The 57671-nt window shown below is 60.8% G+C and carries 52 protein-coding genes and 2 riboswitches (1 of these 54 running past the window's edge); of the genes, 22 read left to right on the top strand and 30 right to left on the bottom strand.

Translation table 11 applies throughout. The annotated features are described in order from the left end of the window. The 18 genes from J2T55_RS03465 to btuB form a co-directional block, all read right to left on the bottom strand. On the bottom strand, positions 1-363 hold the 5' portion of the coding sequence (locus J2T55_RS03465) for a cob(I)yrinic acid a,c-diamide adenosyltransferase (RefSeq protein WP_259054261.1). Its footprint begins 198 nt before the window's first position; the window shows 363 of its 561 coding nt (coding positions 1-363); its start codon is at positions 361-363; the stop codon falls past the left edge of the window. A 19-nt stretch (positions 364-382) separates the two neighbouring features. Next, positions 383-1138 carry an adenosylcobinamide-GDP ribazoletransferase gene (locus J2T55_RS03460; protein ID WP_259054259.1) on the bottom strand — a complete coding sequence of 252 codons (756 nt, stop codon included), beginning with the start codon at positions 1136-1138 and terminating at the stop codon, positions 383-385. After that, positions 1135-1707: a histidine phosphatase family protein gene (locus tag J2T55_RS03455; protein ID WP_310521967.1), complete on the bottom strand. Its 573-nt coding sequence runs from the start codon at positions 1705-1707 to the stop codon at positions 1135-1137. The genes J2T55_RS03460 and J2T55_RS03455 overlap by 4 nt, the downstream gene beginning before the upstream one ends. Beyond that, complete coding sequence (gene cobT / locus J2T55_RS03450) at positions 1707-2768, bottom strand: nicotinate-nucleotide--dimethylbenzimidazole phosphoribosyltransferase (protein ID WP_259054257.1); 1062 nt, start codon at positions 2766-2768, stop codon at positions 1707-1709. The genes J2T55_RS03455 and cobT overlap by 1 nt, the downstream gene beginning before the upstream one ends. A 13-nt stretch (positions 2769-2781) precedes the next feature. After that, positions 2782-3300 carry a bifunctional adenosylcobinamide kinase/adenosylcobinamide-phosphate guanylyltransferase gene (gene cobU / locus J2T55_RS03445; protein WP_259054255.1) on the bottom strand — a complete coding sequence of 173 codons (519 nt, stop codon included), beginning with the start codon at positions 3298-3300 and terminating at the stop codon, positions 2782-2784. After that, complete coding sequence (locus tag J2T55_RS03440; RefSeq protein ID WP_259054253.1) at positions 3297-4772, bottom strand: cobyric acid synthase; 1476 nt, start codon at positions 4770-4772, stop codon at positions 3297-3299. The genes cobU and J2T55_RS03440 overlap by 4 nt, the downstream gene beginning before the upstream one ends. Beyond that, positions 4769-5758, bottom strand: a complete 990-nt coding sequence (gene cobD, locus J2T55_RS03435) for a threonine-phosphate decarboxylase CobD (protein WP_259054252.1) — start codon at positions 5756-5758, stop codon at positions 4769-4771. The genes J2T55_RS03440 and cobD overlap by 4 nt, the downstream gene beginning before the upstream one ends. Next, positions 5751-6653 carry an adenosylcobinamide-phosphate synthase CbiB gene (gene cbiB, locus J2T55_RS03430; protein WP_259054250.1) on the bottom strand — a complete coding sequence of 301 codons (903 nt, stop codon included), beginning with the start codon at positions 6651-6653 and terminating at the stop codon, positions 5751-5753. Before cbiB ends, cobD begins: the two co-directional genes overlap by 8 nt. A 4-nt stretch (positions 6654-6657) precedes the next feature. Then, positions 6658-7455, bottom strand: a complete 798-nt coding sequence (locus J2T55_RS03425) for a cobalamin-binding protein (RefSeq protein ID WP_259054249.1) — start codon at positions 7453-7455, stop codon at positions 6658-6660. Beyond that, on the bottom strand, positions 7452-8141 hold the full coding sequence (gene bluB, locus J2T55_RS03420) for a 5,6-dimethylbenzimidazole synthase (RefSeq protein WP_259054248.1): 690 nt from the start codon (positions 8139-8141) through the stop codon (positions 7452-7454). The genes J2T55_RS03425 and bluB overlap by 4 nt, the downstream gene beginning before the upstream one ends. 13 nt (positions 8142-8154) lie before the next feature. Continuing rightward, positions 8155-9453, bottom strand: coding sequence for a cobyrinate a,c-diamide synthase (locus J2T55_RS03415; RefSeq protein ID WP_259054247.1), 1299 nt, complete (start codon positions 9451-9453; stop codon positions 8155-8157). Next, a complete protein-coding gene (gene cobO / locus J2T55_RS03410; RefSeq protein WP_259054246.1) occupies positions 9450-10061 on the bottom strand; it encodes a cob(I)yrinic acid a,c-diamide adenosyltransferase in 612 nt (203 codons plus the stop codon). Before cobO ends, J2T55_RS03415 begins: the two co-directional genes overlap by 4 nt. Next, complete coding sequence (locus J2T55_RS03405) at positions 10054-10383, bottom strand: DUF2149 domain-containing protein (RefSeq protein ID WP_259054245.1); 330 nt, start codon at positions 10381-10383, stop codon at positions 10054-10056. Before J2T55_RS03405 ends, cobO begins: the two co-directional genes overlap by 8 nt. Further along, entirely contained in the window at positions 10384-11055 is a 672-nt protein-coding gene (locus J2T55_RS03400) for a cobalt-precorrin-7 (C(5))-methyltransferase (protein ID WP_259054244.1), read from the bottom strand. Then, the gene (locus J2T55_RS03395; protein ID WP_259054242.1) at positions 11052-11507 is read right to left on the bottom strand and encodes a MotA/TolQ/ExbB proton channel family protein; all 456 of its coding nucleotides are present in this window, start codon (positions 11505-11507) and stop codon (positions 11052-11054) included. Before J2T55_RS03395 ends, J2T55_RS03400 begins: the two co-directional genes overlap by 4 nt. Continuing rightward, a complete protein-coding gene (locus J2T55_RS03390; RefSeq protein ID WP_407660027.1) occupies positions 11500-15882 on the bottom strand; it encodes a cobaltochelatase subunit CobN in 4383 nt (1460 codons plus the stop codon). The genes J2T55_RS03395 and J2T55_RS03390 overlap by 8 nt, the downstream gene beginning before the upstream one ends. Before the next feature lie 105 nt (positions 15883-15987). Beyond that, positions 15988-16560, bottom strand: coding sequence for a hypothetical protein (locus tag J2T55_RS03385; RefSeq protein ID WP_259054240.1), 573 nt, complete (start codon positions 16558-16560; stop codon positions 15988-15990). A gap of 27 nt (positions 16561-16587) precedes the next feature. Further along, positions 16588-18456, bottom strand: coding sequence for a TonB-dependent vitamin B12 receptor (gene btuB, locus J2T55_RS03380; protein ID WP_259054239.1), 1869 nt, complete (start codon positions 18454-18456; stop codon positions 16588-16590). A 75-nt stretch (positions 18457-18531) separates the two neighbouring features. Beyond that, positions 18532-18769: riboswitch (cobalamin riboswitch) on the bottom strand. Positions 18770-18912: 143 nt separating this feature from the next. Continuing rightward, positions 18913-19137, bottom strand: a riboswitch (cobalamin riboswitch). Positions 19138-19495: 358 nt separating this feature from the next. Here btuB and metH point away from each other — a divergent pair. Then, complete coding sequence (gene metH / locus J2T55_RS03375) at positions 19496-23257, top strand: methionine synthase (RefSeq protein WP_259054238.1); 3762 nt, start codon at positions 19496-19498, stop codon at positions 23255-23257. Between the two features lie 86 nt (positions 23258-23343). Beyond that, positions 23344-23586 carry a DUF6868 family protein gene (locus tag J2T55_RS03370; RefSeq protein ID WP_259054237.1) on the top strand — a complete coding sequence of 81 codons (243 nt, stop codon included), beginning with the start codon at positions 23344-23346 and terminating at the stop codon, positions 23584-23586. A 15-nt stretch (positions 23587-23601) separates the two neighbouring features. On the opposite strand, the gene J2T55_RS03365 is transcribed toward J2T55_RS03370, so the two are convergent. From J2T55_RS03365 to J2T55_RS03355, 3 genes are all read right to left on the bottom strand, one after another. Beyond that, a complete protein-coding gene (locus tag J2T55_RS03365; protein WP_259054425.1) occupies positions 23602-24474 on the bottom strand; it encodes a DMT family transporter in 873 nt (290 codons plus the stop codon). Between the two features lie 59 nt (positions 24475-24533). Continuing rightward, positions 24534-25997, bottom strand: a complete 1464-nt coding sequence (dacB, locus tag J2T55_RS03360) for a D-alanyl-D-alanine carboxypeptidase/D-alanyl-D-alanine endopeptidase (protein ID WP_259054236.1) — start codon at positions 25995-25997, stop codon at positions 24534-24536. A 61-nt stretch (positions 25998-26058) separates the two neighbouring features. Then, positions 26059-26775 (bottom strand): 3-deoxy-D-manno-octulosonic acid kinase, encoded by a 717-nt coding sequence (locus tag J2T55_RS03355; protein ID WP_259054235.1) that lies wholly within the window; start codon positions 26773-26775, stop codon positions 26059-26061. Between J2T55_RS03355 and J2T55_RS03350 the strand changes: the two genes are divergently transcribed. Together J2T55_RS03350 and J2T55_RS03345 are read left to right on the top strand one after the other, a co-directional pair. Continuing rightward, positions 26774-27853: a glycosyltransferase family 9 protein gene (locus J2T55_RS03350; RefSeq protein ID WP_259054234.1), complete on the top strand. Its 1080-nt coding sequence runs from the start codon at positions 26774-26776 to the stop codon at positions 27851-27853. The genes J2T55_RS03355 and J2T55_RS03350 overlap by 2 nt on opposite strands. Continuing rightward, the gene (locus tag J2T55_RS03345) at positions 27846-28241 is read left to right on the top strand and encodes a DUF6165 family protein (protein ID WP_259054233.1); all 396 of its coding nucleotides are present in this window, start codon (positions 27846-27848) and stop codon (positions 28239-28241) included. Before J2T55_RS03350 ends, J2T55_RS03345 begins: the two co-directional genes overlap by 8 nt. 253 nt (positions 28242-28494) lie before the next feature. On the opposite strand, the gene J2T55_RS03340 is transcribed toward J2T55_RS03345, so the two are convergent. Continuing rightward, a complete protein-coding gene (locus tag J2T55_RS03340; protein ID WP_259054232.1) occupies positions 28495-29454 on the bottom strand; it encodes a glycosyltransferase in 960 nt (319 codons plus the stop codon). Positions 29455-29623: 169 nt separating this feature from the next. Between J2T55_RS03340 and J2T55_RS03335 the strand changes: the two genes are divergently transcribed. The 3 genes from J2T55_RS03335 to J2T55_RS03325 all read left to right on the top strand — a co-directional run bounded on the left by J2T55_RS03335 (position 29624) and on the right by J2T55_RS03325 (position 32312). Then, positions 29624-30265, top strand: coding sequence for a MarC family protein (locus J2T55_RS03335; RefSeq protein WP_259054231.1), 642 nt, complete (start codon positions 29624-29626; stop codon positions 30263-30265). An 18-nt stretch (positions 30266-30283) separates the two neighbouring features. Next, positions 30284-31207 (top strand): glutaminase, encoded by a 924-nt coding sequence (locus J2T55_RS03330; protein WP_259054230.1) that lies wholly within the window; start codon positions 30284-30286, stop codon positions 31205-31207. 232 nt (positions 31208-31439) lie between these two features. Further along, positions 31440-32312, top strand: a complete 873-nt coding sequence (locus J2T55_RS03325; RefSeq protein WP_259054229.1) for a sterol desaturase family protein — start codon at positions 31440-31442, stop codon at positions 32310-32312. Positions 32313-32410: 98 nt separating this feature from the next. Here J2T55_RS03325 and J2T55_RS03320 read toward each other — a convergent pair whose 3' ends face one another. Then, on the bottom strand, positions 32411-32605 hold the full coding sequence (locus tag J2T55_RS03320) for a hypothetical protein (RefSeq protein ID WP_259054228.1): 195 nt from the start codon (positions 32603-32605) through the stop codon (positions 32411-32413). A gap of 121 nt (positions 32606-32726) precedes the next feature. Between J2T55_RS03320 and J2T55_RS03315 the strand changes: the two genes are divergently transcribed. From J2T55_RS03315 to J2T55_RS03280, 8 genes are all read left to right on the top strand, one after another. Continuing rightward, complete coding sequence (locus tag J2T55_RS03315; RefSeq protein WP_259054227.1) at positions 32727-33680, top strand: LysR family transcriptional regulator; 954 nt, start codon at positions 32727-32729, stop codon at positions 33678-33680. Positions 33681-33958: 278 nt separating this feature from the next. Further along, a complete protein-coding gene (locus J2T55_RS03310; RefSeq protein WP_259054226.1) occupies positions 33959-37972 on the top strand; it encodes a ribonucleoside-diphosphate reductase subunit alpha in 4014 nt (1337 codons plus the stop codon). Positions 37973-38205: 233 nt separating this feature from the next. Beyond that, positions 38206-39459, top strand: a complete 1254-nt coding sequence (locus J2T55_RS03305) for a ribonucleotide-diphosphate reductase subunit beta (RefSeq protein WP_259054225.1) — start codon at positions 38206-38208, stop codon at positions 39457-39459. A 304-nt stretch (positions 39460-39763) separates the two neighbouring features. Next, positions 39764-40639 carry a DUF2971 domain-containing protein gene (locus tag J2T55_RS03300; protein ID WP_259054224.1) on the top strand — a complete coding sequence of 292 codons (876 nt, stop codon included), beginning with the start codon at positions 39764-39766 and terminating at the stop codon, positions 40637-40639. 25 nt (positions 40640-40664) lie between these two features. Then, complete coding sequence (locus J2T55_RS03295) at positions 40665-41435, top strand: nuclease-related domain-containing protein (RefSeq protein ID WP_259054223.1); 771 nt, start codon at positions 40665-40667, stop codon at positions 41433-41435. Between the two features lie 108 nt (positions 41436-41543). Next, positions 41544-42242 (top strand): DUF1499 domain-containing protein, encoded by a 699-nt coding sequence (locus J2T55_RS03290; RefSeq protein ID WP_259054222.1) that lies wholly within the window; start codon positions 41544-41546, stop codon positions 42240-42242. 69 nt (positions 42243-42311) lie between these two features. After that, complete coding sequence (locus J2T55_RS03285) at positions 42312-43223, top strand: endonuclease/exonuclease/phosphatase family protein (RefSeq protein ID WP_259054221.1); 912 nt, start codon at positions 42312-42314, stop codon at positions 43221-43223. Positions 43224-43430: 207 nt separating this feature from the next. After that, entirely contained in the window at positions 43431-43901 is a 471-nt protein-coding gene (locus tag J2T55_RS03280) for a DsrE family protein (RefSeq protein ID WP_259054220.1), read from the top strand. 159 nt (positions 43902-44060) lie between these two features. Here J2T55_RS03280 and J2T55_RS03275 read toward each other — a convergent pair whose 3' ends face one another. Further along, on the bottom strand, positions 44061-44495 hold the full coding sequence (locus J2T55_RS03275) for a MarR family winged helix-turn-helix transcriptional regulator (protein WP_259054219.1): 435 nt from the start codon (positions 44493-44495) through the stop codon (positions 44061-44063). 119 nt (positions 44496-44614) lie between these two features. Here J2T55_RS03275 and J2T55_RS03270 point away from each other — a divergent pair, with 119 nt between their 5' ends. Together J2T55_RS03270 and J2T55_RS03265 are read left to right on the top strand one after the other, a co-directional pair. After that, entirely contained in the window at positions 44615-45523 is a 909-nt protein-coding gene (locus J2T55_RS03270) for an SRPBCC family protein (RefSeq protein ID WP_259054218.1), read from the top strand. 379 nt (positions 45524-45902) lie between these two features. Further along, positions 45903-46121, top strand: coding sequence for a glycine zipper 2TM domain-containing protein (locus tag J2T55_RS03265; RefSeq protein WP_259054217.1), 219 nt, complete (start codon positions 45903-45905; stop codon positions 46119-46121). A 250-nt stretch (positions 46122-46371) separates the two neighbouring features. Here the strand turns inward: J2T55_RS03265 and J2T55_RS03260 are convergent, their stop codons facing one another. Beyond that, positions 46372-47514, bottom strand: a complete 1143-nt coding sequence (locus tag J2T55_RS03260) for a diguanylate cyclase domain-containing protein (protein ID WP_259054216.1) — start codon at positions 47512-47514, stop codon at positions 46372-46374. 458 nt (positions 47515-47972) lie between these two features. Further along, positions 47973-48419: a hypothetical protein gene (locus J2T55_RS03255; protein ID WP_259054215.1), complete on the bottom strand. Its 447-nt coding sequence runs from the start codon at positions 48417-48419 to the stop codon at positions 47973-47975. Positions 48420-48558: 139 nt separating this feature from the next. Between J2T55_RS03255 and J2T55_RS03250 the strand changes: the two genes are divergently transcribed. After that, complete coding sequence (locus J2T55_RS03250; RefSeq protein WP_259054213.1) at positions 48559-49362, top strand: IclR family transcriptional regulator; 804 nt, start codon at positions 48559-48561, stop codon at positions 49360-49362. A 3-nt stretch (positions 49363-49365) separates the two neighbouring features. Here J2T55_RS03250 and J2T55_RS03245 read toward each other — a convergent pair whose 3' ends face one another. Then, on the bottom strand, positions 49366-50418 hold the full coding sequence (locus tag J2T55_RS03245) for an alpha/beta hydrolase (RefSeq protein WP_259054212.1): 1053 nt from the start codon (positions 50416-50418) through the stop codon (positions 49366-49368). A gap of 175 nt (positions 50419-50593) precedes the next feature. On the opposite strand from J2T55_RS03245, the gene J2T55_RS03240 reads away from it, so the two are divergent. The 4 genes from J2T55_RS03240 (at position 50594) to J2T55_RS03225 (ending at position 55895) form a co-directional block, all read left to right on the top strand. After that, positions 50594-51451, top strand: coding sequence for a formate/nitrite transporter family protein (locus J2T55_RS03240; protein WP_259054211.1), 858 nt, complete (start codon positions 50594-50596; stop codon positions 51449-51451). 187 nt (positions 51452-51638) lie between these two features. Next, positions 51639-54029 (top strand): phosphoenolpyruvate synthase, encoded by a 2391-nt coding sequence (gene ppsA, locus J2T55_RS03235; protein WP_259054210.1) that lies wholly within the window; start codon positions 51639-51641, stop codon positions 54027-54029. A gap of 170 nt (positions 54030-54199) precedes the next feature. Beyond that, positions 54200-55123 (top strand): ABC transporter ATP-binding protein, encoded by a 924-nt coding sequence (locus tag J2T55_RS03230; protein ID WP_259054209.1) that lies wholly within the window; start codon positions 54200-54202, stop codon positions 55121-55123. Between the two features lie 10 nt (positions 55124-55133). Next, complete coding sequence (locus J2T55_RS03225) at positions 55134-55895, top strand: ABC transporter permease (RefSeq protein ID WP_259054208.1); 762 nt, start codon at positions 55134-55136, stop codon at positions 55893-55895. On the opposite strand, the gene J2T55_RS03220 is transcribed toward J2T55_RS03225, so the two are convergent. The 3 genes from J2T55_RS03220 to J2T55_RS03210 form a co-directional block, all read right to left on the bottom strand. Beyond that, positions 55892-56389 (bottom strand): universal stress protein, encoded by a 498-nt coding sequence (locus tag J2T55_RS03220; protein WP_259054207.1) that lies wholly within the window; start codon positions 56387-56389, stop codon positions 55892-55894. The two genes, J2T55_RS03225 and J2T55_RS03220, sit on opposite strands and share 4 nt — an antisense overlap. Positions 56390-56451: 62 nt before the next feature. Next, positions 56452-57060: an amino acid kinase family protein gene (locus tag J2T55_RS03215; protein ID WP_259054206.1), complete on the bottom strand. Its 609-nt coding sequence runs from the start codon at positions 57058-57060 to the stop codon at positions 56452-56454. A gap of 290 nt (positions 57061-57350) precedes the next feature. After that, on the bottom strand, positions 57351-57671 hold a 321-nt coding region (locus J2T55_RS03210), incomplete at its 5' end, for a transposase (RefSeq protein ID WP_259054205.1).

Genomic DNA, 57671 nt, shown 5'->3' with positions numbered 1-57671 from the left:
ACACTGGGCCGCGGCAACCCCGCCGCCGGGCAGAATGAACTCCTTCAGTGGCGGCAGGCTGGCATTGTACTTCTCCAGCAGTGTCTCCAGTTGTTCGACATGCTCGGCCTGGATCATCGCCTGATCCGGCAATGCCATTTCACCGCCAATGTCGAAAAGCCGCTGCTGCACGTCCGTCAATTCCGCGTCGAGTGCTTCCGGCAATGCGCAACTGCGCAACACGCCGACATGCGAATTGAGTTCGTCGACCGTGCCCATCGCCTCGATGCGATCGCTGTCCTTGGGCAGGCGCGTCCCATCGGCCAGGCCGGTTTCGCCGCCGTCGCCGGTGCGGGTGAATATCTTGGTCAGTCGTTTGGCCATGGTTTCAGTGATCCGGTATTTAAATGAATAAGACGAAGGCCAGTATTACGGCCGCTTCGACGATCTCGATGAGGGCACCATACACGTCGCCGGTCATGCCGCCGAGTCGGCGTTTGGCGAGTACGATGAATAGCAGTGTCAGTGCGGCCGTGACCAGCGAAGCGGCCAGCACCGGCAACGGCGCCAGGGCGAGCAGAACCAGCAGGCTTGCCGCCAGCGTCAGCCACACCTGCCAGACCGGCGTCGCACTGGCCAGCACGCTGCCGAGTCCGGTGGCGCGCACATAGGGCGCGCTGACGATCGCCGCCATCACCGCCAGCCGCGCGAACACCGGCAGCATGACGATCAGCAGCCATTCTGAGCCGGCCAGCAGGACGCCGAGACCGGCGTATTTCCACAGCAGGCAGAGCACCACCGCGCTGACCGCGACCGGGCCGCTGGCGGCGTCCTTCATGATCGCCAGCGTGCGTTCGCGATCGCCGTGACCGCCCACCCAGGCGTCGGCCGTATCGGCCAGACCGTCCAGGTGCAGGGCACCGGTCAGCAGCACCCACACGGTCAGAACCATGGCTGCCAGCAGATTGGCCGCGACGCCGCTGCCCAGCCAGGCGACCGCCGCCAGCAGCGCGCCGAGCAGCACGCCCACCAGCGGGTAATACAGCAGCGACTGCCGCAGCGCCCGCGAATAGTCGGCGTTGTTGACGCGCACGGGCAGGATGGTCAGAAACTGCAGGGCCACGAGCAACGGCTGCAGATAAACGATCACCCGCCTCATGCCGGGCGCTCCACCGCCGGCGCCGCCCCGGCCAGCGCATGTACCGAGCCGTGCGGTACGTCGATGTGCATGATCGAGGCGTAGTGATCCGGGTACAGCGCCGCCAGCAACACGCGAATGACGCCGCCATGGGTAACCACCAGCGTGCGGCCGGCGTCGGCCCGGCCATGCTCGGCCCAGGCCGCCAGCACGCGGCGGCGAAACGCGGCCACCGCCTCGCCCGCCGGCGCGACGAATGCCTCCGGCCGCGCCCACAACTCCTGCAGGGCGGCGGCCTCGGTCTGCATCAACTCGGCCGCTGTGCGCCCTTCCCAGGCACCGAAGTCGAGCTCGCACCAGCGCGGTTCATACAGCACCGGCACGCCGCGCGCCGCCGCCAGCGTTTCGGCGAAGGCGGCGCAGCGCTGCAGCGGCGAACTGATGATGCGATCACAGGTGACATCGCTAACAGCAGAATGCATCTGCTGCCAGCCGCGTGCCGTCAGCGCGACGTCGCTACTGCCGATGAACGCCTGGCCGGCCGCGGTCTCGCCGTGGCGCAGTAACTGAATAGCCGATGCTATCGCCATCAATCGCAACGCCCGGCGATTTCCGCCTCGGCGAATGTCGCCATGTCGTTATGCAGCGCGCAGGCGAGCCGCAACAGCGGCACGGCCGTCGCCGCCCCACTGCCCTCGCCCAGCCGCATGTCCAGGTCCAGCAGCGGCCGGCCGGCCAGCGTCGCCAACACGCGCGCATGGCCCGGCTCGGCGGAATTGTGGCCATATAGGAACCAGTGATCGGCACCGGCGCACAGCCGGGCGGCGGCCAGCGCCGCAATGCTGCTGATGTAACCGTCGATCAGCACCGGCAGGCCCTGCTGCGCGCAGTGAACGTAGGCGCCGGTCAGGGCGACGATCTCAAAGCCGCCCAGATACTGCAGGATCGCATCAGCATCGACCAGCGCATCGCGGTGCTGGGCCAATGCCTGCTCCAGCACATCAACCTTGTGCTGCAGACCGTCGCGGTCGAGGCCCGTACCGGGACCGGCCAGGCGCACCGGCGCCTCATCCAGTAGCGCGCAGGCAACGGCCGCCGCCGCGGTGGTATTGGCGATACCGACCTCGCCGCCGATGAACAGCTGACAGCCGGCCGCCTGCGCGCGCGCCGCCGCGTCGCGACCGGCGGCCAGCGCCTGCCGGTACTGCGCCGCGGTCATCGCCGGTCCGTGCAGGAAACTGGCCGTGCCCGCGGCAATCACCGCATCGCGCACGTTGACCAGCGCCGGCGCCGCAACAGCCGTGCCCAGGTTGATGATCTCCATGTCCGCGGCGAGCTGCTTCGCCAGCACGCTGATCGCCGCGCCGCCATGTGCCAGGTTGCTGATCATCTGCACCGTCACCGCCTGCGGAAACGCCGACACACCCGCGGCGGCGATGCCGTGGTCGGCGACGAACACGGCAATGTTCACCCGCTCGACCGCGGGGCGATCGCATCCCTGCGCGGCGGCCATGAAGATCGCCAGCTCCTCCAGCCGGCCGAGCGAACCGGCCGGCTTGGTCAGCTCGTCCTGGCGCGCCCGGGCGCGTTCGCGCCAGGCCGCGTCCGGGGCCGCGGCGGGCGTGCGCCAGAATTCATGTTCTACATTCATAATATATTTTAAATTATTGATTATTCTTCAAATAATAAGGCAATCCTGCCGTCACCATGGTGACCCGCTCGCAGCGCTCGGCCAGTGCCTGGTGCAGGCTGCCGGCCTCGTCGGCGAAGCGCCGCGCCAGGGCGTTGTCCGGCATCACCCCGCCGCCGACCTCGTTGCTGACCAGCAGCACGCGACCGGCGCTGCGCGTCAGGCTCGCCAGCAGCAGATCTCGCTGCTGCTGGAATGTCGCCTCGTCATCGCGGCACAGCAGCTGGGTCAGCCACAGGGTCAGGCAGTCGACCAGCAGACAGCGATCGGCACCGGCGTGGGCGTCGATAGCAGCGGCCAGTTCGTACGGCGCCTCGACCAGCTGCCAATCGGCCGGCCGCCGCGCCCGGTGCTCGGCAATCCGCGCCTGCATGCCGGCGTCGCGGATCTCGGCGGTGGCGACGTAGCACACTGCCAGGCCGCTGGCGGCGGCCTGCTGTTCGGCGTAGCGGCTCTTGCCGGATTTCACGCCGCCGAGGATGAGTTCTCTCATGATACGGTCTCCGCGCGGCTATCGAGCAGGTGTTTGTGCAGCCAGGCCGGGTCGAGATGCGCCGCGACCGCGTCGGCCATGGCGTCGATACCGGCCTCGCGGCGGCCGGCATGGTCGTCACCCTCAGCGCCTTCCAGTCCGGCCCAGACCAGCAGCGCACGGCAGGTTTCCGCGGCGTCGAACAGGCCGTGCAGGTAGGTGCCGAACACCTGGCCGTCATCGCTGACAGCACCGTCGCTGCGACCGTCGTCCAGCAAGACCGCCGGTGACTCGAGCGCCGGGCCGGTGGTTACGCCGGCGTGGATCTCGTAGCCCTGCAGAGGCGTCGCCGCCATGGCGAGCCGGCCGCGGACATTGCGCAGCTGCTTGTCCGGCGCCAGCACGGTCTCAATATCCAGCAACGCCAGCCCGGCGCTGCTGCCGGCCGCACCCTCGACGCCATCGGGATCGTGCAGCTGCCGGCCGAGCATCTGGAAGCCGCCGCAGATGCCGATCAGTTTGCCGCCGTAACGCAGATGCCGCCGCAGATACACGTCCCAGCCCTGCGCCGCGAGCCAGTCGCGGTCGGCGCGCACCGACTTCGACCCCGGCAGGATGACGACATCGGCCGGCGGCGGCGTCTCGCCCGGGCCGACGTAGTACAGGTCGACCTGCGGGTGCAGGCGCAGCGGGTCGAAATCGGTGTGGTTGCTGATGCGCGGCAGCGCCGGCACCACCACCCGCAGGGCCGCGTCGTCGCTGCGGCCATCGTGACGGTTGAGCGCATCCTCGGCGTCCAGGTGCAGGCCCTGCAGGTACGGCAGCACGCCGACGACCGGCGTGCCGGTCTCGTTTTCCAGCCAGTCGAGCCCGGATTGCAGCAGCGCCGGGTCGCCGCGGAAACGGTTGATGACGAAACCGCGCACCCGCTGGCGTTCACTGTCGCTGAGTAACGCCAGCGTGCCGACCAGGTGTGCGAATACGCCGCCGCGATCAATGTCGGCGATCAGCAATACCGGGCATTCGACCGCCTCGGCGAAACCCATGTTGGCGATGTCGTTGGTGCGCAGGTTGATCTCGGCCGGACTGCCGGCGCCTTCCACCAAGACGACATCGTACTCACGCGCCAGCCGCCGGTAGGAATCCAGCACCGCCACCTGGGCGGTCTGCTTGTAGTCGCTGTATGCCAGCGCTTCCATGTTGCCGACGGCGTGGCCCTGGATGATCACCTGCGCACCGCGATCGCTGTTCGGTTTCAGCAGCACCGGGTTGTGATCGGTGTGCGGCTCGATACCGCAGGCGGCGGCCTGCAGCGCCTGGGCGCGGCCGATCTCGCCGCCGTCGGCGGTGACGGCGCTGTTCAGCGCCATGTTCTGCGGCTTGAACGGCGCCACGCTAATGCCCTGGCGCCACAGCCAGCGGCCGAGACCGGTGACCAGCGCGCTCTTGCCGGCATCCGAGGTCGTGCCCTGCACCATCAGCGTCCGGTTCATGCGTTCACCTCCAGCTGCGCCAGCGCCGCTTCGAGGCGCCGCCAGCCTGCCGCGTCGCCCGGCAGGCCGAAACGCAGGCCCGGCGGCCGCGTGAACAGCCGTACCAGCACGCCCTGGCGGGCCAGTTGTTCGTGAATGTTCGCGGCGTCGTTATACGCCAGCCACTGAAACAGTGGACAGCCACCGCTGGGCACCAACCCTGCCTGGCTTAACAAATCATTCAAGTGCTCGCTCTCCCGCGCCAGATATTCACGCGTGCATTGCTGCCACTCGGTATCCCGCAGTGCTTGTTGTGCCACGACCCGCGCCGGCCCGCTCAATGGCCACGGACCCAGCCACTCGCGCAGTGCGTCGAGCCGATCCGGTGTGGCAGCGGCGAAGCCGACCCGGGCGCCGGCGAGGCCGAAGAACTTGCCCAGCGAACGCAGCACGATCAGGCCCGCTTGATCGGTTTCGCTGATCAAGCTCGCCGCCGGGCTGGCATCGCGAAACGCCTCGTCGACCACCAGCCAGCCGCCGCGCCCGGCGAGTTCCGCCCGCCGCGCGCGCAACAGTGCCGGATCCAGCTCGCCGCCGGTCGGGTTGTTCGGGTTGCTGAGCACCAGTACGTCCAGGTCCGCCTGCGGCCGGCCGATATCGGCGGCCTGCAGGCCGACAACCGTGTGACCGGCGCGGCGCCAGGCGTGGGCGTGCTCGCTGTAGTCCGGGTCCAGCACACCGACCCGGCTGTGGCCGCGCAAGCGCGGCAGCGCCTGGATGGCGGCCTGGCTGCCGGCGGTCGGCAGTATCTGCGGACATTGATAATACGCGCGCGCGGCAGCTTCCAGGCCATCCTCCGCTTCCGGCAGGCGCTGCCAGTGCTGCGGGTCGATTGCCGGCACCGGCCAGCCCTGCGGGTTGATGCCGGTCGACAGATCCAGCCAGTCCCCGGCGGCGATGCCGAAGCGCGTCGTGGCGCTTTGCAACTGGCCGCCGTGCTCAAGCATGGGTCAGCACCCAGGCGCCGGCGCCAATGACCGCCAGCCACAGGATCAGCGTGTTGCGGACCAGCCGCAGACCGCGACCGATATCCGCAGCTTCCGGCCTGGCGCCCGTGCCCAGCGGCGGCCGCTCGTGCGCCACACCCTGGTAGCTGACGCTGCCACCCAGTTGCCTTTGCAGCGCACAGCCGCCGGCGGCCATCACCCAGCCGGCGTTGCTGCTCGGCCAGGCCTGCGCCTGCTGCGCAATACGGTAGAAATGGTGCAGGGCGCGACCGCAGAGCATGTAGCCGAGCGCGGTCAGCCGCGCCGGGATGAAATTCAGCACATCGTCCAGCCGTGCCGCCGCCCAGCCGAAGTCGCGATAGCGATCGTTGCGGTAACCCCAGAGCGCGTCCAGGGTGTTGGCCAGCCGGTAGGCCACGACGCCGCCGGGACCGGCGACGACGAACCAGAAGATCGCCGCAAACAGCGCGTCGTTGCCGTTTTCGAGTACCGACTCCAGCGTCGCGCCGGCCATTTGCGTCTCGTCCATGGCGCCGGTGTCGCGACCGACCAGATAGCCGGTGCAGCGGCGCGCCGTTTCGGGATCGGCGGCATCCAGTGCCCGCCGCACCGCGACGGCATGATCGATCAGGCTGCGCCAGCCGATCGCGATATACAGCACCGTGATACCGATCAACCAGCCGGCCATGCCCTGCGCCCCCAGCCAGGCGAACAGCACGGCCGGCGGCACAATCAATAATACAACTGCGAGCCCACCGCGCAGCCGGCCACCGTAGAGACGCCCCTCCAGCCAGCGCGCCACGGCGGCGAAACCGTTCAGCGGATGCCAGCGCCGCGGTTCGCCCAGCCAGCGATCCAGCAATACGGCAACAAGCAGCGCCAGCGTTATCAGCATGGTTTTAAACGCAGCGCCGGATCAGGTCATGGATCCGGGCCACACCATCGGTCAGTGCCGCCGGTCCCGGCTGCAGGATGTCGCTGGAATTGATCTCATAGACCTGGCCGTTGGCCACCGCGGGAATCGCCTTCCAGCCCGGTCGTGAATACAGATCCTCCGGCTTGAAACGCTTGCCGCACCAGGAAGCGAGAATCAGTTCAGGGGCCCGCTCGATGACCATTGCCGGATCCTCGATACGCCGCTGTTTCGCGTTGCGGCCGGATGCCAGTTCGCGGAAGCAATGATCGCCGCCGGCCAGCTCGATCAATTCCGACACCCAGCCGACACAGGAGATCAGCGGGTCGTTCCATTCCTCGAAATACACCCGCGGCCGCCGCGGCAGTTTTTCGGCGGCCGCACGGATGGCATCCAGTCCCTGATGCAGTTCCCTTTCCAGAATGTCGGCCTTGTCGGCGCAATCCAGCAATGCGCCGAGGAACCGGATCATCTCGAAGATGCCGGCGACCGAACGATAATTGAAGATATGCACGTCGAGACCGGCACGCACCAGTTCCGCGGCGATGTCGGCCTGGATGTGGGAAAAACCCAGCACCATGTCGGGCTTGAGCTCAAGGATCGAGTCGACCTTGGCATTGCGAAAGGTTGATATCTTCGGCTTTTCCTTGCGCGCCTCTTTCGGCCGCTGGGTAAAACCGGATATACCGACGATACGATGCTGTTCGCCGAGCCGATAAATCGTCTCGGTGGTTTCCTCGGTCAGGCAGACAATGCGCTGTGGCCCGCGACGCTCGTCGGTCATTCGCTGAGTGCTCCGGTCACGGCCGCGGCGCCCTCGCCCCAGTAGTCACTGAACACCATCTCGGCCAGCGGCCGCGGCTCGGTCCAGCGCTCCTGCACCAGCATCGGCACCGGGTAGAACGCGTCGACATGGCCGATGCAAAGAACGGCTACCGGCCGTGCGTCGGCCGGCATTTTCAACAATTTCGCCAGTTCCAGCGGCTCGAACAGCGACACCCAGCCCAGCCCCAGACCCTCGGCGCGTGCCGCCAGCCACAGGTTCTGGATGGCACAGGCGGTCGAGGCAAGATCCATCTCCGGCATAGTGCGGCGGCCGAACACGTGTTCCTCGCGGCCGTCGGCCAGCGCCATCACCCACAACTCGCCGCACTGTCTGATGCCCTCGACCTTCAGGCGCATGAATTCCTCCTGGCGCTCGTCCAGTGCCATGGCCGTCTTGCGGCGTTCGCGGTCGACCATGGCATGAATGGCATCGCGCAATGCCACGGTCGTGATCCGGATCAGGCGCCACGGCTGCATCAGGCCGACGCTGGGCGCCTGGTAGGCAGTCTCAAGCACCCGCGACAGGGTCGCCTCGTCGACCGGATCCGGCCGGAAGTGGCGCATGTCACGGCGCTCGGCGATGACCTTGTAAATGGCCTCGCGCTCGGCGCCAGCGTAGCGATGCGGACTGTCGTGTTCGCTCATGATCGTGTGTGCATTACTGAAACATCGCCGCGGCGGCAGCCGGGTTCGACGGCAGATAGAAATGAATATAGCTGGCGGTCAGGCGGCCGTCGCGGTAGACGGCCTCGGCTGCGCGCCGGCGGTTCGGGCATTCGCCGCGGGCAATGGCTTCGAGCGGCGAGTCCATGCGCGAATGGTGGAAGGTATGACCGCGCAGGGTGCCTTCCGGCAGTGTCACCGACTGCAGCGCCAGCGCCGTCAGGCGTTCCTGCATGACCGCGGTCCCCGGCAGCAGACCGGCCATGGCCGCGGCCGTACCGTGTTTGTCGGTCAATGACTCGAGCAGGTACAGCATGCCACCACACTCGGCGACCAGCGGCTTGCCGGCGGCATGGTGATCGGCCAGCGCCTGCTTCAGCGATTCGTTCGCCGCCAGTGCGTCGACATGCAGTTCCGGGTAACCGCCGGGCAGGTAGACGGCATCAGCCGGCGGCAAGTCCTCACCGTTCAGCGGTGAAAAATAAACAAGCTCGGCACCGAGTTCAGTCAACAAGTCGAGATTGGCGCGGTAGACAAAGGCAAAGGCGCGATCGCGGGCAACGGCAATGCACCGGCCGGCCAGCGGCTGGCCACTGGTCGTGTCTTCGGCCGCTGCCAGCGTGAATTCGCTCGCCGCCGGCAGTTCCACCTGCATGTCCTGACCGAGCTGGTCGGCGGCGGCGTCGAGGCGCGCATCGAGATCGTCGACCTCCTCGGCCTGCACCAGGCCGAGGTGGCGATCCGGTAATGTGATCGCCTCGTCACGCGGCAGGCTGCCGTAGAAATCGATGCCATCCGGCAGTGCCCCGGTCAGCATCTCGCGGTGGGTCGGACTGCCGACGCGGTTGGCGATCACGCCGGTGACATGGACGCCGTCACGGTAGCGGTCCAGACCCAGCGCCACCGCACCGAAAGTCTGCGCCATGGCGCGGGCGTCGATCACTGCCAGCACCGGCAGACCGAACTTTGCCGCCAGATCGGCGCTGGACGGGTTGCCGTCGAACAGGCCCATGACGCCCTCGACCAGGATCAGATCGGCGTCGGCCGCGGCCTCGTACAGCAGCCGCCGGCAGGCGGTTTCCCCGACCAGCCAGAGATCGAGCTGGTACACCGGTGCACCCGAGGCGCGCTCGTGGATCATGGGGTCGAGAAAATCCGGGCCGGCCTTGAACACGCGCACACGCCGACCCTGATTGCGGTGGTAACGCGCCAGCGCCGCGGTCACCGTGGTCTTGCCGTGACCGGACGCCGGGGCGGCGATCAGCAACGCCGGACAGGAACGTGCCGCCGTCATAGTTCGATGCCCTTCTGCGCCTTCACGCCGGCCTTGAAGGCGTGCTTGATCAGCTTGCTGTCGGTCACCGTATCGGCAACCTCGATCAGGTCCGGCGGCGCGTTGCGGCCGGTGATGATGACGTGCTGATGCTCGGGCCGATCGGTCAGTGCCGCGATCACCTCGTCCACCGACAGGTACTTGTACTTGAGCACGATGTTCAGTTCATCCAGTACCACCATCGCCAGCTGCGGATTGGCGAGCTGTTGCCGGGCAATGTCCCAGGCGGCGCGCGCGGCTTCTTCATCCCGCTCGCGATCCTGCGTCTCCCAGGTAAAGCCTTCACCCATGACGTGATACTCGACTTCCGGAAAGCGCCGGAAGAAGGCTTCCTCGCCGGTGGCAAACTTGCCCTTGATGAACTGCACGATGCCGACTTTCATGTCATGGCCGAGCGCCCGCGCCACCATGCCGAAGGCCGATGAGCTCTTGCCCTTGCCGGCACCGGTCAGGACGATGACCACGCCGCGGCTCTGGTCGGCCTTTTTAACCTTTTCATCGACGATCGCCTTCTTGCGCGCCATGCGCGCCTTGTGACGTTCGGTTTCGGTCATCTCCGGTTCAGTCATCTTTTTCCTGTCCTATCATGATCATGCGCCCGGTTTCCGGATCGCGGTAGACGCGGCCTACCGGCTGGTAGCCGGAACCTTCGCCGCTGACACTGTCCGGCATGTCCGGCAACTCGCGGCCCTTCTCCACAGCCTGTTGTGACAGTTCCGGGGCCGGCTGGCGCTCACCCTGGCTGGCAGCCAGCGCAGCGATCAGGCCGCAGGCGAATACCAGCATGATGTCGAGAAAATTCGTGAACGGCACGTCACCACCGGCATCGTCGTCGTCGAACCGACTCTGCAGCAGGCGCCGCTGGCGTTGTCCGGGACGACGCGACAGCATTTACACGGCGCTCGCGATCGGTGTGGCGGTGCGGATCAGCATGATGCTCATGTCACTGAAATCCGTCGGGCAGTCGGCCAGCTGACCCTGCCACTTCTGATCGGCGCGAGTCAGATCCTCCCAGACCTCGAGCGACTGGTCACCGCTGACGCCCTGATCAACCAGGTAGCCGGCGATGGCGTGCGGCATGAAATCCCACGGATGCGGGATGACGATCGCGTTCCAGCCTTCCTGCAATGTACTGACCAGGCGCTGCTTGAACGGCGCCAGATCGCCACGACGATGGAAGGTGACAAAGGCGGTCTCGTCGAAGCACACCCGGCCGGCTGCGGCGACCATCTGCGCGGCGCTGATGCCGGGCACGTAGTCGACCCGCTCGCCGCAGGCACGCTCCAGCCGCTCCAGCAGCTGGAACCCGGAAAAACCGATGTCGCCCATGAACAGCGCCGCGCAGCGGCGCCCGGCGGCATGCTGCGCGGCGACCTCGGCCAGTTTGTCTTCTTGGTTGCGATAGGTCAGCGCGACGCGTTCGGCGGCCGCCGGTATCAGCGTATCGGCCAGTTGCAGAATCGTATCGAAACCGGTGACAACCTCGGCCTGTGCCAGCAGGGCTTCGCCCTGGCGGGTCATGTAGGCCGGGTCACCGGGCCCGATACCGATGGCAGTAATCATGCCGTCATTTCTCCCGATTGTTCCATGGTATCCAGCAGTTCATCGTACCAGCGCCGGCGCAGGCGGCTGAGGACAAAGCCGATGACGCCGATCAGCAGTCCCATCACGGTGGTGTCGAAGGCGATCGTGACCGCCTCGGCCAGGGTTTTAAAGTCGCCCTGGCTCAGCGCCGCCAGCCCCGGCCCGAGCGGAATCAGCGTACCCATCAGGCCGAGCATCGGGCCGATGCGGCTGAGCATCTCGACCCGTTCGATGCGCCGGCGACCGAGTTGCAGCAAGCGTTCCGGGTCCGTTTGCCGCGCCAGCCGGCCGAGGCCGCCGAAGCGTTCGCCCAGCGCCAGGCCGGCTTCCCACACGGCCAGCGCAACCAGCGCCGCGAGCACACTGATCACCGGCAGCAGCAGATAGCCGACCAGCCCGTGAATCAGGGGTATCAGGCTGTTATCAAACATGACGGCCCCCGGCACTGCGGCCGCGCAGGAAACCGCCGGCAAGCAGAATCACGGCAACGGTCAGCAAGGCCCACAGTGGCCAGTGATCGCGGTCCGGTTGCGGCTGCGCCGTTTGCTGTTGTTCGCGTTGCTGTTGCTGGTCGGCGTTAGCCTGTGCATTCGCCGTTGTCTGTTCAGTCCGGTCCATGTTCCTTTCCTGGCTCTCCCGTGTGGCTGCTTCGCTGTTATCGCCGGCTTCCTGCAGTTCGGCGACCGTGGTGGTGACCACCGCCTGTTCGCCGGCCGGCGCATCGGCGGCGGCGCGCCGCTGTTCGTTCATCGCTTCGCGCAATTCGGGACCGACCTGCCCGGCGACCCAGTCGAGCATCGGGTGATCCGGTCGCGTATGACCGCTGCCGGGCAGACCATGCTCGGCGATCATCCGCGCCAGCTGCCGACTGAGCTGTGCGACCGTCTGTTCGGATGCCGGCCAGAAGTCCTTGTGGATGGCGACCAGCATGATCGCCAGCATGTTGGTCAGTACCGGCGCCTGCTGGTCCTGGCGCAGGAACCGGTCGAGTTCCAGGCCATGTTTGTCATCGATGTAGACCGCCTTGACCGACTCCCACATCCACGGCTGGATACTGTCCGGGTTGGTTACCTGCCAGCCCCACAGGTATTCGAGGAACTTGCTGCCCATGGTGCGGGCGCCGGCATAGCCCTGCGCCATCAATGGCTTGATCCAGGCCGGGTTCAGGAACTGGCCCTGCAGCTCCATCTGCAATGCCTGGTCGAGCGGGCGCATGTTCGGGTTGTCCGGGTCGGCATGGTTGATGACGTTGTTGTCCGGCACCGAACCGCTGATCTCCTCCACGGCCATCGACAGGCCGCCGAGATAGTCGAATGCATCGTTGTTATCCATCAGGCCGTACAGGTTGCTGGCACGGCCGAGGTAGGTACGGCGCACGTTGCCGAGCGCGCGTTCGAATTGATCATGGGCCGCCGTGCCCGACTGCTCGGCGCCGTAGGCATGACCCATGCGGCGCAGGTAGGCGGCGGCAATTTCGCCGCGCTCCGACCAGGACGCCGAACGTTCGACCAGCCGGTTGATGCCGGCACCGTAGCCGCCCGGGGCGTCGCCGAAAACGCGCAGGATCGCCTGGCGGCCGGCGGTATCCGCGTCGGCACCGGCGGCCATGGCCTCGCGTGCCGCCGTCACCCAGTGGCCGGCCAGCAGGTTGCGCTGCAGCGACTCGTCATCTTCCTCAACGGACTCGCGCACCGGTGCCAGCGCCGCGTCCAGGGCCGGCGCCAGTTGCGGTTGCCGATCGCGGATGGTTTGCCCGGCGCCGGCCAGAGCCACGCGCACGGCCCTGTCGACCAGGGTCAGCAGGCTGCCGTAGAGATCGCGGAACAGACCCGAGGTGGTGAACACCACGTCGCGGCGATAACGCCCGTCGTTCAGCGGCAGCCGCTCGAGACCATCGACGATGCCGCGACCGTTCCAGCTCGGCCGCACACCGAGCATGTCCAGGCCGAACGCGACCATCGCGCCCTCGTCACGCACGGTGTCCGAGGCCCACAGGATCACCGCCTCGCTACCCTGACCGGTTTCGCCTGACGGCTGCTCGTTGCGGGCCTGCTGCGCCATGTCGCGGCCGAGTTCATAGCCGACCGAAGTCGGCAGCAGATCGCCATTCAAACCGTGGAAATTGCGCCCGGTCGGCAACACATCGGGGGTGCGCACCGGGTCATTGCCCTTGGCCGGCGGTATGTAACGGCCGGCCAGCCCGGCCAGCAGGAAATCGCGCTCGTCACCGGGCGAACGTTCCAGGGCCGCGCGCCAGTCCGGGTCGATGTCACCGTCACCGGCCATCGACTCGAGCATCATGCTGCGCGCCTGTTCGTCCCAGTCCCGGCCGAACACGTGCAGACCGTGCGGCATGAAGTCTTCCTGCATCTCGGTCAGGTAATGGCCAACCTCGTGCACCAGCATTTCGTCGTCGACGGTCTCAAGCGTGATGTCGTCGTCGTTGAATTCGGCCTGCAGTTCGCGCTCGATGGCGGTTTCCAGTTCCAGCTTTTTCACGCCGTCGAGGATCTGCCGGAAGGCACGGCTGCGCGTGGCCTCGGCCTGGTCGCCGCTGGCCGCCTCGTAGCTTTCGATCTGCTGGCGCAGCTGCAGCAGATCGTCGTACAGCGGCGTCGCCGACAGCGGCGGCGTCAGGTGATCAACAATGACCGCCAGGCCGCGGCGCTTGGCCTGCAGACCCTCGCCGACACCGTCGACAATGTACGGATAGACCACCGGCGTATCGCCGATAACGATGCGCGGGTAGTCGGTCTGCGTCAGGCCGACGTGCTTGTGCGGCAGAAATTCGTAGGTCGAGTGCCGGCCGAGATGCACCAGCGCATCGGCGCGAAATTCCGCGCGCAGCCAGTGGTACCAGGCCAGGTACTGGTGCGGCGGCGGGAACGACAGGTTGGCGTGCAGCAGTTCCTCGTGCCGTTCCCAGCCGCGCGGCGGCTGCGGCCCGATAAATACCTTGCCGAAGCGCAACCCCGGCAGCACGAACTCGCCGTCATGCACCATGATATCGCCCGGCGGCTCGCCCCAGCCATCGAGGCTGGCGATGCCGGTATCGAGCAGCGCCGCCTGCAGCCGATCCGCCTGCGCCCAATCCGCGTGCTCGCCCGCCAGCAGGGCCCGGTATTCGTCCACCAGCTGCGCCAGCAGATCGCGCGCCCGGTCGCGGGCCGGGTGATCGACCCCGGCGAGCATGTGCTTGAGATCCGCATGCATGCGCTCGAGCAGTTCGCGGCCGCGCTCCGGCCGTGCATTCTCGAGTGCCTGGCGCAGGCTGTCGTGCAGGTAGCCCAGCGGACCGTGGTTGACCTCGCCCTGCACCTGCGCGGGCAGACTTTCGAACCAGCGCCGGTAACGCTCGAGTGGCAGCCGCGGTGTGGCGGCCGCCATTTCGGCCAGCGCCTCACGGTTTTCCGGCAGGTTCACGCCTCGCGTCTGCAGCATCTCGAGCAGGCTTTCGGCGTTGTCCGGCAACTCGCCGGTGTCGTAACCGGCGGCTTTCAGATCGCGCAGGATGGTCAGCAGCGATTCCGGCACGTCGAGATTGTCGGCGCCGATGTTGTGCCGGCCCGGCGGATGGTTGTAGTAAACGATACCGATGCGCTTGTCTTGATTGGCCTTGTGCCGCAGCGTCTGCCAGTTGGCCACACGTTCGGAGATCGAGCGCAGCTCCGCCGGTAGCGTGGTCATGCTGGCGTAGCGCAGGCCGGTGGCCTGCTGGGTCTGCGCCGGCTGCTGCACCGCCAGAACCTGGGCCTGGCCGATACCCTGCAGTTCCGGCATCGCCAGACGGTAATGCACGCTGTCGACCGGCAGGCCGTCGTCGGACAGCCGCCAGGTCTCGGCATCCCGGTCGGTCAGCCGCAGTCCCTTGATCACCGGCACGTCCAGTGCCTCGAGTGCCGCGTCACCGCGGCCACGCGCCTCGCTGCCGCCGATAACGAAATCCTGCAGTGAAACCACGGCGGCCAGGCGGCCCTGCCCCAGCCGCTCGGGCAACGTTTCCAGCGCCTCGGCACTGGCCGCCCCCCAGCGCGCGATCACGCCCAGACAACCCAGATCGCGTTGCCGCAATTGCGCGCAGAGTCCCTGCATGAGCGCGTTCTGACCGGCAACATCGCCGGTGTCGTGATCGAGCACGGCAACCACCGGCTGACCTGCGGCAAACACCGCCTCGGGCGGCGTCGGGCTGACCTTGCCGTCATGGTAATAGCGTACCGCTTCGGCCAGTTCCGGTTCGGGCACGCTCAGGTCGCCAGCGAACGGTTGCAGCAGCCATGCCAGCAGACCGGCGGCATTGTCACTGCCGCGGCCCTGCCAGTAGGCGCGCGCCTCAAGCCAACCGGCCAGCGGCGGAAAGCGTTCCTGCTGTTGCCGCAAGTGCTCGGCAACCGGCTGCCCGGGCTCCGCCTTGTCATGCAGCGCATCCATGCCGGCCTCGTTGAGATCCGCCATGATCGCCTCGCCCTGCAGGCGACTCAGACGGGTCAGACGGCGCTCGCCGTTGAAGGCCAGCAGCCGCGCGGGCGGCCGGTCCATCGACGCCAGCAGTTTTTCCAGGCGCACGGCCTGGTCACCGAACACGCCGACCAGTAATACGCTATCGGCCGTGGCCAGCCGCTCGCGCAGTTCGGCATCGGACATCGCTGCCACCTGCCGGGTGTTGCGCAGTACCAGTTCATGATCCGGGTACTGATCGAGAAAGCGCCCGGCGCCGGCGGCAAGCAGCGACGCCGAGCGTTCCGATACCACGCCGAACAGTGAGGCGGCGGCCAGGTTCTGGGCGAACAGCAGGAAACCCGCGATCAGCAGGCCAAGCAGGACATTTTTTACGGACGCAAGGCGACCGCCGGACCCGGTCAGTCGTGACCGGGTTCGGGGACGAAAGCATGGATGGCCCTGCGGGGCATTCACTTAAGCCGTGTGCTGCCTGTACTGCTGGAAGCCGGTGACAATGATTGCGTACAGCGCGGCGGTCAGGGCCACATACATCAGCGGCGCGGCCATGTAACCGGCGTAGCTCTCCGTCAGCTTGGCCAGGTAACCGCTCCAACTGGTGCTGTACAGGCCGGACAAGAAGTAGAAGCTCGTCTTGCTGATCAGGAAGGCGGCACTGGCACTGACCACGGTTACGACCGCGGTCTTGACCAGCATCATGGCGTTTGCCTCAAAATGCCGGGCCAGGAAACGGCCACCCAGCCACAGGGCACCGTAAGCCGGTAGCAGGAAGCCGTAGGCCTGGTTGAAACAGGCCGCGGCGTCCATGTGGCCCTGCGACACCATCCACAGGTCCATGCCGAAGGCCTGCCCCAGCAATGCGGCAAAGCTCACCAGACCACCTAGGAAGAAGCCGGCCAGCAGAAACACCGCCGTGCTCGCGCTGGGCAACTCCGCGGTCAGGGCGAAATGATTGCCACGGGTCAGCAGCATCAGCAGCGCCAGGGCTGCGAAAATTGCCAGTTTTTTTGATGTTTTGCTTGAAAACATGATGAGCTCTCTTTTTATTTAATAGGATTATTGCGGCTGGTACCGCACGGTGAACAGGAATTCGCGATCCGCCTGCTCGAAGCCGGCCGCAGTCTCGTACTCTTTGTCCAATACATTACTCAAGCGCGCCTGGATCGTCCAATCGCGGCTGAGTTCATATTGACCGCGTAAATCCAGCAGGCCGTAGCCGCCGAGCCGTGTTTCATTTTCAATGCCGTCATAGCGACGACCGACAAGCTGCCAGCTGGCGCCGAGGCTGAAGTCCTGAAACTGGCGGTCCGCGTCAATGCGCAAAGACTGCTGATGGCGCCGTGGCAGTACGTTGCCGTGGTTGGCACCAGCACCGCGGTTTTCCGGATCCAGCCAGTCGGCCTGGGCATTGATAAGCCAGTGATTCAGCTGTACCCGGGCACTGGCCTCGAGACCGCGGATACGCGCCTCGCCGACGTTCTGCGGTGAAATACCGAACATTGCCGTCGCGTCCGGCGCGTTAACAATCAGATCATCAATATCGGTCTGGTAGGCACTCAATGACCAACTGACCGGTCCGTGCCAGCCATCCAGCCCGACCTCGAAGCTTTCCGATGTTTCCGGCACCAGATCCGGATTACCGAAGCCCGGGAAAAACAGATCGTTGAACGTCGGCGGCCGGAAGGCGGTACCGTAAGAAGCCCGCAGGGTCAGATTTTCAGTCAAATCGAAGCCGTAGCCCAGACTACCGGTCGTCTCGCTGCCGAAGTCCTCGTTGTCGTCATGACGCAAGCTGCCTTTAACATGATGCCGGCCCCAGTGGCCCAGGTACTGGGCAAAACCGGCGCTGTTATCACGGCTGCGGCCATCGAGACTGTTGCTCGTCTCAAGTTTGTCATCATAGTAATCCAGGCCAACGGTCAATAACTGGCGTCGCGCCAGAGTGAAATCATTCTGCAGGGTCACAGTATGACGCTCGGTATTGAACATCGTCTCCAGGCCACTACTGAAACTGTTATCACTCTCGTCGCGATTGCGCGCAACCTGGAGTGACACATCCCAGAAATCAACCGGTGTGACTTTCGCCCGGCCGCTGATGACCTGCTGGCTGTTGTCCGCTACGGTATCGCCGCTATCAAACTCGTTCTCCGAATTCGCCTGGAATATGGTGAAATCGAATTCGGCCCGGTCACCGAAACGATGACCGGCACGCAGGTTGATGGACTGGTTCCCATAACCGTCATCATCGAGGTCGGCCGGATTACTGCACTGGAAACGATCATTAAACCGGCCGCCGCAGGTATCGAAACCATTACTGTTGGTTTGCGAGACATTGGCGCTGAACCAGCTGTCACCATCACCACCGGACAATCCGCCGGTGACGCGCGTCAGGTCATTGCTGCCAAAGCTGGCGCTGAACGACGGCCGCAGGCCGCGGCTATCCTTGCCATCGCGGGTGAAGATCTGCACCACGCCGCCGACGGCATCGGCGCCGTAGAGACTCGAACCCGGCCCCTTGACGATCTCGATACGCTCGATCTGTTCAATCGGAATATCCTGGATGGCCGCCTTGCCGGTGGTTGCCGAACTGAAGCGTACGCCATCGATCAGGAACAGGGTCTGGTCGGAATCGCTACCACGGAGGAACAGGGACGTCTCCTTGCCCAGCCCGCCGTTGTTCGCCATGGCTATACCGGCGCGGCCCTGTAACAGGTCGGCCACGGAATTTGCCTGCAGGCGCTCGATCTCCTGCCGATCAATCACGGTCGTTGCACTCAGTGCCTCGCTCTGGTGCTGGGCCGTACGGCTTGCGGTGACCATAACCGGATCCGTCCGGTAACTCCCCGAACCGCTGTCCTGCGCCTGAACCAGCGAAGCCGTCCACAACAACGGCAGAACCATCAAAAACTTGTTATTGAAATACATGTATCCCCCGTGCACACCCGCACGTTTTGTCGTTTGCTGGATGCCGCGCGTTACTGTCGGCGACAGCGAACGGCACCGCGACGACGTTTCAGGGCCGGTCTCCGGGCTTGCGGTCTTGCCTTGCAGACAAGGCAGCGAGGATTCGCCTTCCCGTCGACATCCACATCGACAGTGGCGCATGAATCATCGCATGGCCGCTTACCGTTGCGGGGGCAGCGTCAGCCTTGCTCGTATCACGAGTCACGAGCGCACTGACTTCCCGTTTAACTCTTTCGTCAACTGACGAAAAAGCACCCTAAAACGCTTGAATTATTGTTATCGTCCGTACAGGTAACAGCCCTGTAAAAACGACAAAAGCCACATTGGCGGAAGTGTCATGCAAAAACGAGGCGGGAACACACGTGCAGTTACACATGCTGGCAGGATAGCCTGAACCGCCACCGCCCTCCGCGATGCGCTTGTTGCTTGCGACAGGCCGGTCTCCGGGCTCATGGTCTGGTACCATTTTCAGGTACCGGCAGCGAATCGCCTTCCCGTCGACAATGTCGACAGTGGCAAACAATTCACCGCAACCATCTACCGTTGCGGGGGCAGCGCCGGACTGGCATCGAATGCGTACCGGCTTCCCGTTTCATTTCAGCTGCTGGAAACAGCCAAAACACCTGTAGCTTTTTCAAGATTACGGATTTAACTGTCTGGCTGTCAAATTAACAAAATTCATGGCCAGCATTAAAACGATTCAAATAACCTGTGTTTTTAGCCGAATCCGCCATTTTTTCCGGGACTATCGGCCATTTTTGAAAAGAAACCTTAATCTCGCCAAACTGGCGGCGGGGAACCTCATTTTGGCTTTCAAATCAGTGTTATCAATTAGTTAGCAACCCGGAACTGTAAATTTACCGACGTTCACGTTATACTGGGCGCCAACGAAATTCGAGCACAAGCTTCGATTGCTTCGCAAAACCCTGCAATACAACAGAAGCTTGTCAATCCACGACAATTCAAGCGCGCGCAAGCGCAGGCTGCATAAAACAACGTTATGAGTGAAAAACGCGACTATCAAGCAATCCGGGAACAACTCAATTCACTGCTCGGTGAGCGCATCCTGTTACTGGATGGCGCCATGGGCACAATGATTCAGGCCTACGACCTGGAAGAGAAGGATTTCCGGGCCGATCGCTTTGCCGATCACGAAAGCGATCTCAAGGGCAACAACGACATCCTGTCGCTGACGCGCCCGGATGTCATCAAGGAGATCTACACCTCCTACCTGGAGGCCGGCTCCGACATCATCGAGACCAACACCTTCAGCTCCACCAGCATCGCCCAGGCCGACTACAACCTGGAAGAGGCGGTTTATGACCTGAACAAGGTCTCAGCCGAGCTGGCCCGCGAGGCGGCCGACGAGATGACCGAGAAGGACCCCGACAAGCCGCGTTTTGTCGCCGGCACACTCGGCCCGACAAACCGCACCGGTTCGATCTCGCCGGATGTCAACAACCCCGGCTACCGCAACACCAGCTTTGACGAGCTCAGAAAAGCCTACTACGAGGCCGTCGAAGGTCTGGTTGATGGCGGCGTCGACCTGCTGCTGGTGGAAACGATTTTCGACACGCTGAACGCCAAGGCCTGCCTGTTCGCGATCGACGAGTATCTTGAAGAGCACGGCATCGACGTGCCGATCATGATCTCCGGCACGATTACCGACGCCAGCGGCCGTACCCTGACCGGCCAGACGCCAACCGCGTTCTGGTATTCGCTGCGCCACGCCAAGCCGTTCAGCATCGGTCTGAACTGTGCGCTCGGCGCCGAGGACATGCAGCCGCATCTTGAGGAAATCGGCGCGGTTGCTGATACCTTTGTCAGCGCGCATCCGAACGCCGGCCTGCCGAACGAGTTCGGCGACTACGATCAGACGCCGGAACAGATGGCCGAGCTGCTGACCAAGTTTGCCGACGAGGGTCTCATCAACATCATCGGCGGCTGCTGCGGCACCACGCCGGATCACATCCGCGCCATCAGCAAGGCGATGGAAGGCAAGAAGCCGCGCGAGATACCGCAGCTCGAATCCTACTGCCGCCTGAGCGGCCTCGAGCCGCTGACCATCACGCCGGATCTCGGCTTCGTCAATATCGGCGAGCGCACCAACGTCACCGGTTCGCCGAAGTTCCGCAAGCTGATCGAGTCCGAGGATCTGGAAACGGCCCTCGACGTCGGCCGCCAGCAGGTCGACAACGGCGCGCAGATGGTCGACATCAACATGGACGAGGGCATGCTCGACTCCGAGCAGGTCATGCAGGACTATCTGCATCTGGTGGTCGCCGAACCGGACATCTCCAAGGTACCGATCATGATCGACTCCTCGAAGTTCGAGGTGATTGAGGCCGGTCTGAAGTGCGTCCAGGGCAAGTGCGCGGTGAACTCCATTTCGCTGAAGGAAGGCGAGGAAAAGTTCATCCAGCAGGCCAAGCTCATCAAGCGCTACGGCGCCGCGATCGTGGTCATGGCCTTCGACGAAACCGGCCAGGCCGACACCGAGGATCGCAAGTTCGAAATCTGCGAACGTTCCTACAAGATCCTGACCGAACAGGTCGGCGTCGCGCCCGAAGACATCATCTTCGACCCGAACATCCTCACGGTCGGTACCGGCATCGAGGAACACGCCAACTACGCCGTCGACTTCATCAACGCGACCAAGCGTATCAAGGCGGACCTGCCGCACGCGCTGGTCAGCGGTGGTGTCAGTAACATTTCGTTCTCGTTCCGGGGTAACAACCCGGTGCGTGAAGCAATGCATGCGGCCTTCCTCTATCACGCCATCAAGGCGGGGCTGGACATGGGCATCGTCAACGCCGGCCAGCTCGAGGTCTACGATCAGGTCGACAAGGAGCTGCTGGAAAAGGTCGAGGACGTGCTGCTCAACCGCAAGGAAGGCGCCACCGACACGCTGATCGAGTTTGCCGAGTCTTTCAAGGGCGAAGGCAAGGACAACAAGAAGGATGAAAAATGGCGTGACCAGCCGGTCGAAAAGCGTATCGAGCACGCGCTGGTCAAGGGCATCGGCGACTACATCATCGATGACACCGAGGAATGCCGGCAGAAGGCCGACAAGCCGCTGGACGTCATTGAAGGCCCGCTGATGGACGGCATGAATGTCGTCGGCGATTTGTTCGGCGACGGCAAGATGTTCCTGCCGCAGGTCGTCAAGTCCGCCCGTGTCATGAAAAAGGCGGTCGGCCACCTGTTCCCGTACATCGAGGAAGAGAAAAAGCGCACCGGCAGCACCGAAACCGCCGGCAAGATGGTTCTGGCCACGGTCAAGGGCGACGTCCACGACATCGGCAAGAACATCGTCAGCGTCGTGCTGCAGTGTAACGGCTTTGAAGTCGTCGACATGGGCGTCATGCAGCCGTGCGAGGACATCCTGAAAAAGGCGAAGGAAGAAAACGCCGACATGATCGGCCTGTCCGGCCTGATTACGCCGTCACTGGACGAGATGGTCCACGTTGCCAAGGAAATGAAGAAAGGCGGCTTCGAGATCCCCTTGCTGATCGGCGGTGCAACCACGTCGCGCGCGCATACCTCGGTGAAGATCGACCAGGCCTATGATCATCCGGTCATTCACGTGAAGGACGCTTCGCGTGCGGTCGGCGTCTGCTCGAAACTGATGAGCAAGACCAAGCGGGAAGAGTACGTCAAGGAAATCGAGGAAGAACACGAGAAGATGCGTGAGCGTCACGCCGGAAAGCAGAAGAAGATCGACTGGCTGACCATCGAGGACGCGCGGGCGAACAAGTTCGACGGCGACTGGGACAACTACACGCCGCCGAAGCCGAAGGAACTCGGTGTCATGAACTTCGACGAGTACGACATGGACGAACTGGTCGAACGCATTGACTGGACGCCGTTCTTCATGACCTGGGAGCTGGCCGGCAAGTACCCGAAGATCCTCGAGGACGAGGTCGTCGGCGAAGAAGCGACCAAGCTGTTCAACGACGCCAAGGCCATGCTCAAGAAGATCGTCGATGAGGGTTGGCTGCAGGCGCGGGGCGTCATCGGCCTGTTCCCGGCCAATCAGATCAACGGCGACGACATCGAAGTCTACACCGACGACGATCGCAAGGAAGTGATGACTACCCTGCACTCGCTGCGCCAGCAGACCAAGCGCCCGGACGGTCAGCCTAACTACGCCCTGGCCGACTTTATCGCGCCCAAGGACAGCGGCAAGAAGGACTACATCGGTGCCTTTGCGGTAACCACCGGCCATAACATCGAGGAAAAGATCGCCGAGTTCGAGAAGGACCATGACGATTACAACTCGATCATGCTCAAGGCCCTGGCCGACCGCCTGGCGGAAGCCTTCGCCGAGCGCATGCATGAGCGCGTGCGCAAGGAATTCTGGGGCTTTGCCAAAAACGAAGAGCTCGACAACGATGCCCTCATCAACGAGGAGTATCGCGGCATCCGCCCGGCACCCGGCTACCCGGCCTGCCCGGACCATACCGAGAAGCCGCTGCTCTGGGACATGCTGAATGTCGAGGAAAACGCGGGCATCACGCTGACCGACAGCTATGCCATGATGCCGGCAGCAGCGGTCAGCGGCTGGTACTTCTCGCATCCGAAGTCGCGTTACTTCGGCCTCGGCAAGATCAACCGCGACCAGGTTGAAGAGTATGCCAAGCGCAAGGACATGGACATTGAAACCATCGAGCGCTGGTTATCGCAGAGCCTGGGTTACGATCCGGAGGCGATCGAAGCGGAAGGCGACGAGGACACGAAAAAGGCTGCCGCCAACGCCTGACAGGCGATCAAATAGCCTATACTTAACCACTGAAGCCCGGCTTATGCCGGGCTTTTTTTATACCTAAAGCCAAGGAGGCAAGACTCATGACTGAAACCACCCTGACCGCCCTGCTGGGCTGGTCCGCACTGATCAACTACGCCGTACTGCTGCTCTGGTTCGCGCTGTTCAGCTTCAATCGTGACTTCATCTACGCGCTGCATACGCGCTGGTTCAACCTGGAACAGGCCGGCTTCGACACGATCCATTACGCCGCCATGGCCGGCTACAAGCTGCTCGTGCTGGTCTTCAACCTGGTGCCCTGGCTGGTGCTGACGCTGCTCGTCTGAGCGGCCCGTGATGCACTAGTCCGGAATGACAGCGGCGCGCTGGTTGCGGGTACCGAAATAGGCGCCGGCACTGACCAGCAGCAAACCGATCGCCAGCGGCAGCGACACGCTCTCGCCCAGCAGCGGCACCGCGGCAAACCCGGCAATAGCCGGCACCAGCGCCATGAACGCGCCCATACCACTCGGGCCAATCAACGTCACCGCACGCATGTACAGCAGCATGGCGATGATGATCGCCAGCACACCCTGGTAGGCCGACTGCAGCAGCAACACGTGCCACGGCGCCGCGCTGATCGCCTTGGGCAGAAACAGCAGGTAAACCGGCAAATATAAAACTGCGGCCACGATCGCACCCCCGACCGTGGCTTCCCACGGGGTTATCGGCTGGCAGCGTATCAATATCGTGTAATAGCCCCAGCACAGGGCAGCGGCGAGAAACAGCACATCACCCAGCCAGGCGATCTGATCATGGCGAAACGTGTCCCAGCCCAGACAGGCCGTGCCGATGGCAATAAACAGCAGGCCGGTCTGGCGCGCCCGGTTCAGGCGCTCACCTAGCAGCCACCAGGCAAAAAAGGCAATGGTAAACGGCATCACCCCGGGCAGCAGAATGGCCGCATGGGTCGCCGGTGCATACTTGAAGGCGCCATAGACCAGCAGCGCGTAAGCGACACCGCCGAAAACGGCAAACAGTAACACCGGCCGGCTGAACAGCTGCCGGGGACGCCGTTGCCGCCACCAGATCGGCAACAGGATCAGCAGCGCGGTACCGAAGCGCAGCGCCGCAGTATCGAACGGCGTCAGCACGCTGGTGCCACCGGCACGCGAGACAATGATAAAACCGGACCAGATCGCCGTCGCCAGCAACGCGTAGCAACAGCCACGCAGATAGGGATCCGCCGGTAAAAGCCGTGATGGAAAATTGATAACGCGTACCGCCCGGGATGCTAGAGCTTTTCCAGATCCTTGCGCATCGCCTCGAAGGCCTTGACCCGGGGGATCCAGCGATTGGCCCGGGTGCCGTTAACCATCATTGCAAACGCGCCCCAGTCACCGTTCTTGAAACGCAGGTAGCCGGCCAGCGTGTGCACGGAAACCGGCTCACTGAGACCGCCGGTCTTGACCGACAGGCGATCCCATATTTCGTTGCTGCCGGACAGCCCGCGCGAGGGACTCTGCGCCGGTACCCGCAGCGCGCCGAGCAGGTAGGGAAAATCGCGTGTTCGCTGATAGACGCCATCCAGCAACGCCACCAGGTCGACCGGCGCCAACCGGTTGTCCGGATTGAGGCCACTGCCATCATGCAGTATCGCATCACTGCTGTTGGCAAAGGCGGAGGCGCGGGTACGCTCCCGGGCATAGCTCTGCAGCTCACCGCCGGCGATGGTCAGGTTTACCGGCGCCAGCGGATTCCGCTCGGCGCGAATATTCAGGGTGAGGACGTCGGCGATCAGGTTATTACTGTAGTACAGCATGTCGCCGAGGATCTGGTTAAGCGGCTCGCCCTGGTAACTGCTCAGGCGGTCGCCGGTTTCCGGCAGAAGGCTGACTTCCACCTTGCCGCCGACCTTGACCCCGGCGGCCTGCAGAAACTCGCGGAACAGGTTGCCGGTATAGCGCGCCGGCTGGCCCACCGAGCGATAGACCCGGTGTGTGCCGGCTTTCACCCCGATCGTGCCGCTGACCTTGAGCCAGTCACTGCCGTTTTCAGTAAAACGCGAGACACTGAACTGGGCGCCATAACCCTTGACCGTATTGATAGAACCACGCACATCCATGGTGGGCAACGGATACGGATCGATGCTGATGTGTGCCGGCGCCCCGATACTTTCGCCCGGTGACACGACCACGGCAATGTTGCCGTGATTGACCGCGGTCGATGACAACAGCGAGTCGTAGGAATGCCAGCTCTTCTTTTCCGCCTTGCAGCGGTCATGGGTCACACAGGTGACGCGGCCGAAGCGCGATTCATCGACGATCAGGTCACCACTGACTTCCTGGATTCCGCTTTGTGCCACATCCAGCGCCAGCCGCCACAATCCCGAGTTGGTAAACGACGGGTCGCCGCCGCCGCGCAACACCAGGTTGCCATCGATCGTCGGGCCACGCCGTTGCCCCTGGACCAGCACGTCGGTCTCGAAGCGGTAATCGGCGCCCCAGACTTCCAGCGCCTTGGCCGCGGTATAGAGTTTGGTGACCGAGGCCGGACTCAGCAATTGGTCGGCATTGTACTCGGCAACGCGTTCACCGGACGACAGGTTCACCACCAGGCCGGCCACATCGTAGCCCTCGGCCGCCAGGGCGCGCATGGCATTGAGGCCGGTGGCGGCCTGCGCCGGCAGTGTGAAAAACACCGCCATGAACAGCAGAACAAAACCGAAGCGATATACCTTGGTCGCAGGACGCAACAAACCAGTGATCTCCTGAGTACGTGATTGTTAATGAAACAGGCCGGATCGCCGGCCTGTCAACTCATGCCCGGTAACCCGCGAGCAGACGGGACCAGTCGTTGCTGTCGAACTGGAAGCCCGGCCGCGCGGCGACCAGCTTGTCCAGCGAACGCCGCAGGCGCTGCAGATTGCGCTGCTGCCAGCCCGACTTGCGCGGATCGCGCAACCGGCCGCGATCGAAATCGATCAGGTAAACCCGACCGGCGGCGTTCAGCAGAATGTTATGCGCATTCAGGTCGGCATGATAGACACCGCAATCATGAAACTGCCGCAAGGTGCGCCCTATCCCGGCCCAGTCGTTTGCCGCCAGCGCGGTCTGTGTCAGGCACTGTGTCAACGTGCGGCTGGATTCAATCTGCCGGGTAACAATATCCGCGCGGTAGAACACACCATGGCGGCGCACCCGCACCGCCACCGGTTGTGGTACCGCCAGGCCGAGCTGCTGCAGCCTGGCCAGCAGTGTGAACTCGCGCCAGGCGCGGCTGGCCGCCAGTCCGCTGTAGAGATAACGGTCCCCGAGCAACTTCGCCACCAGGCCACCACGCCGGTAGTGTCGCAGCACCAGGTTCAAGCCGCTGAATTGAAAAAAGAAACTGTTGCCACGTCCGGTTGCCTGGCCGGTCAGCAACGCCGCCGTCTGGAGGGCATCGGGATCAAAAATCGGGGCGTCGGCTATGTCTAACAGGTCCGCGTCATATAAAATGCAGTCCCTGTCGATCTCAAGCTCTGTCGGATTCATGTCATCAGACTCTGCGGGCCAGCCCGCGCCGCCCAATTCCATCTGTCTACTGCGTTTGTCTGCTTTGGGTGACATCACCCATGTGCTGCCGATCGTGCATACTCTACGGCATCACTGGCCGGAAACAAAGATCACCTGGGTCATCGGCAAACTGGAACACAAACTGGTTGCCAACCTGCCTGATGTCGAGTTCATCGTCTTTGATAAAAAGAACGGCTGGCGTGAATACCTGAAACTCTACCGCACGCTGAAAAACCGCCGTTTCGATCGGCTGCTGGTGATGCAGGTCGCCCTGCGCGCCAACCTCGCCAGTCTGTGCGTGCCGGCGCGGGTCAAGACCGGTTATGACCGGGCACGATCCAAGGATCTGCACGGCCTGTTCGTCGACGAACGCATCGCCGCCAGTGAGCGCGAGCATGTTGTCGACAGCTTTTTCGGCTTCCTGCGCCAGGCGGGCCTGCACGCTGCCGAAAAAAGCTGGCAGCTGCCGATTACGGCCGCCGCACGCGAATTCGCCGAGCGCCACGTGCCGGAACCGGCGCCGCTGCTGCTCATCAGTCCCTGCTCCAGTCATGCGCGGCGCAATTGGGACGCACCGTCATATGCCGCCGTCGCCGATTACGCGATCACGCGCTACGGTTTCCAGGTGGCGCTCTGCGGCGGTCCTTCCGAAACGGAAAAGGCCATGGCCACTGATATTATGCAACGCGCCGGGCAACCGCTCATCAACCTCGTCGGCCAGGACACCCTGCAGGAATTTCTTGGCCTGCTCGCACGCGCAACGCTGTTGCTGAGTCCCGATTCCGGCCCCGCGCACATCGCCGCCTGCACCGGCACGCCGGTTCTCGGCCTGTACGCCGCCAGCAACCCGCGCCGCTCCGGTCCCTACAACAGCCTGCGCTGGTGTGTGGATAAATACGACGACGCGGCCTTAAAATACCTCGGCCAACCGGACCGCGACATCAAATGGGGCACGAAAATCGAATACCCGGGCGTGATGGATCTCATCACGGTGGCCGATGTCACCGGCAAACTCGACGAATTCATGCAGCATGGAGAAAACACGACTAATGGCTGAAATCATGGTGCCCATCTCACCGGGCGAACTGGTCGACAAGATCACGATCCTGCAGATCAAGTCCGAACGCATCACCGACGCCGACAAGCTGCGCAACGTTGCGCATGAACTCGGTCTGCTGCGCGAAACCTGGCAGGCGTCCGCCTTCGCCGGCGCCGATATCGAGGCGCAGACGCAAAGCCTGAAGTCGATCAACGAAGCCCTCTGGGACATTGAGGACAATATCCGCCTCAAAGAAGCCGCCGCTGCCTTCGACGCCGAATTCATCGAACTGGCGCGCTCGGTCTATTTCACCAATGACAAGCGCGCCCGGGTCAAGCGCGAGATCAACGAACTGCTCGGCTCGAAACTGATCGAGGAAAAGTCCTACCAGGACTACAGCCACTGAACGGCGCCCGCCTGACCTCTCTTCAGCCCGCATGACCAGGATGTGTTCATGGCAGATCCGATAGTCCTGGCCTATCCAAATGAAAGAAATCTTCAATTAGACTTGAGCCAGAGACAGGCGGACACTGCACGCATGAACTGATTCGCCGGCTGGCGATGTAGTTCGATTTAATCCCCTGGTACTCACAAAGAGCACCCTGCTGTACCGACGGCCACGCATCCCCGGATGCTGGCCGTCTTTTTTTGTCGCCACTTCAGTTCAGCTCGGCAAAGATCGCCTGCACCCGCTCATGAAAAGCCTGGTCGATCGCCTCGTAGCGCGCCCGTGCCGCCGATCCCAATGCGGCCTTGTCCGCATCCGATATGGCAATCAGGTTTTCGATCGCCGCTTCCAGCGCCGAACGATCGACAAAATACTGGTGGCCGAGATGTCGCGGCTGCGAACGCGCCCAGCCGACCCGCACGCCGGCGTCGGCGGTCACCAGTTCGTTCATCGGCGGTGCATCGGTGGTTAGCACCAGCGCGCCCGTCGACATAGCTTCAAGGATATGATGGCCCCAGCCTTCCGAACGCGACGGACACAGGTGGATGCCGTAACCGTTCTGCAGGTAACGCAGTGCCTGGCCACTGAGATAACCGCCCTCCAGGCGCACGTTCGCTGGCAGCACCTTCGGCGCGCGATCGGCCTTCTGCAACAGCAGCAGTTCGGGCCACTCGGGATGCGCGCCCCAGAGATCGATCAGATCCTCGGTACCCTTGAGCGTGTTGGCACCGGCCATGTGAAAGAAGCGCTGCCAGTCCTTTTCGACGCTGACGTCACGGCAGTCCTCGGAGGTAAATCCCAGGTAGGACACCGCGCGTGCACCGGCCTGCTGAAAAATTTCTTCGGCATGCCGGGTCTTCGCCAGCACGCGATCGATGCCGGCAAGCCGTCCCAGGTGCCGGCGCGGAAACCGCTCCTGGTTGGGAATGAGCCAGTGCTGATCGCCGGCATGCAGCCAGCGCGGATGAATGCGTTCGATATGTACCACGACACGGGCACGCCGGCGACGCAGCAGCGCCTCAATCAAACCGCGTTGCCGCGTCGTCGCACGGCCGGTCATCAGACCGGTCTGTGCCAGGGCGTATTCGAGCAGCTGCGTGTCCTTGGTGAGACCGTAATTATTGGCCTTGCCGACGATCAGGACGTCGGGCTGGGCGGGTTTCGACTTCAATGCGGGATGGGCCTTTCAATCATGCGTACGGCCTATAGTGACCCAAGGCATTACGGCAGCGCAATACCGGGGGCGTATAAGGCTTTGGTATTATCGCCGGTCACGGGCTGGTAAGGTATTTGCAGTAGATTTAAACGTTTGCGGCCTTAACGGCACAGAGAGGTACATCATGCAGATCGGTCCGTTCTTTGAATACTGGCTGGTGACGATGGCGGCGCTGTTTGTCATCGTCAATCCGCTGACCACGGCGTTCGCGTTCCTGTCGATGCTGCCGCAGGCCAGCGAAGCCACGCGAGCCACCGTCGCCCTGCGCTCGGTCACGGTGTCTACCGGCATCTTGTTCATCTTCGCCCTGCTCGGCGGCCTGATCTTCCAGTTGTTCGGTATTACCCTGGAGGCATTCCGCATCGCCGGCGGCATCATCCTGTTCGGCATTGCCATGGGCATGATTCACAAGGGACACGGCGAAAGCGAAACGGCCAGTACCGAGGATCATATCGACGGCCGGATCACCAATGACATCTCGATCATTCCGCTGGCCATTCCATTCATCAGTGGTCCCGGTGCAATCGCCACGGTCATGATCCTGACCAGCGAAGCGCCCACCATCTGGCACATCAGCCTGGTATTTCTCGCCATCGTCGTATCCACGGCAGCCTGCTATTTCGCCATGATCTATTCGAAATACCTGGTGCGCTACCTTGGCGAAACCGGCAAGGAGATCGTCACGCGTCTGTTCGGCATCATCCTCAGCGTCATTGCCGTGCAGTTCGTGATCAACGGCGTACTGGGTGTCTACCACGGCCTGTAATCGCGACAGCCTGCAATCATGAAGACGAATATCGATTACCAGTCCCTGCTCGAGGAAATTCATGCCGAAGTCCGGCCATTGATCGGCCAGGGCAAGGTTGCCGACTACATCCCGCCGCTGGCCGGTCGTTCGCCGCAGCATTTCGGCATGAGCCTGCGCACGATCGATGGCAACAGTTACAGCGTCGGTGAGGCGCACGAACGCTTTTCCATCCAGAGCATCGCCAAGGTGTTCAACCTTACCCGCGCCATGCAGCTGGAAGGTGACGACGTCTGGAAACGCGTCGGCCGCGAACCGTCCGGCGCGGCATTCAACTCGCTTGGTCAGCTGGAAAACGAACACGGCATTCCGCGCAACCCGATGATCAACGCCGGCGCGCTGGTGGTCATGGATATCATCCTCAATCACACCGACACCGGCGAGGACCTGATCCTCGACATCGTGCGCGATCTCGCCATGGAACCGAGCATCGACTACGACCTGGTCGTCGCCGAGGCCGAACACGAAACCGGCCACCGCAACCGTGCCTCGGCCTGGCTATTGAAAACCTACGACAACCTCGACAACCCGGTCGAACGCGTGCTGCAGGCCTACTTCCGCCTGTGTTCCCTGTCGATGAGCTGTGCGGAACTGGCCACGGCATTCCACTACCTCGCCGCGGCCGGCACCTCCGCCAGCGGCGCGGTCGTCGCCAGCGAACGCCAGGTGAAGCGAATCAACTCGGTCATGCTCACCTGCGGCGTCTACGACGAGGCCGGCGACTACGCCTACCGCGTCGGCCTGCCGGCGAAAAGCGGTGTCGGCGGCGGCATCGTCGCCGTCATGCCGGGCGAATACATCGTCACCGTCTGGTCGCCGGGGCTCAGTGAAAAAGGCAACTCGCTGGTCGGCACGAAGGCGCTGGAACTGCTGACGACAAAGACGCAAAGCTCGATATTCTAGAAACGTTCGGATCCCGGACCATGCTGCATCAAGCCCGGCCCGGCACTAAGGGATGATGATGAGCGTTCGCATGGCGTTTTCCTTGCTATCATCCGATGGATTGATAGAGTAATTGAAAGTGATCGCCTGTCATTCAACCCAATCTCCAGCCCTTCATTTTAGTGACGAAATGCCATCTTCCGGAACAGTACTTTCATCGACTGGCACTCGACCACACCGGGGAACGTAACGAATGGATACGCTGTTATCACAGGAACCTCTGGTCCGCATTGGCGCGTTCGCCAGTATTTTTATCCTGATGGCTGTATGGGAAGTTTTCGCACCGCGCCGGGAGTGGCACGTCCGTAAAAGCTATCGCTGGATCAACAACCTCAGCGTCGTTGCTGTAAGCACATTGGTAGTGCGAGTTGTGTTCCCTGCAGCAGCCGTAGGCACGGCACTGTTCGTCGAGGCCCAGGGTTGGGGATTATTCCGTCTGTTTGAAGCGCCCTACTGGCTGACAATCGTACTTACGATTATTGTCCTCGACTTTGCCATCTGGGCGCAGCATGTGTTTTTCCATGCCGTACCGCTACTCTGGCGCCTGCATCGCATGCACCACGCGGACCTGGACTTCGACATCACCACAGGATTGCGCTTTCACCCCGTCGAGATCCTGCTTTCGATGTTCATCAAGGCGGGCGTCATCGTGATGCTCGGGGCGCCGGCCGTGGCCGTACTGATCTTCGAGGTGCTGCTCAACGCCACCTCTGTTTTCAATCATGGCAATGTGCGACTGCCGAAACAGCTTGACCGTGTGCTGCGCTGGATCGTCGTAACCCCGGAGATGCACCGGGTACACCACTCCTGGTATCCGAATGAGACCAACTCCAACTTTGGATTCAATCTGCCCTGGTGGGACCGGATTTTCGGCACTTACCGGGCCCAGCCACGCGACGGTCACGTCGCGATGACCATAGGCATCAATCTTTTCCGCGACCCACGGGAACTGCGTCTGGACCACATGCTGTGGCAGCCATTCCACGGTCCTACACACAGCTACCCCATCAACGCCCGGAGCGAGGACGGTACGGCCAATACAAACCCTGATACGGAGATCAAATAACGCACGCTGCTATAAACCTGTCCACGTCCCGGAATGACGAAGACCTTCCATTCGCGTCCATTGGCGTTCATTCGCGGTTCCCACAAAAAAGCCATGGCTCAACCCCTGCCAGTGTCCGTAGTATCACCATGCCACGCCTTCCTGCCAGACTGCGGGTACAGCGCCTGGGCAATCTGCGCGAGTCGACGCACATCGAGCTGACCGCACCAGAATTGCTCGACCACGATTTGCACACTGTCCGTAACTGCCGTGTCACGGTTAGCGGCTTTAACCTGTTGCAGCGATTCAGTCATGGCGGCCTCCTGTGCTCGCATCCATTGCATCGACATGGGCGGTCAGCATGCGGTGCTTGCTAACATGAATCAAATTCTTTATTTTAAATTCAACTTTGAGATTAATTCATAAACGATCGTCATGACTGAACAAAACGCACGCCTGCACCTCGAAATGCGCCACCTGCGCACCCTGCTCGCCATCCGCGATACCGGCAGCATTGCCAGCGCGGCCAAGCGCCTGCACCTGACCCAGTCGGCACTGTCGCACCAGCTCAAGGGGCTGGAAAACGAGCTCGGCACGCCGATCCTCGCCCGCCACAAGCGCCGCAGCATCCGCTTCACCGCCGCCGGTCAGCGCCTGCTGCAGCTGGCCGACGATATCCTGCCGCGCATCGAGGCCGCCGAACGCGACATCCACGACCTGGCGGCCGGCGACCGCGGCCGGCTGCACATCTCGATCGAGTGCCACAGCTGTTTCGACTGGCTGCTGCCGGCCATGGACCGCTACCGCGAGGCCTGGCCGCAGATCGAGCTGGATCTGTCGCTGGCCTACAGCCTCGATCCGCTGCCGGCGCTGCTCGACGGCGTCATCGACATGGTCATCACCTCGGACCCGATGAGCCACGCCGGCGTCAGCTACAGTGCGCTGTTCCGCTACCAGTCGGTGCTGGTCATGGCCAACGATCATCCGCTGGGCGAACGCGATCACATCGAGCCCGCGGACCTGGTGAACGAGACGCTGCTCACCTACCCGGTCGCGCGCCAGCGCCTGGACGTGTTCCGGCATTTCCTCGAACCGGCCGGCGTCGAGGTCGCCGCCATCCGCACCGCCGAGCTGACCTCGATGATCGTGCAGCTGGTCGCCAGCCGCCGCGGCGTTGCCGTGCTGCCGTCGTGGGCGATCGAGAAATACCGCGCCGACGACTACATCCGGACGCGGCCGCTGGGCGGCGACGGTATGTGGAGCACGCTCTACAGTGCCGTGCGCCGCGAACAGGCCAGCCTGCCGTTTGTGCAGGCATTCACAGAATTGGCCCGCGACCTCACCCACGCCCAGCTCGACGGCATCAAACCAGCCACCGTTGAAGAGTGATCCGGGATCAGCGCGAAGCCGCGCATGGCGCGGTTTTGCGCCATTTGATCCCAGCTTATCCACAATCTTTCCGCAGGAACTGCGACCACTAATCCACATCATATAGTGGTTGTATCCCGCCTTGACCCCTACAATTGGGGGTGCTATACATTCATACATAAGGTTTCGCCGCGCCCGCGCGGCCATCACCCCAGACACCGGTTCCCCCCGATCGCGTCCCCCGCGATTCCCGGGGTACAGGAAGTAGATAATTTTTGTACCAGTTTTCAGGAGGGTCCATGGAGGCCGAAAACGCAGTTAACGAGAACCCCGAACCGACCCGCTCGCACGAGGACGCCCTGGACGAGGCTGCCCGTGAAGTCGCCGCCGAGATCCGCCTGCACCAGCCGGGCGATTACAAGGTCATCCGCCGCAACGGCAAGGTAACGAGCTTCGACCCGAGCAAGATCAGTGTCGCCATGACCAAGGCCTTCCTCGAGGTCGAGGGCGGCACCGCCGCGGCCTCGAAGCGCATCCACGAAAAGGTCAGCGAGCTGACCGAACAGGTCACCAGCGCCCTGACCCGGCGCCTGCCCGGCGGCGGCACCGTCCATATCGAGGACATCCAGGACCAGGTCGAGCTGTCGCTGATGCGCGCCGGCGAGCAGAAGATCGCCCGCGCCTACGTCCTCTACCGCGATGCCCGCGCCCGCGAGCGCGCCGAAAAGGAAGCGCAGAAATCGAAGGGCAAGGCGCCGACACAGCAGACCACAGATCTCAACGTCACGCTGGAAGATGGCACCACCAAGCCGCTCGACGTCCAGCGCATGCAGGCCATCGTAAGCGAGGCCTGCCGCGATCTGGGCGAAGTCGACGGCGAACTGATCATCAAGGAAACGCTGCGCAACCTGTTCGACGGCGTCGCCGACCGGGACGTGAACAACGCCCTGGTGATGAGCGCGCGCACCCTGATCGAGAAGGAACCGAACTACTCCTACGTCGCCTCCGGCCTGCTGCTCGACGGCCTGCGGCGCGAGGCGCTGACCTTCATCAACGGTCAGACCACCGAGGCGACCCAGGCGGAGATGGCCGACACCTACCCGACCTACTTCGCCAAATACGTCAAGCGCGGCGCCGAGCTGGAACTGCTCGACGACGAGCTGACCCGTTACGACCTGGACAAGCTCGGCCAGGCGCTGAAGCCGGAGCGCGATCTGCAGTTCGCCTACCTCGGCCTGCAGACGCTGTACGACCGTTACTTCATCCATTCCAACGGCACGCGTTTCGAACTGCCGCAGGCGTTCTTCATGCGCGTCGCCATGGGCCTGGCGATCAACGAGATCGATCGCGAGGCGCGCGCCATCGAGTTCTACGAACTGCTGTCGTCGTTCGACTTCATGAGCTCGACGCCGACGTTGTTTAACTCCGGCACGCTGCGCCCGCAGCTGTCCTCGTGTTACCTCACCACAGTGCCGGACGATCTAGACGGCATTTTTGCCGCGGTGAAGGACGACGCCCTGCTGTCGAAGTATGCCGGCGGTCTGGGCAACGATTGGACCCGCGTGCGCGCGATGGGCGCCCACATCAAGGGCACGAACGGTAAGTCGCAGGGCGTCGTGCCGTTCTTGAAAGTGGCCAACGATACCGCCGTGGCAGTTAATCAGGGCGGAAAGCGGAAGGGTGCGATGTGCGCCTATCTCGAGACCTGGCATCTCGATATCGAGGAGTTCATCGAGCTGCGCAAGAACACCGGCGACGATCGCCGCCGCACGCACGATATGAACACCGCCAACTGGGTGCCGGACCTGTTCATGAAGCGCGTCAGCGAGGACGCCGAGTGGACGCTGTTCTCGCCCAACGAGGTGCCGGACCTGCACGACCTCTACGGCAGCGAGTTCGAGAAGCGCTACGTCGAATACGAGGCCAAGGCCGATCGCGGCGAGATCAAGACATTCAAACGTCTGCGCGCCGCCGACCTTTGGCGCAAAATGCTGTCAATGCTGTACGAGACCGGCCATCCGTGGATGACCTTTAAGGACCCGTGCAACCTGCGCTCGCCGCAGCAGCATACAGGTCAGGTACACAGTTCCAATCTTTGCTGTATTGCAGCCGATCAGCGTGTCGTAACGGATCGTGGTCTTTTGACGGTTGGCGAACTATATCAACTCGGTGACAAGAATAGAGTCATTGGTTTGGATGGAATTTACAATGCCTCTGAAATGTTACTACCTAGACCAAATGCCCCCATGGTAGAGATACAAACTAGTGAGGGGTATACACATAAAGTCACACCTGACCACAAAGTCTGGGTAAAGGAGCATGGATGGGTTGAAGCACAAAACCTAACCCCAGGTGATAAGTTGCTTATACAACAAATTGAGGGGTTATGGGGTTCACTACATGATCCAGACACTGGTTATCTAATGGGTCTAGTGGCAGGGGATGGCACTTTTGGCAAAAATAGCGTGCATATTGATTTATGGAGCCAAGATTTTCATCACCGGGAACGCATAGAGAACGGAGTGCAATCCTTACTTGAAGGAAATACAGCCCTTAGAACGACCTCTACAAATCAACCCTTATTCCAAGAAGATCTAGCTCATGGACGTGCAAGACTCACCTCAGCACCATTAAAGCGGCAGTTTGAAATATACGGCTTCAACAAGGACTCAAAACTATCTGTGCCGAACCTCGCATGGCAAGGTGATAAGGAGACAGCAGCTGCATATTTGCGAGGTCTTTACCAAGCTGATGGTCATATTCAAGCTTCAAATGAAATTTCAACTATTGTATTAGCTTCGAACAACCTAAGCTTTGTTCGAGACCTACAGATTTTGTGGGCAAATTTTGGTGTCAAGACATCAATAAATCAGATGCGTGGCTATCAAGAACAGTTGATGCCCAACGGTCATGATGGTCAGAGTAAATATTGGTCAAAACCCCTCTATCGCTTGCTAATAACCTCAGTTAAGGGCTGTAAAATTGCAGAAAGCATTATTAGTCTAGCAAAAGATAAAGCCAATAACTCAGAAGCGGCAAGGAACTTATTAGAAAATCTTGATAAAAAGGATGGGTATAAGCAAAAATTATATGCAACTTTTACCGGATTAAAGGAACTGCCCAACGAAGATGCATATTGTCTGACAGTAGATTCGGAAACCCATGCATGGACTGTAAATGGGTTGGTTACCAAAAATACTGAAATTACCCTGAACACCTCCGACGACGAGATCGCGGTGTGCAACCTGGGCTCGGTCAACCTCGCCCAGCACGTCACCGACGGTGCGCTCGATCGCGACAAGTTGCAGAAGACGATCAACACCGCGATGCGCATGCTCGACAACGTCATCGACTACAACTACTACAGCGTGCCGCAGGCGCGCCGTTCCAACCTGCGTCACCGGCCGGTCGGCCTCGGCGTCATGGGCTTCCAGGACGCGCTCTACAAGCTCAACCTGCCCTACGCCTCCGAAGGCGCGGTCGAGTTCGCCGACACCTCCATGGAAGCGGTCAGCTACTGCGCCATCCGCGCGTCCACCGATCTCGCCGAGGAACGCGGTCCGTACCAGAGCTTCCAGGGTTCGCTGTGGAGCCAGGGCATCCTGCCGCACGACTCCATCGAGAAACTGGCCGAGGCCCGTGGCGACTATCTCGACGTCGACCGCTCCAGCACGCTGGACTGGGACAGCCTGCGCGAGCGCGTGCAGACCGTCGGCATGCGCAACTCCAACACCATGGCGATCGCACCGACGGCGACGATCTCGAACATCTGCGGCGTCAGCCAGTCGATCGAGCCGACCTACCAGAACCTGTTCGTCAAATCGAACCTGTCAGGCGAGTTCACGGTGGTGAACCCGTACCTGGTCAACGATCTGAAAAAGGCCGGTCTCTGGGACGAGGTGATGGTCAACGACCTCAAGTACTTCGACGGCAGCGTCCAGCCGATCGACCGCATCCCGGACGAAATCAAGCAGACCTACGCGTCCGCGTTTGAAATCGACCCGCGCTGGCTGGTCGAGGCCGGCGCCCGGCGGCAGAAATGGATCGACCAGGCGCAGTCACTGAACCTGTACATGTCCGAACCGTCCGGCAGGAAACTCGACAATCTGTACAAGCTCGCCTGGGTGAAGGGCCTGAAGACAACCTACTACCTGCGTTCCATGGGCGCGACGCACGTCGAGAAGAGCACCCTGAACAACAGCGAGAGTCATCAGAGCCGCCTGAACGCGGTCAGCGGCAGCGCCGAACCGGTCGGCTCCGCCGCCCCGCAGGCCTGTGCCATCGACGACCCGGACTGCGAGGCCTGTCAGTAAATGCAATTCCCCCTCCCGACAAATAAGGCCGTGATGAGCTTTGTTCCTTCCCTCTTGACGGGGAAGGCCGGGATGGGGGTGAAGAACATGCGACAGACAACCGAAACACAACCTGTGGGAGGCCTGACCCCGGGCTGAACAAGCCAGACGGCATTCGCGGCGAGGTCACCGCTCCTACAGATTTTTTTAATGAACGAATCTGAAACAAACGACGAATTACAGGGGAAGCATCAATGTTGAACTGGGACGATCCAATCGCCAGCGTCAAAAACGAGAAAAAGCAGGCCTACCAGCCGCAGCCTGAAGAAGCCGAAGCCGGCCTGCAGGAATACAGCGCCGAGGAAACCAACGTCGAATCCGTATTCGGCGGCGACGCCGCGTCACCGACGCCGGACCTCGATGCCGCCCTGGCCGAGGCGCCGACCGACGAACAGGCCGGCGTCACCGGCCTGGAACAGGTCGAATTCGGTGCCGGCCGGCTGTCAGTCGACGACAAGGCCATGATCAACTGCCGCGCCGACGTCAACCAGCTGGTGCCATTCAAGTACAAGTGGGCCTGGCAGAAATACCTCGACGCCTGTGCCAACCACTGGATGCCGCAGGAAGTGAACATGAACGCGGACATCGCACTGTGGAAGAGCAACAGCCTGACCGAGGACGAGCGCACCATCATCAAGCGCAACCTCGGATTCTTCTCCACCGCCGACTCGCTGGTCGCCAATAACCTGGTTCTGGCCGTGTACCGCAACATCACCAACCCGGAATGCCGCCAGTACCTGCTGCGCCAGGCATTCGAGGAAGCACTGCACACGCACGCCTACCAGTACTGCATCGAGTCGCTGGGCCTGGACGAGGCCGAGGTCTTCAACATGTACCGCGAGATCCCGTCGGTGCACGACAAGGCCGCCTGGGCAATGAAATACACCGAAAGCCTCGGCGACCCGGACTTCCGCACAGGCACGCAGGAAACCGACCAGCGCTTCCTGCGCGATCTGATCGCCTTCTACGTCGTCTTCGAGGGCATCTTCTTCTATGTCGGCTTCGTGCAGATCCTGTCGATGGGCCGGCGCAACAAGATGACCGGCTGCGCCGAGCAGTTCCAGTACATCATGCGCGACGAGTCCATGCACATGAACTTTGGTATCGACATGATCAACCAGATCAAGATCGAGAACCCGCATCTGTGGACCGACGCATTCAAGGAAGAGATTCTGCAAATCATCCGCGACGGCGTCGAATACGAGATCCGCTATGCGCATGACACCATGCCCAGAGGCGTACTCGGCCTGAACGCGCCGATGTTCGAGGAATACCTCAAATACATCGCCAACCGCCGCTGCATCCAGATCGGCCTGCCCGAGCAGTACCCGGGCGTGGACAACCCCTTCCCGTGGATGAGCGAGGTCATGGATCTCAAGAAGGAAAAGAACTTCTTTGAAACGCGCGTCACCGAGTACCAGACCGGCGGCGCCCTAAGCTGGGATTAATGCCACAAACATGCAGTCATGTAACGACTCTTAGCGGGGATGCCGAGACGGACCTCGGCACTTGCCTGGCACCCCTCGCCTCTTCCGGGTGCCAGGCTTTCTTATTCCAAAGGGCAGGCCCGTAATGGGCCTGCCCTTTTATTTTGCAGCCATACCACCTGACAGGTGCTACCGTATAACATGCTAGCGATACCGAAAAATCAGAAAATTATAGACCTCGAAGAATATTATACGGTAGAGATGTCGTTTCATAAGATGGCATACATGTCATATAAATTAAGTTAGACATTTATGGACGCGTTAAATGTTTGACGAAGAAAATGTAATCTATCGATACAAATACCTTCCGTATACCGAAGGGTCGATAAAAACACTTACCGACAGTACTATTAAATTCACAAATCCGTTAGATTTTAACGATCCGTTTGATTGTAAACCATATTATGATACGACGAACATTGATAGGCTTCCTCAATTAAAACCTGATCTTTTTAAAGCGGCCGGAGATAGGCGAGGTTTAAGTCCTGCAAAGAGACTACAAGACAAAGGGAAATTTATTGCCCGCCTTAGAAACCGATTAGAAGACGGAAGTTTTGCCAAGGAATCAATTTCTCGTGTCGGGGTAGTAAGTTTAAGTAAAAACGCATTAAATATCTTAATGTGGTCGCATTACGCTGACTTTCATCGCGGTTTTGTGCTTGAGTTTCGCATACCAATTAAAGGACTGAAGAAAGATGTTTTACTGACAAATGAACGCCTTTTACCCTTTCCTGTAATTTATCAACACGAGAGACCCCATATAGATGTAGGCTCAGAGCTACCGGATGACTTAATAAACAAGGTAGTTCTGACAAAAAGCACAGACTGGAAATATGAAGAAGAAGAACGAGTAGTAGACCACGAACGTGGCCCAGGAATTCATCACTATAGACGAGATGAGATATTATGTTCAGTTATAGCTGGAATGGAGATGTCTAACGATAACTACGCTAACTTAAAGTCTATCGTTGAGTCATTAAAGGAAGTAAATAAAAATAATTTGTCAATTTTTAAGGCGAGCGATAAAAAAGATGAATACAAACTAAATGTTACTGGACATCCAAGATTACACAATAGTGGAATTGAAAAAACACTTAACAATACGCTCAAGAGGGACCGCCAAAAAGCGGCGACCCCTTAGCTTGGTTGCTAGATAGCCAGGGACAGTGGACACTTCACCTATAATTGATGAAGTCCTGAAACTTTGGTGGCTTGCTCCACTTGTGCTTATTGTATGGCTATTCAGGACATCATGGTGGAAAGGTATTATTGGTGAATTGGGTGTTCGAGTTCTGGCCTGGCTAATGCTGAACAGGAAGACATATCATGGTATGCACAATGTCACACTGCGAACACCTGATGGAACAACCCAGATTGATCATATATTCATATCATCTTTCGGCATATTTGTACTCGAAACGAAGAATATGCAAGGCTGGATTTTTGGAAGCGCAAATCAGCGGCAGTGGACACAAAAAATATACAAGCAATCGTTCAGGTTTCAAAACCCTTTGCAACAGAATTATAAGCATATAAAGGCTGTGGAGTCAGCGCTCGAAGTACCCCCCGAGACGATTCATTCAGTAGTGATCTTTGTAGGCGGCAGCACATTCAAGACAGAGATGCCGGCGAGTGTTACTAGTGGAGCGCGCTTCGTATCATATATCAAGTCGTTCCGAGAGCGCGTGTTTAGCGAACCAGAGGTTCAAAGGCTTGTCAAACAGCTTGGGTCCAGGCGCCTTGAGCCCGGTTCTGTATTGCATCGCACTCACATCCGGCGATTAAAGGCGCGCTCTAGACCTGATGCATATCGGCTTTGTCCAAAGTGTGGGAGTCCATTAGTTCTTCGCACGGCGAAGCGTGGTGCTAAACGCGGTGAACAATTTTGGGGTTGTTCCGCTTATCCCAAATGTAGGGTGATGCAAAATGTCACCTAAGTGTAGCGTTAGAATTTTATAAATATGTCTGTAAAACCATCAAAACACCAAAGACTGGCCTACATCGCCACTGCCGTCCCACTGATACTCGCTATCGTGGCCATTGCCATGCTACTGATATCCGGCTTCGGTACCCAACTAAACTGGTGGGACTTCCGCATCGGCTTCATCGTCCTGCGCTATGGTGCCTACCTGGGCCTGGTCTCGGCGATCCTGGCAGCCGCGGCCACCGTGGCGATGCTGCTCTGGCATCGGCTCCGCAATTTCATCATTGTGAACATCCTGGTCGTTGTTGTCGGTCTCGTCACTGTCGCTGTCCCCTACTCCTGGCAGCAGCAGGCGCGAAGCGTGCCGACCATTCACGACATCAGCACCGATCTCGATGATCCGCCCGAATTTGTCGACATCGCGCCGTTGCGCGCGGATGCGCCCAACCCGGTGGAATATGCCGGTGCGGACACCGCCGAAGCGCAGCGCGAGGCGTATCCCGGCATCCAGCCGCTGTATTTCGACGCGCCCGTTGAACACGTGTTTCGCGCCGCGGAGCAGGCCGTGGCCGATCTGGACTGGGAGCTGATCGCGGCGGATGAGGACGCCGGCCGCATCGAGGTGACCGATACCACGCGCTGGTTCGGTTTCAAGGATGACGTGGTCATTCGCATTCAGCCGGATAACGACCGCACCCGGCTGGACATGCGCTCCAAGTCGCGGGTCGGCAAATCGGACGTCGGCACCAATGCCGCGCGGATTCGAACCTTCCTGGAAGTGATGCGGATCAAGCTGCCTGCAGCCTCACAATCAGGATAGCCATTCGCTGAAAGCACTGTGGCATTTATTGAATCGGGCTGCCTCCGGTTCCGTGTTAACTTAGCCATCATGTCGTCCGTCAGAAAAACACTTGCGTCTCTGTCCGTTCTGGCAGCACTGCTGCTTGCAGGGGGCTGTGCCAGCGTATCCTACGGACCGGTCGAACAATATTTCGAGCCCGAACGGCACATAGCAAACGAATACGGTACGAAACAGCCGGACGGGGTGACAACGCTCCGGCTGATGACCCTGAACACGGCCCACGGGCGTGGCACCGGCTTCCATCAGTTTTTCGCCACCAGCCGCAGCATTAAAAACAACCTCGATACTATTGCTGACGTTATCCGACGGGAACAGCCGGATATCATCGCGTTACAGGAGACCGACAGTGTCTCCGGCTGGAGCGGCACCTTCAACCACGTCGAATACCTGCTGTACAGAACCGGCTATCTTGCCTCCTATCAAGGACTGCATGTACAAAGCATGAACCTGCAATACGGCACCGCCCTGCTCGCCAAAACGCCGCTGCGGGACAGACTGTCAGGGCCTTTTGAAAAATCCAGCCTCCCCCTGCCCCGGGGATTTGTCATAGCCCGCGTTACCTGGCCCGATGCTCCCGATCTGCAGATTGACGTTGTCTCCCTGCACCTGGACTTTCTCTCCGGAAAACATCGTCGCCTCCAGGCCGAAGCCCTGGTCAAGGAACTTGTTTCAAGAGACCGGCCTGTGATCCTCATGGGCGATCTGAACACCGAATGGGCGCACCGGGACGGCGTCATGGACTATCTGGTGGAAGCATTGAATCTGTCCGTCTATCGGCCCGAGAGCGAGGACATCATCACCTTTCCCGTTTTTGGCAGGCGCCTGGACTGGATACTGGTATCGAGTGAATTCGAATTTGTCGATCACAAGGTGATGACGGCCAATCTCTCGGATCACCGGGCAGTGATGGCGGACATCAGGCTGGTGACAGACGATTGATGGCCTGCCGATTTAGTTTTCCTTCTGATTATTCAGCCAGCCTATCCGGGACTAATGCGCTTCCGGTTCCATGAGCGGTTCTTCCAGGATCGGAAATATCGACAGCTTATTTGCAGGCAGGTTTCTGCGACAATATGTCGTATACCATATAAACTAAGGAGGCTTTTTATGTCTAATACGGCTCCACTACCCTAAGAGGGAAACACCATGAAATTCCAATCTCTACGATATTATTCGCTGATTGCCCTGACTTGTCTGGCGATGCTGTTTACGACCAATTCCCAGGCAGAATCAGAATCGCTCGGTCAGGACCAAAACGTTGTGGTTCATCTGAGCAATTACACCAACGATCTGCATGCGTCATTCATGGCACTAAAGCTCGCCGTGGAATTCCAGCAGCACGGCGCTAATGTCACCCTTTTCCTTGATCTGGAAGGCGTTCGGATTGCGGACAAGCGAGCACCACAGGACATGAACTGGGGGCTTTCACATGCGCCACTGTCCGAACACTACACGGCATTCATCGAGGCAGGTGGCGAAGTGCTCGTTTGTCCTCACTGTGCAGCTGCCGCCGGTATTGACGCAGATAATCTGAGAAAAGGTGCCAGAATTGCAAACGAGGATGACGATGAAATCACACGGGTCTTCCTTGGTGCTGATAAAATCCTGAAATATTGATACATAACATCCCTACATCCCTGATTATTGCCTATAAGCGATCATCAGGGGTATTCTCTGCCAATATTGCAGATGCCTTCACCAATGCCGCGTGGGTATGGACCTTCATGACAATGATGCAGACAAGGCTCGACACGCGCTCAGGTTAACCGGTCAGGTCTACAGTTTCTGCTCCAGCACAGCTGCGATCCGCTCCAGCGATTCAACCGTGGCATTCAATCCCTGCCTGCCCGTTTCCTTTTCTATGGCCTTGTCGAGCCGCGCCAGTATCCGCCTGACCTCGGCCATGAGTTCTTCGCCCTCCTGCGTAAACAGTATTGCTTTCTGGCGCCCGTCGGCAGCGTCCTGTTGCAGGTAACCGGCCTGGCACAGTTCACTGACCATGCGCGCGACCCGCTGGCGCGAAACGTTCAGATTGCGGGCGATTGCGGAAGCGTAGTTGGTGCCGCAATCCAGGCCGCCGAGAAAACCCAGCAATGCCGGAGTGATGTCTTCGTAGCCGCATGACTGCAGTTCCACAACCACATAGTCGCAGATGCGGTCGCGCACCGTCGCTGAACCCAGGGTCAGGCGCAGCGTCAGGCTGTCCACCATCGGAGTACCTCTTTTTGTAAACCTGGTTGACATAAGGTAGAATCGAGCTATGCTATGTCAACATAGTTTACATCACAGTCCAGTGGTGATCACCATGAACCGAACCGCGAGATGCCGACATGCCCACGATCCTGACCTTGCGTCGTGCCCTGCTGGCGAACGCCCTGTTTTCTCTGGCCTGCGGTCTGCTGCTCCTGTTTGCCCCCGCTACTGTCGGCGCGCTGCTTGGCTGGTACGCACCCGTGCTTTTACAGTTGATCGGTGTCGGCCTGATCCTCTTTGCCATCGATCTTGTTCACCAGGCCACACGCCCGCGGCCGACCAGCTGGCGGGCCCTTTATGCAAGCGTGGCGGACGGGCTCTGGGTAGTGGGATCGATTGCGGCCGTGCTGCTGCTCCCGCATGACCTGAGTGACCGCGGCGTGGCGATCGTGCTGACGGTGGCCGGCATCGTGCTCGGCTTCGGTGCCTGGCAGCTGTGGGGTATCCACCGGGCGCATTACAGCCGTGCCAGCGGTCTCTACCGGCACTGCCTTGTCGTCGAGGCGGACGCCCCCGCCGATGCGTTGTGGTCGATCATCCGCGATCTGTCCGCCATCAAGGACTACATGCCGACGCTGAAAACCTCGGAATTGCTGGATAACCGGGCACCAGGTATCGGTGCGGTACGCTGCTGCACCGATCAGGCGGATCGGCGTTGGTCCGAGGAATGCACTGATTTCAGCGATACAGAGCGCTGTCTTGTTGTTCGTTTCCTGGCTGATGCGCCGGATTTCCCCTTTCCGGTCCGGTACATGATCGGTGGCTGGACGGTCACGGCCGTGGACGCGACCCGCTCACGCGTCGAGGTATGGTGGGAGCTCGCACCAAAGCCGTGGCCACTGGCACCGCTGCTGATGCCGATGCTGGCCTTCCAGGCCGACCGGGACTTCCCCGCCGTCATGCAACGCATGGCCATGGCGGCTAGCGACAGGGAACGGCTTGATACCACCGGCCTCGGCGGGCGCCTGCTGCCGATGTGGTGCTAGGAATCTGGCGGCATGGTCATTCAGCTGAGCATCTGAGGCAGGGATCGATCAGGCGCTTCCAGCCAGGCACGGATATCCACCATCGTTTCAGCCTCACCACTGAAGTGCATCAACTAATTGCGCCCCTTTGACAAACCGCCAGTGGGCCGGCATCTGTGCCAGTCGCTTCAGGAAACCGCAGATCACCGCCGGTGGAACGTCCTGTTTTAATACCTGAACCAGCCTGCCCAGTTAGTTTGTCTGCTCTTTGGTTGCCGCATAATACCCCGTAAAAATCATCTATCGACCTAAGCGCTCCAACGCACCGACCGCATTCGGGTTCTCTAATACTCTAACCGGTGGGCTGGGAATCTTCCCGTTAAGGCCCGAGGCAATTCTGATGAACATGATATATAGCAAACCAATCCTTATTACGGCCCTGCTGCTCGGTTTGAGCGGTTGTGCCAACCTGTCTGAACAGGAGCAGAACACCGCGATAGGTGCCGGTGCCGGTGGCGTGGCAGGTGGTGTTATGACCGGTGGCAGTACTATTGGCATACTTGGTGGCGCCGCTGCTGGTGGCTTCCTTGGTCACATCCTGAGCGATGATGAAGACTGAGTAATACGCCAAGGTAATAATAGTCATCTACAGGTTAACCCGTTGCACTGGTTGAGAATCCACGCAGCGGGCTTCTTTGTTTAGAATCCTCCCTTCACGATGTATTCAGATCTGTATGTTGGCCAGGCCAGCTACATAACGTTTTTCTCTCAGTGCACGTACAGTCTTTGGTTAAAGTCATGTAGCGTCATCGTTACGGGCATTGGAGCGATTACATCCAGGCCAGTCCGCCCTTCCCCACACATTAGTATCAGTGAAAGAATTGGTAACTGTTTGGACTGCTTTCCTTAGTGGCATACATGGCGGTATCGGCATTCCGTATCAGTGTATCGGCATCGAGTCCGTTTTCCGGGTAGAGGCTGATGCCGATACTCAGGGTTATCTGGAGTTCGTGGCCATCGATAACGCGCGGCTGCGCGAACCTGGCCAGCAATTTTTCGGCAACCTGGACAGAATCCTGAATTTCTCCGATTTCGGTCAAGATAATAACGAACTCATCGCCACCATGACGGCTTACTGTATCTGTCATGCGCACACAGGCGACGATATCCGCCGCAACTTCCTGCAGCAAATGATCGCCGGCTGCATGGCCAAAGGAGTCGTTGATTTGCTTGAAATTGTCCAAGTCCAGAAACAGCAGGGCAATTTGCTTGTGGTGCCGTTTGGCCATGCCAATGGCCTGGGCGAGTCGATCCATTAGCAGCACGCGATTGGGCAGACCGGTGAGGAAATCGTGTTGGGCAAGATGGTGCATCTTCTGCATCTCAGTGCGCGACTGACGCGCATCATGAAAAACTATCACCGCGCCGGTCACCTTGCCGAGACGATTGGGAATGGGTGCCGCGGAATCCTCAATCGCTATGCCGGTACCATCGCGGCGAATCAGTATGCTGCCCAGGGCCAGCTCGACAATCCCGCCTTCGTTAATGGCCCGCTGCGAAGGGCTTGCCGCCCGTTTTCGGCTGGTACCATCGATAATGAAAAAAACTTCCTCGACAGGACGTCCAATTGCCGCTTCGCTTGACCAACCGGTCATCGTTTCAGCCACCTTGTTGAGATAGACGACCTTGCCTTTCGGATCGACAACCAGCACGGCATCGCCAATGGCATCCAGCGTGATCTGCGCCATGTCCTCGAACGAGACATCACCGAAGTCTCTCATGGAAGGTTCATTGACCCGCGGCACATGTCTTGCCGTTCCGGAACGGGCAACATGATTCCGCAGTTCGCCTAGTTGCCAGTCAATCCGCTCCGGTGTTTTCTTGATACTTTCGGGAAGGTATTGAAACACTTTTCCTTTGCCGACAGGTTGTATGCGTAAATTTCCTTCCCAGGCACAATTCAAATCCTTTTTCCGGGCGCTGCAGCGATAACGCTGGACCGGCATGATCATGCTCAGGAGCCGATCGCCGAGTCGACGCGGAATCCGCACGAGGGGGCTGTCACAATTAGGGCATACAGGCTTCGTTTCGGCGGGCGTGGAGCCATTATCATGCCAGGATTTCAAAGGCATAGGTGTGTTCGTGGTATCAACCATGATGGCTATAATAAACAAGCGGTTACACGGGGTCTGTTCGCAAACCCACTCATAACCGATATGGCAGGCAGATCCTACGGGTAATAGTGGCTTTGCGAACGGGATGTGCCACTATCAGTTCCGGATAGCGGGAAATAGCGAGAGAAAAATGAAAAAAGATATAAAACGACGGATTTATGCTTAAGAATAAAAACCAGAGATAGAGAAATGTTTTTTATATCCTCCAGTATTCAATAATAATTTTCAGGCTAACTTTGATCTTTCTGCTCGATTAGTACGCGATCCATAAAATCGCAATCAGAGTCGAATTTAAATTACGCCTGTCCATCATTTTTGACGGTCGACCACAGTACGGTAATCGCCCCCATGCCGAAGCCATAGGTGGTAACCGATATGCTGGTAAACAGGAACGAACGGTACATCAGTGAATGTAGTTCCATGGACGGTTCTTCCAGGATCGGGAACATTGACATCAGCAGGAACAGGCTGGAGTTGGTGAACGCACCTATCACCATGGTCCAGCGCACGTGCCAGGCCAGCGGTATTCTTGCGCCGTAAAAGCCCAGTATCAGCGCAGTCATCAGCAGGAAGTCGATGTGACCCTGTAACAGGCGATCGAAGTCGTGAAAAATGGATGTGATAAGCGGAATCTGCAATTTATGGCCGACCAGACACCACGCCAGCAACAGTGCCACCAGCAACCACAGTGCCCCGCCCCGGATCAGCACCACGTTACCCGCATGTTTGTCAGTCCGGCTCATGCTCCTCTCTCCTTTTTGTTTTGTCCGATAATCGGACAGCTTTTGAATATTGGTTTTCGCGTAGATTAGCCAGAGGACTTGTAAAGAACAATGTCCTGACGGTAATTTGGTATTCGATATCCGGACAATGGAAAACGACATGACTGACGAAGCCAGCAGCCAGAAGGACGCTTCCGCACTACCGGCCGGCAGCCTGCACCGCGCGGTGATCCTGCTGAACGCGATCGCCGCTGACTCACGCCGCGGCAGTACGATGACGAAGCTGGTGGCGCGCACCAGCCTGCCCCGCCCGACCATCCACCGCGTACTGAACCAGCTGATGAGCATCGGCTGGGTGGAACGCGATGAAACCAATGGTCGTTTCAACCTCGGCTTCGATCTTGCCGCGCTCGGCTACTCGGCCATGAGCCGGCATCCGATCGAACGCGTCGCACATACGGAACTCAGCCAGTTGTCGATGAGTTTGTACCAGACGGTGTACCTCGGCGTGCGCTCGGGTCTGGACATGGTCTGTATCGGCCGTTACGACAGCGGTTCACAGATTCAGGTCGGCAAGGGCTGGGTTGGCATGCGCGGGCCGTTCGGTATGACGCCGGCGTGTCTCGGCATGTTCGCGTGCATGCCGCGCGACGAGGTCGACGGGATCGTGCGCAAGAACCTGTCGCGCTATCACCGCATCGAAGGCTTCGATGAGGCTGGCTACCGGCGATCACTAACGGCCTCAGCCGAGGCCGGTGTCGGCCTCTACGACAACATCCTGCTCGATCGCACCACCTGTGGGCTGGGCGTGGCCATTCTCGATCCGTCCGGCTACCCGATCGCCGGCATCGGCACGGTCTACATCAACGGCTGGCTGGATGAAAACCAGCGCCGTGACTGTCTGGAGCGCATGCAACAGGTCGCCGGTACGATCGCCGAGAAGCTGCACGCGACATCGGCGTAGATCTCAGGAGTCGCATAATTCATCCCTGGCTTCAGCCAGTGACAGTTGCCCGTCGAACGGCAATGCAGCTTGCGGCGATTGCAGCCAGGCACTGATGTCCGCCATCGTTTGATCCTCGCCACTGTAGCGCGTCAGCTGGTGGTGGCCTTCCGGGTAATAGACAAACCGCCAGTCGGCCGATGTCTGTGCCAGTCGCTCCAAGAAACCGCAGGTCGCCCCGGATGGAATGATTTCATCGGCGCCACCGTAGAGGACCAGTAATGGCTGCTGCAAGTGATCGGTCGCTGCCAGCGCGGCGTCCATCAGGTTGGCCACACCGTACAGCGACGCGATGCGCGAACGCTTGATGACCATGGGATGCGATTGCCAGTACTCGAGCACATCCGGGTCGTCGCTGGGATTCACATCGACCAGGTCATTCGGGATCTCCAGGCCGGGTGCCAGCCGTATGCCCAGCCACAGTGCCGTGCGCATGTACCAGGGCTGGACGTCGCGCGTCCACACGCCCGGCGCCAGCAGCACCGCGCCGTCAACCGGCGGCGGATAGTCCTGCGCCAGTGTCAGGATCGTGATCGCCCCGCCCATGCTCTCGCCAACGATATACAGCGGCTTGCCCGGATGGCGCGCGCGCAGCAGCTCGGCGACGTTCGTCGCGTCGTTGACCAGCCGCGCCCGGCCCGGCCAGTGACCGCGATCGGCCGTGCCGCCGAAGCCGCGGTGATCATAGGCGTAAAAGGCGGTACAGTCCGCGCTCAGATGGCTGGCGAGATTGTCGAAGGTCTCGCGATAGTCATTGAAGCCATGCAGGCCGAGTACCACTCGACAGGGCTCGCCGTCGGGCAGCCATCGGGACAGCGGCAGGCGGTAGCCGTCGGTCGTGATCACGGCATCGTCCGTCAGCCGCGGCCGTGGTTTGTCTTCGGCCAGCGTGCCAAGTGCGGCAAGCAGCAAGGCAATGAACATCACGCACCCTGCAAGTGCATGGCGGTGCCGGGCATGATTGTTTTCAATATTCATCAGCTGTTCATCAGGGCTCGAACCGGTCTGGATCTGCACGCGATACAGTATTTCTCTACTTAATCAATCACATCGCGCATGCGGACTTGATCTTGATCAGCGGGCAATAGATCATCCAAATCTTACGCGCACGCACAGTACCGAAACGCAGTGCAGCATGAACAGTGACCCGCCAGAGGTCACATTACAACATATCCATCGGGAGTCAGGACGCATGTCCGATCCATCGTTTTTCGATGCCTTTTCACCACCCCAGGTCGCCGCGCGCATGCGCACGGTCGGCGTCTCCAAGGCGACGATGCCAGCGTTGCAGATTGTCACGCTGGCATTGATCGCCGGCGCCTTCATTGCCTTTGGCGCCATGTACTACACCGTCGTCATGACCGAGGTCGAGGCGGCCTACGGCCCGGCCCGGCTGCTGGGCGGCATCGCCTTTTCACTGGGCTTCATACTGGTGATTATCGCTGGCGCCGAACTGTTCACCGGCAACAACCTGATTGTCATGGCCTGGGCCGGCAAGCAGGTCTCCAGCAAGGCCCTGCTGCGCAACTGGGGACTGGTCTATTTCGCTAACGCGATCGGCGCCTTTGCCAGTGTACTGCTCGTCTATTACTCGGGTTACCTCGAGGCCGGCAATCATGCCGTCGGCGCCACGGCGGTGCAGTCCGCCGTTGCCAAGGTCGACTACAGTTTCGTCGAGGCGTTCACCCGCGGCCTGCTGTGCAACGCGCTGGTCTGCCTGGCCAGCTGGATGTGTTCCGCCGCGCGCTCGGTGACCGACAAGATCCTGTCGGTGCTGTTTCCGATTTCCGGCTTCGTTGCCATGGGCTTCGAGCACTGCGTCGCCAACATGTACATGATTCCGATCGGCATTGTCGCGGCGCAGGATCCGGCCATTCTTGAGGCGGCCGGCTACACGGCTGCCGATCTGCAGAATCTCAATGCCGCCGGCTTCTTCAATAATCTCGTTCCGGTCACGCTGGGCAACATCGTCGGCGGCGCCGGCTTCGTCGCCCTCGTCTACTATTTCATCTACCTGCGCGGCAAGGGCGAAGGCATGAACGAAGTCTAGCGCGGGTTGCCAGGGCGTTACCTTGCCGTATGAATTGTCCGCATCCCTATACCCTGTTCAGGCAGACGCCTGCGCGAGTTGGTTATTGAGCACAAGAAACATGGCCTGCCCATCAGCGTGATTTGTTAGACTGGTTCACCACGCTGGTTTGCGTCCCCGAAGAATCCACCGAATTGCAGGGTAATCTATGACGGCTGAAGGCCAATCCATTCTCTGGCTCGACCAGGTCGGCAACGACGACGTCGCCCGGGTCGGCGGCAAGAACGCCTCGCTGGGTGAAATGATCGCCAACCTCGGCGATCAGGGTGTCAACGTGCCCCCCGGTTTCGCGACCAGCGTGTCGGCCTACTGGGATTTCGTCGCGGCCAACGGCCTGAAAAAGGTCATCGAGGACGCCCGCGCGGCGGTCAGTGACGGGACATCCACGCCCAAACAGGCCAGCGAGACGATCCGCGACGCCTTCATCCGCGCCGAATGGCCGGCGGAAACGGCAAAGGCCATTCGCGAGGCTTACCGCCAGCTGTGCGAAAAGACCGGCCACGACGAGGCTTCGGTGGCCGTACGTTCCAGTGCCACGGCCGAGGATCTGCCCGACGCCAGCTTCGCCGGCCAGCAGGAAACGTTTCTCAACATCCGCGGTGAAGATGCCGTGCTCGACGCCTGCAAGCGTTGCTACGGCTCGCTGTTCGGCGAACGCGCGATCAGCTACCGCGAGTCCCGCGGCTTCGACGATCTGCAGGTCGCGCTGTCAGTCGGCGTACAGATGATGGTGCGTTCCGATCTCGGCGGCGCCGGTGTCATGTTCTCCATCGACACGGAAACCGGTTTCGACCAGGTGGTGCTGATCACTGCCGTCTGGGGGCTGGGCGAAAGCCTGGTCCAGGGCAGCGCCAACCCGGACGAGTACCAGGTCTTCAAGCCGTTGCTCGATAACAAGACGCTGCAACCGATCATCACCCGCAGCCTGGGTGGCAAGGCCGAGAAGATGATCTACGCCGACAAGGGCGAGACGACGGTGGAGACCATCGCGACCACGGAGCATGAACGCGGTCACTACGTGCTCGACAGCGACGAGGTGCTGCAGCTGGCGCGCTGGGCCTGTGTGATCGAGCAGCACTACGGCATGCCGATGGACATGGAATGGGCCCGCGACGGCGAGACCGGCGAACTGTACATCGTCCAGGCACGGCCCGAGACGGTGCAGTCGCAGGCGGCACAGAACGCCTTCAAGCTGTACGAAATGAAGGAACCGGGCAAGAAACTCATCAAGGGCCTGAGCATCGGCAGCGCCATTGTCAGTGGCGATGTCTGCCGGCTCGACAGTCCCGATCAGATCGATGACTTCGTCGAGGGCAGCATTCTTGTCACCGGCAATACCGACCCGGACTGGATGCCGATCATGCAGAAGGCCGCGGCGATCATCACCGACCAGGGCGGCCGCACCTCGCACGCGGCCATCGTCAGCCGTGAACTCGGCCTGCCGGCGGTAGTCGGCGCCGGTCGCGCGACCGACCAGCTGAATAATGGCCAGACCGTGACCGTCTCCTGCGCCGAGGGTGATGAGGGTTTCATCTACGAAGGCGCGCTCGATTACGAGGTGCGCGATATTCAGCTCGACGATATTCCGGAGACCGAAACCAGGGTTATGCTGAATCTCGCCAACCCGGCGTCGGCATTGCGCTGGTGGCGACTGCCGGCCGACGGTGTCGGCCTGGCGCGCATGGAATTCGTCATCAACGATCACATTCAGCTGCACCCGATGGCCCTGCTGAAGTTCGACGAACTGGAAGACGAGGCGGCCAAGAAACGCATCGAGGAACTCACGCGCGGCTATGCCGACCGCACCGAGTACTTCGTCGAACAGCTGTCACTGGGGCTGGCACGCATCGCCGCGGTGCGTTACCCGAATCCGGTCATCGTGCGCATGAGCGACTTCAAGACCAACGAGTATGCCAACCTCATCGGTGGTCGTGCTTTCGAGCCGGAAGAGGAAAACCCGATGCTCGGTTTCCGCGGTGCGTCGCGCTACTACTCGCCGCTGTACCGCGACGCCTTCGCGCTCGAATGCCAGGCCATCCGCCGGCTGCGCGAGGTCATGGGCTTCGACAACGTGCGCATCATGATCCCGTTCTGCCGCACGCCCGCCGAGGCCGACCAGGTGCTGGATGTACTGGCCGACAACGGCCTGAAGCGCGGCGACAACGGCCTCGAAATCTACGTCATGTGCGAGGTGCCGTCGAACGTGATCCTGGCGCGCGAGTTCGCCCAGCGCTTTGACGGTTTTTCCATCGGCTCCAACGATCTCACCCAGCTGACGCTGGGCGTGGACCGCGACTCGGGCCCGCTGGCACACCTGTTCGACGAGCAGAACGACGCCGTCAAATGGATGCTGGAGAAGGTGATCAGCAGTGCCCGCGAGACCGGCACCAAGACCGGCCTGTGCGGTCAGGGCCCGAGCGACTATCCGGCGTTCGCGGGTTTTCTGGTCGACATCGGCATCGACTCGATCTCGGTGACCCCGGACAGCTTCATCGCCGTCAAACAGCATGTCGCCGCGGCCGAGAAGAAGCGCCGCTAGCACCCTTCCACCGATTGTCATTTTCATCGGTTATACTGATTGCCTTGTATCGGCTGGCGCCCTGCCCCGGCCGTGTGCGCCAGGGAACAGGCGGCGGCGTGCTTAACCTTTAAATCATCACTTGAATAAGGCTTCGGTATTTTTCTGACCAGCAACCAGGCAACACCACCGTGCAACCCATCATTTCCATCCAGCAACTGAACAAGCGTTACGCCTCCGGCCTGCATGCGCTGAAGGACATCGATCTCGAGATCGAACGTGGCGAGATATTTGCCCTGCTCGGCCCGAACGGCGCCGGCAAGACGACCCTGATCAGCACCATCTGCGGTATTTCGCGCCCGTCCAGCGGCACGGTGATCGCCGACGGTCACGACACCGTCAGCGATTACCGTGCGGCGCGGGCGAAAATCGGCCTGGTGCCACAGGAACTGTCCACGGACATGTTCGAAACCGTGCTGGCGACGGTAAAGTTCAGCCGCGGCCTGTTCGGCAAGCCACAGAACGACGCCTACATCGAGAAACTGCTGCGCGACCTGTCGTTGTGGGACAAGCACAGCGCCAAGATCATGACCCTGTCCGGCGGCATGAAGCGCCGCGTGATGATTGCCAAGGCGCTGGCACACGAGCCGCAGATCCTGTTCCTCGATGAACCGACCGCCGGCGTCGACGTCGAGCTGCGCCGCGACATGTGGCAGATGGTGCGCGGCCTGCGCGACAACGGCGTGACAATCATCCTGACGACGCACTACATCGAGGAAGCCGAAGAAATGGCCGATCGCATCGGCGTTATTCGCCGCGGCGAACTGATCCTGGTCGAGGACAAGCACACGTTGATGGAAAAGCTCGGCGAGCGCGAACTGCGCCTGCAGCTGCAGCAGCCGCTGGCCAGCATTCCGGTCGCGCTCAGCGGCTATCCGCTGACGCTGACCGAGGACGGCAGCGAGCTCATCTACACCTTCGACAGCCACAGCGATCACACCGGTATTGCCGAGCTGCTGCGCAAGCTCGACCAGCACGGCATCGATTTTCGCAACCTGCGCTCGCGCGAGAGTTCGCTCGAGGACATTTTCGTCAGCTTGGTCAGGGCATCATGAGGCAATGGACATGAACTGGTACGGCATCCGCGCCATCTATCACTTTGAAATGGCCCGCACCGGCCGCACGCTCATGCAGAGTATTGCGTCACCGGTGATTTCGACCTCGCTTTACTTCGTCGTCTTCGGCGCGGCAATCGGCTCGCGCATGGTCGAGATCGATGGCATCAGCTATGGGGCCTTCATCATTCCGGGCCTCATTATGCTGTCGCTGCTGAATGAGAGTATCTCCAATGCCTCGTTCGGCATCTACATGCCGAAGTTTTCCGGCACGATCTATGAAGTCCTGTCGGCACCGGTGTCGTGGGTGGAGGTCGTGCTCGGCTACGTCGGTGCGGCGGCGACCAAGTCGGTCATTCTCGGTTTGCTGATACTCGCGACGGCCCGACTATTCGTCGACTACGACATCGCCCATCCCGGCTGGATGCTGTTCTTCCTGCTGCTGACGGCTATCACCTTCAGCCTGTTCGGTTTCATCATCGGCATATGGGCGGACGGTTTCGAGAAGCTGCAGGTCGTGCCGATGATGATCGTCACGCCGCTGACGTTTCTCGGCGGTAGTTTCTACTCGATCAGCATGCTGCCGCCGCTCTGGCAAACCATCAGCCTGTTCAATCCGGTGGTCTACCTGGTCAGCACTTTCCGCTGGAGCTTTTACGGCGTCTCCGACGTAAACGTCGGTATCAGCGCGGCCATGATCATTGTTTTCATGGCACTGTGCCTGGGCGTGATCCGCTGGGTCTTCGTCAGCGGCTACCGGCTGCGCAGTTAATCGTTGTGGCCCGGCCAGTGCACGGTGATCACCGCGCACTCGGCGGCGTGCATCACCTTGTGTGAGACACTGCCGACCACCAGGCTCTTCAGATCGCTGAGACCACGACTGCCCATGACGATCGCCTCGACATCAAGGTTGGCCGCCTCTTCCAGGATGGCTTTCGCCGGTGCGCCAACGCGGATGAGCGGTTTCATCTCGACCTGGGCCATGCTGACCGATTCCTTGAGGCGCTCGATCAGTTCCAGACCGGAGCGCTGGTAGTCTTCGAACTGGCGCAGCATGTCCTCGCCGGCCTTCTGCATCTCGGCCATGGAAATGCTCATGTTGGTCGCCCCCATGGCAATACCCAGCGGATCGCTGGCCGGCGGCAGTTCGGGCACGTTGAGGATATGAATCACCGCCTTCTGGTGACCGACCAGCTGGCAGGCCACTTGTAGTGCCTTGCGGGAATGAGCGGAACCATCGACGGGAACGAGCAGATTTTTATACATGGGCGTGGCTGTATCCTGTTGTGTTTACCTTCAGCCTAGCAGATCGCCAGGCTGTTGAATGCCTAATCGAGTCGGGCGATATCATGGCGCGGTTCGCCCGCAAGCCAGGCGGGCAATTGATCCGCCGTTGCCGGTCCCGCCCAATAGCCTTCGACCGTCACACGCGTCAACAGATCGGCAAAGGCGGCGTCGACAATGCCACTGCATGAATGCACGTCGACAGGGTTGTCGTCCGGGGCCACGGACTTGACCAGCAACAGCCGCTCCGCCTGCAACCGATCCGCCAGCCACAGCGCCAGACTGTCACTGGTCCAGTCCCAGGATGCGGGAATATCGCCGGCAAACAGCCAGTCGTCCACCGGCACCGCGATCGGGGTTTCATCGGCCGCAAGCAGTCTCGCGATGGCGGCCAGAGAATCGGCACGCTTGTAGGCCGGGTTCAGAGCGATGCAGTCGTTCGCCGCCTGGCGCATGGCAAGCATGGCCTGATAGTGCGCCATCTCCGCGGTCAGGTCGACCTGCTCGCGTACGGCATCGGCGTACTGGCCGCCACCGGGAACGATCACGGCCCGCCCGCGCGCGTGCTGGTGTATGGCCGCCAGCCAGTCCTGCAGCAGCGGCTGACCCAGCAGGCTGCCGCCAAGCTTGATGACGACCGGGTGATGATCCATTGGTTCTTTTAACCTGTCGGTTCCTGGTCAGACAAAGGTGGCGATTAAATAGGGTGGCCAGTTCATTTGCTCAATGAATTGAGCGCCTGCAAGTATCATTCAGGAGCAAGCGATTCAGAATAAACAGACATCCCGATTAATCATCACCCCCACCCTGCCCCTCCCCCATCAAGGGGGAGGGGAAAAAGCAGGCCTGCCATCCTGCATATTCGAACTCTATCGCCATTTCTATTGTGGCTACCCAGTCATTGATACCAACCCATGGAACAACCGGAACCAGTCACCTTTTACTAGGGCCTGTTGATCTTTAACATGGGCAGCCACATGATTGCACAGGCCAACGCAATCATACTGGCGTAATTGCGTTGCAGTTTGTCGTAGCGCGTGGCGATAGCGCGGAAGTGCTTGAGTCGGGCAAAGGCATTTTCGACCCGGTGTCGGTACCGGTATAAGCCCCAGTCCATGTCGTCATTGCCCTGTCGGCTGTTGCGTCGCCGCGGGATGACCGGCTGTGCATCACGCTGCTGTATCGTGTCACGAAAGGCGGCGCTGTCGTAGCCCTTGTCAGCGACCACATAATCCATTGCCGGTGTCCCGGCCAGCAGCGACTG

It is taken from the genome of Methylohalomonas lacus (genome assembly GCF_024808875.1).
GTDB classification, from domain to species: domain Bacteria; phylum Pseudomonadota; class Gammaproteobacteria; order Methylohalomonadales; family Methylohalomonadaceae; genus Methylohalomonas; species Methylohalomonas lacus.
This window is presented reverse-complemented; position numbering and strand designations above follow the sequence as displayed.

Excerpts from the sequence above, each read along its gene's own strand:
- J2T55_RS03220 (WP_259054207.1), bottom strand. The coding sequence starts at position 56,389 with ATGTATAAAAATCTGCTCGTTCCCGTCGATGGTTCCGCTCATTCCCGC.
- btuB (WP_259054239.1), bottom strand. The coding sequence starts at position 18,456 with ATGTATTTCAATAACAAGTTTTTGATGGTTCTGCCGTTGTTGTGGACG.
- J2T55_RS03460 (WP_259054259.1), bottom strand. The coding sequence starts at position 1,138 with ATGAGGCGGGTGATCGTTTATCTGCAGCCGTTGCTCGTGGCCCTGCAG.
- cbiB (WP_259054250.1), bottom strand. The coding sequence starts at position 6,653 with ATGCTGATAACGCTGGCGCTGCTTGTTGCCGTATTGCTGGATCGCTGG.
- J2T55_RS03315 (WP_259054227.1), top strand. The coding sequence starts at position 32,727 with ATGACTGAACAAAACGCACGCCTGCACCTCGAAATGCGCCACCTGCGC.
- J2T55_RS03275 (WP_259054219.1), bottom strand. The coding sequence starts at position 44,495 with ATGGTGGACAGCCTGACGCTGCGCCTGACCCTGGGTTCAGCGACGGTG.
- J2T55_RS03400 (WP_259054244.1), bottom strand. The coding sequence starts at position 11,055 with ATGATTACTGCCATCGGTATCGGGCCCGGTGACCCGGCCTACATGACC.
- J2T55_RS03455 (WP_310521967.1), bottom strand. The coding sequence starts at position 1,707 with ATGGCGATAGCATCGGCTATTCAGTTACTGCGCCACGGCGAGACCGCG.
- J2T55_RS03225 (WP_259054208.1), top strand. The coding sequence starts at position 55,134 with ATGAACTGGTACGGCATCCGCGCCATCTATCACTTTGAAATGGCCCGC.
- cobD (WP_259054252.1), bottom strand. The coding sequence starts at position 5,758 with ATGCTTGAGCACGGCGGCCAGTTGCAAAGCGCCACGACGCGCTTCGGC.
- J2T55_RS03330 (WP_259054230.1), top strand. The coding sequence starts at position 30,284 with ATGAAGACGAATATCGATTACCAGTCCCTGCTCGAGGAAATTCATGCC.
- J2T55_RS03310 (WP_259054226.1), top strand. The coding sequence starts at position 33,959 with ATGGAGGCCGAAAACGCAGTTAACGAGAACCCCGAACCGACCCGCTCG.
- J2T55_RS03335 (WP_259054231.1), top strand. The coding sequence starts at position 29,624 with ATGCAGATCGGTCCGTTCTTTGAATACTGGCTGGTGACGATGGCGGCG.
- J2T55_RS03300 (WP_259054224.1), top strand. The coding sequence starts at position 39,764 with ATGTTTGACGAAGAAAATGTAATCTATCGATACAAATACCTTCCGTAT.
- J2T55_RS03325 (WP_259054229.1), top strand. The coding sequence starts at position 31,440 with ATGGATACGCTGTTATCACAGGAACCTCTGGTCCGCATTGGCGCGTTC.
- cobO (WP_259054246.1), bottom strand. The coding sequence starts at position 10,061 with ATGACTGAACCGGAGATGACCGAAACCGAACGTCACAAGGCGCGCATG.
- J2T55_RS03270 (WP_259054218.1), top strand. The coding sequence starts at position 44,615 with ATGCCCACGATCCTGACCTTGCGTCGTGCCCTGCTGGCGAACGCCCTG.
- J2T55_RS03370 (WP_259054237.1), top strand. The coding sequence starts at position 23,344 with ATGACTGAAACCACCCTGACCGCCCTGCTGGGCTGGTCCGCACTGATC.
- J2T55_RS03350 (WP_259054234.1), top strand. The coding sequence starts at position 26,774 with ATGTCATCAGACTCTGCGGGCCAGCCCGCGCCGCCCAATTCCATCTGT.
- J2T55_RS03240 (WP_259054211.1), top strand. The coding sequence starts at position 50,594 with ATGTCCGATCCATCGTTTTTCGATGCCTTTTCACCACCCCAGGTCGCC.
- J2T55_RS03265 (WP_259054217.1), top strand. The coding sequence starts at position 45,903 with ATGAACATGATATATAGCAAACCAATCCTTATTACGGCCCTGCTGCTC.
- J2T55_RS03395 (WP_259054242.1), bottom strand. The coding sequence starts at position 11,507 with ATGTTTGATAACAGCCTGATACCCCTGATTCACGGGCTGGTCGGCTAT.
- J2T55_RS03250 (WP_259054213.1), top strand. The coding sequence starts at position 48,559 with ATGACTGACGAAGCCAGCAGCCAGAAGGACGCTTCCGCACTACCGGCC.
- J2T55_RS03345 (WP_259054233.1), top strand. The coding sequence starts at position 27,846 with ATGGCTGAAATCATGGTGCCCATCTCACCGGGCGAACTGGTCGACAAG.
- J2T55_RS03355 (WP_259054235.1), bottom strand. The coding sequence starts at position 26,775 with ATGAATCCGACAGAGCTTGAGATCGACAGGGACTGCATTTTATATGAC.
- J2T55_RS03320 (WP_259054228.1), bottom strand. The coding sequence starts at position 32,605 with ATGACTGAATCGCTGCAACAGGTTAAAGCCGCTAACCGTGACACGGCA.
- J2T55_RS03255 (WP_259054215.1), bottom strand. The coding sequence starts at position 48,419 with ATGAGCCGGACTGACAAACATGCGGGTAACGTGGTGCTGATCCGGGGC.
- J2T55_RS03415 (WP_259054247.1), bottom strand. The coding sequence starts at position 9,453 with ATGACGGCGGCACGTTCCTGTCCGGCGTTGCTGATCGCCGCCCCGGCG.
- J2T55_RS03290 (WP_259054222.1), top strand. The coding sequence starts at position 41,544 with ATGCTACTGATATCCGGCTTCGGTACCCAACTAAACTGGTGGGACTTC.
- J2T55_RS03385 (WP_259054240.1), bottom strand. The coding sequence starts at position 16,560 with ATGTTTTCAAGCAAAACATCAAAAAAACTGGCAATTTTCGCAGCCCTG.
- J2T55_RS03425 (WP_259054249.1), bottom strand. The coding sequence starts at position 7,455 with ATGACCGACGAGCGTCGCGGGCCACAGCGCATTGTCTGCCTGACCGAG.
- J2T55_RS03280 (WP_259054220.1), top strand. The coding sequence starts at position 43,431 with ATGAAATTCCAATCTCTACGATATTATTCGCTGATTGCCCTGACTTGT.
- J2T55_RS03215 (WP_259054206.1), bottom strand. The coding sequence starts at position 57,060 with ATGGATCATCACCCGGTCGTCATCAAGCTTGGCGGCAGCCTGCTGGGT.
- J2T55_RS03285 (WP_259054221.1), top strand. The coding sequence starts at position 42,312 with ATGTCGTCCGTCAGAAAAACACTTGCGTCTCTGTCCGTTCTGGCAGCA.
- J2T55_RS03260 (WP_259054216.1), bottom strand. The coding sequence starts at position 47,514 with ATGATCATGCCGGTCCAGCGTTATCGCTGCAGCGCCCGGAAAAAGGAT.
- ppsA (WP_259054210.1), top strand. The coding sequence starts at position 51,639 with ATGACGGCTGAAGGCCAATCCATTCTCTGGCTCGACCAGGTCGGCAAC.
- metH (WP_259054238.1), top strand. The coding sequence starts at position 19,496 with ATGAGTGAAAAACGCGACTATCAAGCAATCCGGGAACAACTCAATTCA.
- J2T55_RS03440 (WP_259054253.1), bottom strand. The coding sequence starts at position 4,772 with ATGAACCGGACGCTGATGGTGCAGGGCACGACCTCGGATGCCGGCAAG.
- J2T55_RS03305 (WP_259054225.1), top strand. The coding sequence starts at position 38,206 with ATGTTGAACTGGGACGATCCAATCGCCAGCGTCAAAAACGAGAAAAAG.
- bluB (WP_259054248.1), bottom strand. The coding sequence starts at position 8,141 with ATGAGCGAACACGACAGTCCGCATCGCTACGCTGGCGCCGAGCGCGAG.
- J2T55_RS03405 (WP_259054245.1), bottom strand. The coding sequence starts at position 10,383 with ATGCTGTCGCGTCGTCCCGGACAACGCCAGCGGCGCCTGCTGCAGAGT.
- cobT (WP_259054257.1), bottom strand. The coding sequence starts at position 2,768 with ATGAATGTAGAACATGAATTCTGGCGCACGCCCGCCGCGGCCCCGGAC.
- cobU (WP_259054255.1), bottom strand. The coding sequence starts at position 3,300 with ATGAGAGAACTCATCCTCGGCGGCGTGAAATCCGGCAAGAGCCGCTAC.